Genomic DNA, 57,671 nt, shown 5'->3' with positions numbered 1-57,671 from the left:
ATATTCCGAGGACATCATTTCTCCATCCGGCATTACGGTCCTCCCGGAAATTCACGAGCATTACAGCATTCAGCTGAAAATCGCCGAACAGGACTATTATGTATACGACTTTGCCCTGCCGATGCTGGTGCTGCATGCGTTGTACAGCGGTCAGGTCCACCGGCTCGTTCATTGGATGGGCATTTGCCCGCGCAAGCAGTTTACGACGCTGGACACTCATGACGGTATCGGGGTCGTCGACGTCAAAGACCTGCTGTCCGACGAGGAGTGCGAAATGACCCGGGAGAGCCTGTACAGCCAGGGCGCCAACGTCAAAAAGATTTACAGCACGGAGGCCTACAACAATCTCGATATTTACCAAATCAACTGCACTTATTACTCGGCGCTCGGCAACAATGACCAGAGCTACTTGTTGGCGCGGGCGATTCAATGCTTCGCCCCAGGCATCCCGCAAATCTACTACGTAGGCTTGCTTGCCGGCGAAAATGATATCGAGCTGCTGGAGAGCACCAAAGAAGGGCGGAACATTAACCGCCATTATTACACGCTGGAGGAAATCGAGCGCGAAGTGGAGCGCCCTGTCGTGAAGCAGCTGTTCCGGCTGCTGAAGTTCAGAAATACCTGCCCGGCGTTTGACGGAACCGTCGAAGCCGAGCAAGTGGACATTAACAATATGCGGATCGTTTGGAAAAACGGCGCCTCCGAGGCAAAGCTGGAAGCCAATCTGGCTACCAAAGAATTCAGCATCCGATACAAAAACACAGAAACGGACTGGACCACATTGATGTAGTTCACAAGCGAAAAAGTTACACTTAAGAAACGACGCCTGCCAGGGATAAAATTTCCCAACGACAGGCGTCTATTTTTTGTTGGTGCTAGGTTATGCGCCCCGCCCGGCTGAATTCAAGACTGCTTCTTCAGCTTCAACACTTGCTCTTCGGACAGCCCCGTAACTTTGGCCACCAGCGACGTTTCCATTCCCTCGCGAAGCATATTAAGCGCCGCCTTTTCCATGCCCACTGCTATGCCTTGTTTAATGCCTTTCTCCATGCCCTTTTCAATTCCTTGCTCAATTCCTTTCTCCAAACCTTCTTCCAAACCTTCCTTCAAGCCTTCCTCGTACCCCAAACGACTCCACACAGGCATCAGTTTCATAATAGACCCACCTTCCTCCGGGTATTGTTCTTTCAACTCTTCCAGCAACTGCTTGTCTTGCTCGGGATCGGCATTGAAATACTGATCCGCCACTGACATGATCAGGGACATTCGCGCATCATCCAGCTTTCCTTGTAGCCGAAAAATCATCCGTAAATACGCCAGGCGTATTTCTCGCTCTTCTCCCTTAGTATAGCCCATTTTTGCCAGCAGCGCAGCAGCCACCGGATTGCCGGAATCGATAAATTGCCGCCAAGGCTGCTTCCGCAGTTCCACCTTCATAAACTCAAACCACAGAATAGGCTGCTGCGGCGTACTCATCACCAGCGTATTTTTCTCCTCCCTAGCCTCGTCCGCTGTAAAAATGGCGATGGGAATAATCAGTTTATACTCCTTCCGATGCCGCTCAAACAAACGGCTGAAGTAGATGAACATTCGCTCGTGGAAGTCGTTCTCCCGGTAGGACTGCGGCTCGATGTGGATCAATACGTACGCATCCAGCTCCAAGTATCTCGTCTCCAGCAGCAGATCCAGCGTCCTTTTCTCCTCGCCAACAATATCCACAAGCAGCTCCTGCATCAAAAAACGGGTATGACGATGATCGAGTTGTTTGTCCAGCTCAGGAAAGAACAGTTCGATAAACTCCGCAAAAAAGGTTTGCAGCAGCTTCTTAAACGCTTCGTCATGCGGGGTAAACGGCTTGCCTTTCGGCCATTTCGCCTTCTCTTCTTTTACCGCTAGTTCATAAACACTCATGTTTAATCCCTTCCTCCCCCATAATATAGAAATTTCGCAACAAAAAAAGCACACCGCCATAACGCCCCTTAGGCGCCAGCAAGTGTGCTTCACTTTTTCGTTTATTTATATATAGACTATACATTGATCAGCATGAAAAGGCAATGTCATCGAAGTAAGCAGTAAACATCGTCTTTTTCCTAACGGACTGAGATGACGCTATTCTTAATTTCCCAGCCTATTTCCCAAGCTTACGGACCACAAGGACCTTATTCGATCCAAAACAAGCTGAAATGTTCTATTTTCCATGGAATAAGGTCGCCGGAGTCCGTTAAAGGTTAGAAATTTGCTTATTGGGCCAAATAAGAGCTCTGGTGTCCGTTACATTCAAAACCGGGCCGCTTTTCGGTCCATTTGTGGATCAGGCTTGGAAAAAGCGCCTTTTGACCCCGCCTCAGATTTACACGGACAAGGCTGCGTCGGCCAAAGCCAGCGCGCCGGCCAGCCCGGCATTGTCGCCGAGTCCCGGCGGAACGATATAATCGGCGATTCCCTCACGCAAGCTCGGGTGCTGAACGTACCCATTCAGCAAAGTCTGCAGCTTGTCCGCGATCAGCGGGAAGAGCTGGCTCTGCTTCATGACTCCGCCGCCCATAATGATCTTTTGCGGAGAAAGCACGAGAATATAGCTCATCAACGCCTGCGCCAAGTAATAGGCCTCCATTTCCCAAGCCGGATGGTCGGGAGGAAGATCCGCGCCGTTGCCGACTCCCCAACGTTTCACAAGCGCCGGGCCAGCCGCCAAGCCTTCCAGGCAGTCCCCATGGTAAGGACATGTGCCTTCATATTTGTCGTCCGGATGACGGCGTACGAGAATATGCCCCATTTCGGGATGGGACAAGCCGTGAATCAGCCCTCCGTTTAAAGCGGAGCCGGCCCCGATCCCCGTTCCGACCGTGATGTAAAGGCAATTATCCAGCCCTTGGGCCGCACCCCAGCGCAATTCGCCCAGCGCCGCCCCGTTTACGTCCGTGTCAAAGCCTACCTTGCAGTTCTTGGCCTTTTGAACGGCCCCGACGAGATCAAAGTTGCTCCAGTGCGGCTTCGGCGTTGTCGTGATATAACCATAGGTTGGGCTCCCTAGAATCGGATCGATCGGCCCAAACGAGCCGATGCCCATCGCCTCAATCTCCTTGTCCCGGAAATAATCGTGTACCTGGCCCATCGTCTCTTCCGGCGTCGTCGTCGGAAAGCTGACCCGGTCCAGAATCGTGCCGTCCTCATGGCCGATACCGCATACAAATTTGGTCCCACCGGCTTCAATAGCCCCCAGCAATTTCAATGATGCCAACCTCCATTTTCAGTCGCAGATAAGATATATCCAACGTTACCATTTCAGTATAACAAAAATTATATCATGATATTGGCCGCGTTAATAGAATATCCTATCCATCTCCTGTACCCAGCACCTCGGCGGTCCACCTGCCGATCAGGCGCTCGCGGTTTTTGCCGGCCCATTCAAGGTCGTATGGAATGGCATTCAGTTTCTCCAAGGGGATCGCTTCCTCGGGGGCAACGGCGTCGGGATTCGTCAACTGCTGGTAATTTCCGACCTGCTTGCCGAGTTCCTGAGCTTGCTTGGTTAGCGCCCAATCGACGAACTGCCGGGCCTCCTCCTGATTCGGTCCGCCCTTAATGATACCTACCGCCCCGATTTCATAGCCGGTTCCTTCGGTTGGAAAGCTAATGACAAGATTCTGAAACCCTTCTTTGTAATATTTGAGTGCATCATGAGCGAACATAACTGCCGTGCCTGACTCCCCCATGCCTACCGTTCGCCCCGGAACGCTCCCGGAGGTAGTATAAACGACATTTTGCCGATGCAGCCGGCGCAAATAGTCAAACGCCTGATCCTCGCCGAACAACTGCACAAGCGTAGCCATCGTCGTATAGGCCGTGCCCGATGAACGGGGGTCCGCCATCGAAATCATCCCCCGGTACTCCGGCTGCAGCAGATCATTCCACGATTGAGGGGCTTGCAGCCCTACCTCCTGCAGCCAGGTTTTGTTGGACACAAACGCGATCGAACCGACGTAAATTCCCGTCCAATATCCGCTCGGATCGCAATATTCGCGGGGGATCGGCGCGGCATTCTGCGAATGATACGGTTCCAGCAAGCCTTCGGTTTTCGCTTGAATAAACGTATCCGCCGGTCCGCCATACCAGACGCTCGCTTTAGGCGCGTTCCGCTCCCCCCGGATTCGCGCCAGGATCTCCCCGCTCGACATCCGCACATAATTCACTTTAATGCCGGTCTGCTTCTGGAACGTCTCGATCGCCTTGATGGCGTGATCCTCATACAGTCCCGCATACACCGTCAACGTTCCTCGACTCTCCCTGCCGCAAGCGGTCAAAAGCGGTGTTACCATAAGGGACAGCAGCAATATACCTAAGGTTATTCGTTTCATGCCGCCCCTCCCCCCCTTGCTTGATGTCATCCGAACGTGATGTTTGGGTTAAATCACATGAAGCGCATCTTCGGCAAACTGCAGCGATACGTTGGCTCCGACCGCGTAAACTTTCTCCTGGATCGGGTTATGCTCGGTAATTTGGAACAACTGGCCGGCAAACTGCACTTCGTATTCCTGTGTCTGCCCCATGAACACGCTCTTCCGCACGACGCCCCGGCGCTCCGATTCATTGGACAAGGACACGGCTTCCGGGCGGATTACAACGGTAACGCGGTCCCCCGCCTTAAAGCCGTCCCGGCGAACCCGCAGCAAACCTGCGTCCGTCTCCACCAGCAGCCGCCCTTCCTCCGTTCCTTTCACCGTCCCCTCCATAAAGTTGGCGGTTCCGATAAAATCCGCCACAAACTTCGTTTGGGGACGCTGGTAAATCTCCATCGGCGTACCGACCTGCTCGATTTTCCCTTTATTCATAACGATGACTTTATCGCTCATGCTCATCGCTTCGCTTTGATCATGCGTGACATAAACGGCCGTAATGCCGATATGCTGCTGAATCCGCCGGATCTCGTCCCGCATTACCAAACGCAGCTTGGCATCCAGGTTGGACAACGGCTCGTCAAACAGCAGTACGCCAGGTTCCATTACGAGCGCTCTGGCCAGGGCAACCCGTTGTTGCTGCCCGCCCGACAATTGGCTCGGCATCCGGTCCCGGTAATCCCGCAAATTCATTATATCCAATACGGATTCAACTTTCGAGCTAATCTCCGGCTTGGCCAGCTTTTTGATCCTGAGTCCGTAAGCGATATTGTCGAAGACGTTCAAATGCGGGAACAGGGCATAAGATTGGAACACCATCGTGCAATCTCTCCGATTTGGGGGAATCCCGTCGACCGCCTCATCCCCGAAATAAATATGCCCTTCGGTAATCTCCTCGAATCCGGCAATCATGCGAAGCGTCGTCGTTTTGCCGCAGCCTGAAGGGCCGAGCAGAGTGACGAACTCGCCCTCACCGATGTTCAGATCAACCCCGGTTACCGCGTACGACCGTTCGCCTTTGTCGTTCACGAAGGCCTTCGATATATTTTTAAGAGTGACAGATTTAGCCATAAACAATACCTCCTCAAGAATGGGCGCCTATTAAACGGACCGCTCTTTGCCGCCCATCCATTTCACCAGCAAGTTGATTAGCGCCAGAGCAATGATCATGATGAGAATCAGAATGGTACAGTAAGCGCTGGCCACGCCGATCCGGCCCGCCTCGACTTGCGCCAGAATCGACGCAGTAATGAGGTTATATTTGGCCGAAATAAGGAAAATGACGGCGCTCATCGCGGTCATGCTTTTGACAAAGCTGTTGACGAGGCCGCTGAAGAAAGCGGACTTGATCAGCGGCAGCACTACGCTGGTGAACACTTTACTTCCCCCCGCTCCCAGATTCGTTGCAGCCTCCTCGATGCTCGGGTCGATTTGCTGCAAGGCAGCGATCCCGGAACGAATGCCCACCGGCATGGAACGAACGACGAAAGCGGCCACGATAATCATTCCCGTTCCCGTCAGTGCCAACGGAGCTTTATTGAAGGCAAGAATATAGCCAATCCCAATGACCGTACCCGGTACGGCAATGGACAGCATGCTGATAACCTCCAGGGCCTTTTTACCGAAGAAACGTTTGCGGACAATCAGGAAGGCGAGGATCATCCCCAGCAGGCCGGCGATTGGAGTGGCGACGATGGCCAGCGTCAGCGTGTCCTTGATCGCCTTTTGCCCGATGGAGAATACATACTTGTAATGGTCCAAAGTCAGGCTGTTGTTGATCCCCCACAGCTTGATGAACGATCCGACCGGTACCAGAGCATAAAAAGCGATAACGGCCAGCGACATGATCATACAAAAAGCGAATAGCCCTTGTTTAACGGCCCCGGACTCAATCATTCGCCGCTGTCCTGTCGGCTTGCCCGTTACCGTGACATAGCTTTTTTTGCCCACCCAGAAGTTTTGCAAAATATACACGATAATCGTAACCGTAAGCAAGATCATCGCCAGAGCCGCGCCGGCTTGCAAATTGTAGCTCCCGACCGCCTGCAAATAGATTTCCCTGGCAACGGTAGAGTAGTTCCCTCCGATCGTCATCGGATTGCCAAAATCGGCCAGAGATTGGACAAACACCAGCAAAAAAGCGTTGGCTATCCCAGGAACCGAAAGCGGCAAAGTGACGCTAAGGAATGTTTTCAACCGGCTGGCCCCCATATTTTGGCTCGCTTCCTCCAAAGAAGGGCTGATCGAGCGAAGCAGACCCGACAGCGTCAGAAACGCGATTGGAAAAAACGATAGCGTTTGTACCAGCACCAGGCCATGCAGCCCGTAAATGTTGGCGTTTTCGAGGCCCAGCAAATTTTTGGTGATCAAGCCCTGTTTTCCGAGCAGCAGCATCGCCGATAACGCAATCACGAACGGTGGAGATATGACCGGTAAAATAGCAATTCCGTTAAACAGCTTCTTAAACGGCACCTTTACATAGGCGAACGTATAGGCGAATACATAGGCGATGGCTGTGGACAGCGTGGACGTCAATACGGCCAGGATCAGGGAGTTCACCAGGGATTGCAGCAATCCTCCCCCGGAGAGCACCCGCTGATAGCCTTGAATGCCAACCTCGCCGGCGGAGCCGACGAAGCTGGACTTTAAAATCTGGAATAACGGATAGACGATAAAAACGATTAAGCAGAGCATAACCAACACGATCAGAATCGGCAGGAGCGGCTCGCGCTTGAATCTCTTGAACATGGCGCTCATTCCAGCTCTCTCCTCACAGTTATTTTTTTACCTCGGCGCTCCATTTGTCGATCAAGCGCTGGCGTTCCTTTCCAGCTTCAACCACGTCATAATCAATCGTTCTGATATCGGACAGGTTCAAGGCTTGTTCCGGCCCTACCGCATCCGGGTTCGTCAGGTTTTGGAAGCTGCCCACCGTTTTGCCAAGCTCCTGTGCTCCCGGCGACAAGGCCCAATCGACGAATTTTTGCGCGAGCTCCTCGTTTTTCGTGTTTTTGATGATGCCGATTGAGCCTGTCTCATACCCCGTACCGTCTTGTGGGACCGTCAGCACAAGGTTGTCGAAGCCCTCTTCCTGGTATTTAACAATGTCATGCGCGAACAAAATACCTACGCCGGCTTCGCCCATGCCGACCATCCGGCCCGGAGCGGCGCCGCTTGTCGTATACTGCTGAATTTGCGGATGCAGGCTTTTGAGGTACTCAAAACCTTTCTCCTCGCTGCCCATCACTTTCAACACCGAATACATGGCTGTGTATGCCGTACCGGATGAAGCCGGGTCCGCCATGACGATTTCGCCCTTAAACGCCGGATTAAGCAGGTCCGCCCATTTCGTCGGGGCCTGTACGCCTTTTTTCTCCAGAAATTCCTTGTTGGAGGCGAAACCGACAGCGCCAACGTATACGCCGGTCCAGTAGCCTTCCGAATCTTTATACTTTGCGTCGATTTTCTCAGCAACCGGCGATTGATAAGGCTGCAGCAAGCCCTCGCTTGCCGCTTGCACGAACGTGTCGGCCGGCCCGCCATACCAAACATCCGCTTGCGGATTGTCTTTTTCAGCCCGAACCTTGGCGAGGATTTCTCCCGCCGACATCCGGATCATGCTGGCTTCGATGCCGGTGTCTTCCGTAAACTTCTTGATGGCGGCTACCGCATGGTCCTCCTGAAAACCAATATAAACCGTCAGCTTGCCTTGGGGCTTGTCCGAAGCTCCGTCACCCTTTCCCGCCGTATCCCCTGCAGCATTATTTCCGCCCGACGATCCGCAGCCCGTAAACAGCATGGCGGCCATCGTCAACGCGGCGACGGAACTGATCCATTTTTTCTTCTTCATTCTTGAAATCCCCCTTCGCTATTTATGAGTCAATTATATTGGCTGCGCTTACAACACTGTGAGTCCAAGTCTCTGCCACTTCTTTCGGCAAAAAAACGGACACGGCAAAAAAGCCCGATCCCCCTTCGAAGGAAGAATCGGGCTTTCTTTATACGATCGGAAGCTACCTCTTGAACCAGCCAAACAACTCATGAACCAGCACGCCGATTACCGAGAAATCGCTGTCGGCAAACGTCGCCCGCAGATAGCCGAGATTCGACAACAGCGGAATCAGAAACACCGGCAGGAGCGTAATCACAAACCCGTGGCATAGAGAGGATACGATCAATCCCTTGCGCCCTCCGATTCTATAGGCGATGACGCCAGCCGTCCCCCCGGAGAAGAAATGCGGAATAACCCCGGGAATAATGACCGTATACTGAACCTGCAGCAGAACGGCCATCGCCGCCAGTCCTCCGGCAAAGCTGAGCAGGAAGCCGATCATCGCGGAGAACGGCGAAAACTTGAACAACACCGGGCAATCCAGGGCGGGAACGGCTCCCGGCACAATCCGGTCGGCAATGCCTTTGAAAGCAGGGACGATTTCCGACAGCAGCATACGCACGCCCGCCAAGATGACATAACATCCCCCCGCGAACCAGGTCGCTTGAATCAGCGAAACCACCAGAATATGCCGGCCGGAGAACATCTCCGCGATCCCGCCGGAAGCAACGAACAACCCCGAGAAAAGGAATAACACGAATGTAAATACCGTAATCACGACCATATGATCCTGGAAAAAGGAGCGCAGCTTTTGCAGTCCCGGCGACTCCGGCGGCTCCTTCCCTTTTCTGAACCAGGAGGCGATAAACCCGCTTAGAACATAGCCGGCGCTGTTGAAATGCCCGAGCGCAAAATCATCGTTTCCCGTTACCCGCCGAACATAAGGCTGCGCGATCAGCGGGGCAAAAGACATGCACAAAGCCAGAACTACTCCCCCGCTAAGCGCCACCTGCCATAACGGGATGGACATCGACACCAAGACCCCCGCCAGCAAAGAAGCCATGAACAGCATATGATGTCCGGTCAAAAAAATGTATTTGACCGGTGTGAACCGGGCGATCATCAGGTGGACGATCATCCCGGCCAGCATAATGAGCGCGATTTCCTCGCCATAATTGATTTGCGCTAGCGCGGTAATCGTCTCGTTATGCGGAATAATACCGATAATTTGGAACCCTTTCTGAATGACCGCCGATAAATTGGAAAGGGAGGAGCCGGCGGCGTTGGCTCCGATTTGCAGCAATGTGTATCCGAGCATCGTTTTGATCGTGCCGTGAATGAGTCTTTGAAACGGCTGCTTCTGCAGCAGCAATCCGACAAGCGCGATTAATCCGAGCAGCAGGGCAGGTTCCCCAAGCAGCCCCTTGCTGATGATTTGCGTTGCATTCATGGGTAACCCCCGTCTTGTGGTAATTATCCGTTAGTTTGTTGCGCTATTCGAGCCAACTGCGGACCGTAAGGCTCTCCATGAGCCGGGCCTTTAAATATTGGCGGTCCGTAATGTCCTCCAGCCCAATCGTCTCCGCATTCCCGCCAATGTGCAGCGATTCCATATGGTAACTGGAGCCTATAATCAGATCGGCATCATCAAAGGCATCAACCGATGTAATGTCCGTATGCTCGATTTGGGCCTTTACTCCCCACTCCTTCATAAGCGCCTCCACATTCAGCCGGATCATCAGGCTCGTCCCCAAACCGCTGTTGCAAGCAACGATGATCTTTTTCATAAGCTCTCCTTCTCCCGCAGCTTTCGCCACACGCCTTCCGCATCCACGGTTTGCCGCAAATCGGCCATAAACGACTCATCGTTCATGACATCAAGCAGCGTTCCGAGCGCGGTCACATGCCGCTCCTTATCGATGGCCGCCAAAGTAATCACAAGCCAAACCGGCTGCGCGGACGGCCCGAACGCCAGCGCCTCGCGAAAGGTCAGCAAACTGAAGCCCGTTCTTGTCACGCACTCCGGCATGTACACGTGGGGAAAAGCCACCCCTGAACGTATAATAAAAGGATGCTTGTTGGAACGAATGATTTCGAGCAGCGCATCTCCGTATTTGGCGTCCGAAACGCCCCTTTCGATCAGCAGCCGGTTTCCCTCGCGAACAGCGTCCTCCCAAGGCACAGAAGCCAATCCAAGGCGGATGGAGACCGGCGGTAACAGTGAAGTAAGCGCAAAGTCCTCATTAGGCCCCTTGTCTGCCCCGCTTCCGCCTTGAAACAGATGGAGCAGTTCTTCCAGCAAGCGGTTCCGGTTATGGATATGGGCATTTCGCTCAACCGCTTGAAAAATATCGTTTACAGCTTGCACGGCCGCCGCGGCCGCCGCCGATTCACTCAAAGGAGAAACGCCCAGAAAGCCGGCAATTCGCTGCTGATCGTGCTGATCGAGCAGCGGCGATACTTTAACCCACGGCACCTGCAGCGGATGGCTGATCTCCATCGTGCTTATCATCGCGTCCGCTTCTCCTAGCGTGATGCTTCCGGATTCCTTATACGAATAAGTACCTACAATATCGACCTGGGGAAAAATAGCAGCCATCCGCCTCTTCAGCATCGCCGAAGTGCCGAGACCCGAACCGCATACAATCGCCACGCGCTTGCGCACGGGGGCCTTGGGAGGAATCAGCCCGCTCCCGATATGGAGCATAATATACCCGACCTCGTCCCGGTCGAAGACGACGGACCATGGTTCCATCACCTCGTTTACAACCCGCTCCAGCAAATCAAGCAGCGTGCCGTACTGCGCCTCCAATTGCGGCATCAGCGGATTTTTCGACTGCAGCCCAAACTTTGCGCGGTAAATGGCCGGCTTCAAATGAATGGCCAAGCCCTGGACAATCTGCCCGGCCATTTGCAGCGGACGTCCCATATCCCGCTCGATGCGGACCACCATTTGCTTCGCCAGCTCGGCGATCATCAACTCCTCGGCCGGCAGGCTTTGCTTCTGGGCACCGAGGATATGCTGGGTAATATAGCCGATTTCCGCTGCGGGCAGCTTTACCCCGAAATGCCGTTCAATCCGCGGCGCCGCTTCCGTCTTGACCAGTTCATACACCTCATGGCCTTGCAGTTCGGAAAGCGATTCGCGGTCCATCTCAATCGAATGCGTTTCTTTCAGCCGCTCCATCGCCATCAGCATATGAAGGATCAATGTGGAGTATCCGGCGTCCGTAAACTGAACGCCCATCTTCTCCTCCAGTTGCTGTATCGTATCGAACAGCATGGCCGCATCTCCGGCCTCGAACCATTCCTTCCACGGCGCCAATGGCAAATGCGGTTCTCCCAGCGCCCGCTGATCAAGGATATACCGAAGCAGCCGGTCGTCGGTAATTTCGGCGCGAAGCAAACTTAAATAGGCTCTTCGCTTCAGTTTCTCCGTCCCTTCGATGTAAAGCACTCCCCGGTCGCGGACCAAGGTTAGCTCCCAGCGCTCGAGCCGCTGCTTAATTTCGTTTAAGTCTTGTAAAAGCGTATTTTTGCTGATCCCGAATTCTTCCATGATCTCCTTGACGGACAGCTTCACGGCCTGCAGGAGCTGCTTGAGCAGCAAGCAGATTCGCTGTGTTGCGTCCATATAATCGGGCCGCTGCTCCATTTGCTCGGCAAGTTGCTCCGACTGGCCGTTCCCAAGCCGCAGCCGGACGCCGGCGGAGCGGTCGCGATCCAGATGCACCCCCCGCTCTCTGAGCCAATCCTCCAGCCGCAGCAAATCATTTCGCACCGTTCGCAAGGATATCCCGTGATCATCCGCCAATTTTTGCAGAGGAATATAGACGGCACCGTCGCTTTCCATCAATTGCTTAAGCATTCTCTGTTGTCTGCTTGATATCATAATGTCCCCCGGCGGTCTGCATTTTTGTATGCGCTATCATAAATTTATTATTGCATATTTACATAGCAAGAAATAGAGCATTCGTCGAAAAAAGTCGCCGAGCATCTTCTGTCAGCGAGGAAACCCTCAATGTACATGGATGCCGCGTAATCTGCCCTCTAACAGAACCCAAGATGAGAAAAACGCCTGTCGGCGTCCTTTAGTGGCTCTGACTTCTACTTTGAAGCGATTGGAGGCTCTTCCTAAACTTTGGACGCTGCTCTAACGGACACCAGCGACCTTATCCGCCCATTTCCTGGCTATTTCCCAGCCTAACGGACACCAACGACCTTATTTGGCTCTAAACCCGTTCATCCAGGCCGATTTGAGGTAAATAAGGTCTTCTGTGTCCGCTACATTTTGCAACCCTCCGTTTTCCCTCAAATAACGGCTCTGGTGTCCCTTAGCCCCCCCAGATTCCTCTTCTCCTCCCCTCTCTACCTGCGCATCTCCTTCTACCATGCCCGAAATTTTATAAATTCTATAAGGTTAAAAGAGGCCAACCCGCATCGACGGGTTGGCCTCCGTTAAACCAGGCGCTTATTCGTAGCTGAGTTCCGGATAGATCGGGAATTTATCGGTTAATTCGACAACTTGCTGACGGGCTTTGGCCAAAGCCGCCTCGTCTTTCGGGTTCTTCAGGACTTGAGCGATGATCCGGCCGATCGTCTTCATCGCTTCCTGGTCCATGCCCCGCGAAGTTACGGCCGGCGTGCCGATCCGGATGCCGCTCGTTACGAACGGGCTGGTCGGATCGAACGGAATCGCGTTTTTGTTGACCGTGATGCCGATCGAATCCAGCACATGCTCGGCGTCTTTACCCGTGATGTTCAGGTTGCGGGTATCAACGAGCATCAAATGGTTGTCCGTGCCGCCGGATACGATGTTCAGGCCTTCGGCCAGCAGCGTTTCGGCCAGCACTTTGGCGTTTTTAACCACATTTTCCGCATATGTTTTGAAGGAAGGCTGCAATGCCTCACCGAGTGCAACCGCTTTGGAAGCGATCACGTGCATCAGCGGTCCGCCTTGCGTGCCCGGGAACACCGCTTTGTCGATCGCGGCCGCCCACGGCTGACGGCACAGGATCAGGCCGCCGCGCGGACCGCGCAACGTTTTGTGCGTCGTCGTTGTCACAAAGTGGGCGTGCGGCACCGGGTTTGGATGCAGGCCGGCGGCAACAAGGCCGGCGATATGCGCCATGTCGACCATAAACAAAGCCCCTACGTCATTTGCGATCGAAGCCAGCTTTTCGAAATCGATGATGCGCGGATAAGCGCTCGCGCCGGCTACGATCAAACGCGGACGGTGTTTGAAGGCCGCTTTGCGCACTTCGTCGTAATCGATCAGGAACGTGTCTTCCTGTACGCCGTATGCCACAAAATTATACAACAAGCCGGAGGCGTTGACAGGGCTGCCGTGCGTCAAATGTCCGCCATGAGCCAGGTTCATGCCCAGGACGGTATCCCCGGGTTTAAGCGCAGCCAGATAGACCGCCATGTTGGCCTGCGCGCCGGAGTGCGGCTGCACGTTGGCATGCTCGGCGCCGAACAGTTCCTTGGCGCGGTCGCGGGCGATGTTTTCCACGATATCAACGCGTTCGCAGCCCCCGTAATAACGTTTGCCCGGGTACCCTTCCGCGTATTTGTTGGTGAGCACCGAACCCATCGCTTCCATTACTGCTTCGCTGACGATATTTTCGGAAGCGATCAGCTCGATATTGTTGCGCTGGCGCTTCAGTTCCAGGTTCATTGCTTCCAGCACAGCCGGATCTTGTTTTCTCAAGTTTTCCATTGTTAAATTCCTCCTTGGAATAATATACAAATGCAGATGACTTGTTCCCCAGCAAAATCTCGTACCCGATTACGAATCACTGCGCGGCATCGCTTTACCGGCAGTGAGGAGCGTTCCCATCCGCAGCCTGCGGCAGCGCGTAGACCGCCCGCTCTCCGCCGATCAGCTTCGGGCGCGTCCAGGCCGCGGTCACGCGGGCCATGCCGATCGCTCGGCGCGAAGGGCGGAAAGGCACCGCCACCCGGCGCAGGTGCATCCCGATGAGCGTCTCGCCGATGTCAATCCCGGCGTGAGCCTCCAGGCTCTCGGCCAGGCAAGGATCGGCAAGCCGGCGGTAAGCGGTGGCCGCCATCGATCCGCCGGCTTTCGGCACGGGCACGGCGGCCACCTCCGTCAGGCGAAGCCGCTCCAGCACCGCACGCTCCACCACCAGGGCGCGGTTCAAATGCTCGCAGCATTGAAAGGCGATTTCAAAGCCAAATTTGCCGCGAACCTGCTCAAGCCCTTCAAACAGCGCGGCGGCGATGTCTTCCGCTCCGCCGGTGCCGATTCTTTGGCCCGCCACTTCACTGGTGCTGGCGCCGATCACCAACAATTTCCCCGGGCCAAGCTTGGCCACCGCCGCCAATTCTTCGGCAATTTCCGCCACCTGGTCCCGGATGTTTCCGAGTTCTTCCTGTTCCATGCATCCGGCCTCCTTCAGTCTTAAGTGAAGAACCTCCATAGAGTCTGTCCTTATTATACCTAAAACCGCCGGAATTCGTGCCGACAAATCCGCCACCCGGCAAACCGGGACGCTTCATACAACAAAAAAAGAGCAGAACGCATCCGCTGCGTCTTGCTCTTTGCCCAGGCGACCGGCCGTATACTCCGATGCTCCACCGTGGTTTGATCCACTTTTGTCGCCAGTTACATCGGAACCAAAAACTATCTGATCTTAGAATAAAGCATTAGGCCGACAAATGCAACGGGTTTTCGCTGCGTTATTTCCCCAGTTCCCCGCGCTGCAGTTTATCCGCCAACTTTTCCAGCGCGGCGGCGATTTCGGCCGCCGTCCGGTCGTAATCCGCCCGCGATCCGCCAAACGGGTCGGAAATATCGTAGACCGGCATTCGCTGCTGTAGTTCGCTTAAGCGGCGTTCCTCCGCGTCCGTCCATTTCCGGCCGAGCGCTTTGCCGAGCTCCCGGTCGGCAATCAGGCGCTGCAGTTCTTCGCGCTCCGCAAGCACCGTTTCATCGTTTTCAACAAATTCCTTCAAAGTGTATATTTTGTCCGCGGTATGAGGAAATGTGTAAACCACCTGACGTTTATGGCCTTGCGTCAAGGTCAGAATAAGGTCCGCCCACCTCGCGAGCTCCGCTTGCAGCGGCGTCGACTCGAACGCATCCGCGATGCCACGATCCTTCAGCACGGCCTCCGCATGCATGGACATCGAAGCGCCCTTCGCCGCGGCCACACCGGCGGACCGTACCTCCACGTCCAATCCGCGTTCCCGCGCAATCTTGCGCAGCAATCCTTCCGCCATCGGGCTGCGGCATGTATTCCCTGTACATACAAACAAAATGCGCATGCCTTTCACCTCCCACGTCCGGATATTCCATTCGCTATCTTATGCAAATTCAAAAGCTGCGAACCGTAAATCCGCAGCTTGCGAACTTGCTCGATCATATTTTATCAAAAGATGAACATGAGGCCAAACGCGAGCAAAATCGCTCCTCCGGCCGCCTCTCCATACTCTCCCAGCGTCCTTCCCACCCGGTGGCCCATCACCAGTCCGACGAGCGACATCAAACCGCCGAAAAAGCCGAAGGCCAGCACCGTCAAAATCCAATCCCCGTGAAACATGCCGAGCGAAATTCCGACGGAAAAAGAATCGATGCTGACGCTTAACGAAAACAGCAGCACGCCGAACCATGTCCGATGGTTGATCGACTGCACACCGCTGCCCTTCACCGAACTGACGATCATGTGCGCCCCGAGGGCAATCAGCAGCCCCCCGCCCACATACCGGGCCAGATGGCCCAGCATATAGCCGACGTATTTGCCAGCCAATATGCCGAGCAGAGGCATCAGCACGTGAAACAGAGCCACAGCCGATCCGATGCGGATCGCATCCCGCGACCGGACACCTCTCATTCCGATGCCGATGCCCAGCGACAATGCATCCATCCCCAGAGCCACCGCCATCAGAAGAATGGTAAAAAGCTCTCCCAGCCGCACATATACCTCCGTCATCATCGGTATCCTCCATGTCCGAGTGTTTTGTACAACCATATGCGGACAGGTCCGACTTCATGACATGGACAGGGCAAACGAGCGCCTGGCGCTTGTGATGCTGTCAGTTATAATACGGGTGCAAAAAGTCAGGCAACAACCTCTTATACATCGAATAAATCCAGCTGTCTGGGCGGCAGTTCACGCGGCCTTAGGCCGAGGATCTCCATCATCTCCAGCGCGTTTCCCGCGGCGTCGCCCCCGGAGTTGTTGTTGAAAATCATGGCAATTTCCCGCGTGCCTTTCCCGGTCAGCTCCGCCAGCATGTCCCGCCATTCCAGCAGTTCTTCGCGCGAGTAGCGGTACAAATTGCGGATCTCCCGCCACCGGGGCGACCCGCTTTGGCTCCAACCGGCGGCATTGCGGCCGTGCAGACGGACCAGCGTCAAGGCCGGATCGGTCGGCTCCAGCACCGTCGGAACTGAACCTTGGCCGGCCTGGGGCTCATCGCAAATGACATGAATCCAGCCCGCTTCCCGCATAAACGCCAGCGTTCGCTCCCGCATCTCCTTCGTAAACCAGCTTTGATGGCGAAATTCCAGCGCCAGCGGAAGCCGCCCCATCCACTTGCGAACAGCGCGCAGTTGGCGGACATGCTCCGGGCTGCAGTCGAACCAGGGCGGAAATTGAAACAACACCGCCGTGAGGCGGCCGGCCTCCACGACCGGCTGAATCGAATCCAGGTAAGCCTGAAACATTTCGCCTGGCCCGCCGTATGGCGTTTTGCCACGGGAATGTCCGGTCATCCCCTGGTACGCCTTGAGGATAAAAGTCAGGTCCGCCGGCGTCTCGGCCAGCCAGCGCTGATACACCTCCGTGCCGAGCACGGCGTAAAAGGAGCTGTCCACCTCCACCAAGGAAAAATACCGGGCATACCAGGCCTGCTTGTCTTTGGCCGACGTCCGGGGCGGGTATAAATCGTCATGATCGCCCCAGCCGGACAGCCCGATCTTGATCATGCTTCATCCCAGCCTTTCTCATTCGCCGGCGTCGATGACGCGGTGCCCAGCCGCTTTCAGCAGCCGGTTCATCACCGCTGCGCCGAGTCCGTCCTCGGGACAGGACTCGGCGAGAATATAAGTGACGCCGCATTCGTCGCAGCGGCGGAGCGCCGCGTACAGGCGGTGCGCCGCCGCCGCGAGCTCGGTTTCGCTGCCGAGCGAAAGCGTGCAGTCGGCGCGGTAGGACGGGAGGCGCTCGTCGAAGGCGAGCACGCCCGTCTTCTCCCCGCGCGCCGAGGCCGCCGCGAGCTCGGCCTGGATGCGGGCCGCGACCCGGTCCGCGGCCCCGCGCACAATGCGCAGCACCCCTTGCGGCGCATAGTGGGTGTACTTCATGCCCGGCGCGCGCGGCGCCGGGCTGTCTGCACCGCCGCCCGCCTCGCGCAGGGCGGCGTCAAGCTTCACGCCCGCGCCCGTCACGCGGGCGATTTGTTCCGCCGTGATCCCGCCTGGGCGGAGCACGGTCACGGTGCCGTCACGGCCGGCTTCCACCACCGTCGACTCCAGGCCCACCCCGGTGGGCCCGCCGTCGACGATGCCGTCAATCCGGCCGGACAGGTCCTCGCCCACGTGGCTTGCCAGCGTGGGGCTTGGGCGGCCCGACCGGTTGGCGCTAGGCCCCGCCACCGGGCACCCCGCTGCGGCGATCAGCCGCAGCGCCACGTCGTGGGCGGGCATGCGCACGCCCACGGTATCCAGCCCCGCCGTCACACGGGGCGAGACGGCGCCGGGTGCCGCCGGCAGCACCAGCGTCAGCGGCCCGGGCCAAAACGCCTCCATGAGCTTCCGCGCGGTCTCGTTTACCTCTGTAACGAGACCTTCCAGTTGGCTCATGGACGCGATGTGCACGATTAGCGGGTTGTCCGAAGGGCGGCCCTTGGCGGCAAAAATCGCCTCCACCGCCTTCGTGTTCCGCGCATCCGCACCAAGCCCGTACACCGTCTCCGTCGGAAACGCCACCGTACCTCCGGCGGCCAGCACCGCAGCCGCTTCAGCCAAAGCCTCGGCGTCCCGCGCGGCTTGGTCCGAAGCGGTTTGGACATCATCAATGTCTTGTGCACCTACAACAAATTCAGTATCCACATCAGCTTGGGTCACCGCAGAAGTCCGGACCTCGGCAGCCCTCTGAACACCTGTGCCCCCTCCATCATCCACATTGCTCAGAACTGCTGCCTGCCCCATTTTTATTTGTTGGTCAGCCGCTGCCCAGGTCGAAGCAATCTTCCACCAGCGGGTTTGCCGCGCTTCCCCGGCCGCCGCTGTCCCCGCTTGGGACTTGTCCGCCGGCGCTTCCCGGTGTTCCGCCGTCCGTCCGGCGGCGGAGTCTGCGCTTCCCTCCCGGCTCGTCCGATCCACATGATTCTCTCTATCCATTCGTATCGCGTCCTAACTTCAAGTTATTCTTCTATTATACCCGATCGGGTCCCGGAGCATAGTACGCAGCAATTAATTACACGTTTACGGCTTCGCGAATCTTTCGCGGTTTGCGGATAGCAGATTGCGAAGGACCATCCTTTTTTCGGACCCGGCCAAGCTAGAAATGAAAAAAAACCGCACGATACACTCGCACGGCAGCCTTCTACTAGTTATCATCAGTCCATAGCTTAGGAAAACAAACCCGTGATCCAGTTCCACAACTTGGCCAGCATGTCCCACAAGAAAAACCGCACCTCTACTTGCTCGGGCTCTACCGGCGAGGTCCCCGGGGCAGCGCCAACACCGTCAGAAGCAGCCGCTGCGCCCGCTTCGTCCGCTGCGCCTTTCACCGATGCCGCCGTCGTCTTGACGGTCGCCTTTCCGTCCCTGGCCAGGGCATCCCCGCTGCCGGCGTCGATGAAGCAAAGCGGGGGAAACAGTACGCACCACCAGTTTTTGCCTCTGCCTTCGCCAAGCGTGACGCGCAGCGCTTCATAATCGCCCGCCGGGTAGACGGCGCCGCCGTACATTTTCGTCGGAAACGGCACAACGCCGAGCTCCACTTTGTAATTGTAGTTTTTCCCGCTTTCCTTCAGCGTTTCCCCCACCTGCTCCTCGATGGCCGGCAAATTGTCGCGAATGACGCGGCGCGCCTCATCGAGACTTTGCGGTTGATCCAATTGGACGACCCAGCCGTTCATTTGCTCCACCACGGCGTCGCGCACCTTGCGTTTTACGATCTGATCGCCCATGCCGTCCGAATTCGCCAAAATGCGCAGCCGAATCGAATCCTGCGGAATCAATCCCGCAGCCGCCGCGGTATCGTTAGCCTGCCCTTCCCAGGACATCAGCAGCATCGTCAAACTGAAAACAATAAGTGCAAAATTGCGAATATAAGGTCTGTTTTTAGTCATGTCCGCTCTCCCCTTAACCGAATCCTGTATGCTGATGTCTACCAGTATGTCCGGTTAAGAGAGATGTAAACCTATTAATCTATGAAAAAATAATATAGCGGAGTTGATCCCAAAAACCCCGCCATTTTTAGGCCTGAAGCGAGACTCGTGATCCGGGGGCTTTGCACGATTATCCCGTTTGATCGGGTGACTTGGCTGCCTGAACCAGAGGGATAATCGTGCAAAGTGATTTGGAGAGACAACACCCCCTATCTCCGTCATCTTTTATTTTGTCATACACTGATTTTGGTCTTGAGCCATTTTTAGATGCGAGAATTCGCAAAAACACAATCCTCTTCGCCGCAGCACCGAGGCCCGGCAGAACTCCGCCATTCCTGCTTTCTTTCCGGCGAATACGCTCTTCCCTTCTGTTTGTTGAGGCTGCCGCCCACCTAAGCTCATTCCGTACTGCTCTTGGCTTTCAAGGAAGCGTACCGGTCGGAAGGGATGTTGGCCCCCTCTTCTTTCTCATGGCCGTGGATGCGGATGCTCATCGCCACTCCGATGCTCGCCATGTTGATCAGCAGCGAGGTGCCGCCGTAACTGATGAAGGGCAGGGTGATGCCCGTAAGCGGCATAAGTCCGATAAACATCCCGATATTTTCGAAAATCTGGTACAGCAGCATCGCGACGATGCCAACGATCAGATAAGGGCCGCCGGTGTCGCGGCATTCCAAGGAAATCAAGATCAGCCGGTGGATCAGCACAAAATAGAGCAGGAGCAGCACCGAGCTGCCGAGAAAACCAAACTCCTCGGCGATCACGACAAAGATGGAGTCCGAATACGTCAGCGGCACGCGCTCCGATTGCACGGTCTCGCCTTTCATGTATCCTTCCCCGGTCATTCCCCCGGAAGCGATGGCGAGCTTGGCGTTCCTCGTATGGTAGGAAGCGTCTTCCGACGCTTTTTCCGGCATCAGCCACGGGTCGATCCGATTGATCCAATGCTCTCGGCCGATCTCGACGAAGAAGTTGTACACCTGGTCGTGGTACGTCTTGTAGGCGGTAATCCCGCCGAAGACCGATCCGGCAAAAATCGCCACGGCAATCAGCGCATGCGAATATTTAATGTTGCCGATCCACAGCATCCCAGCCAGTATGACCACATAGCTAAGCGCGTTCCCGAGGTCATTTTGCGCCATAACCGCCACAAACGGCACAAACGTCAGCAGGCAGATCGGCACCACATCGCGCCAGAACGAAAGGCGCGGCTTGCGCTTGCGCAGCAGCATAAACCCGAGAAAGACGACCAGGAGCAGTTTGAAAAATTCCGCCGGCTGAAAGCTCTGGTTGATTACCGGAATCGTGATCCAGCCAGTGGCGTTGTAGTAAGTGTTGCCGATGAACATAACGACGACGAGCAGCCCAAATCCGAACAAGTATAAATAAGGCGCATACTTCATAAGCAGGCGGTAGTCCAGAACGGCAAATCCGAAAAACGCGGCAAACCCCAGCGCATAATAGGCCAGCATGCGCAGGTGGTAACCGTGGTATTGGGTATGGGAGGTAGCGCTGTACAGCACCGCAATGCTGATCGCCATCAGCAGCAGCATAATAAACACAATCGTGTAGTCGACTTTTTTGAGTTTGCTCAGCACGTTCATCCTCTTTTCCTTTGATGGCTAGAAATGCTGTCTATGACCTAAAGTTATCACATACCTTATTATACTGTAAAAGAATCCGTCTAAAAGCACAAATGTTCCCATATGCCAATAAAATCCTACATAAGTACTGGGGGCGCCGTGTCAACGATACGCCATTATGACGCGGAAAGGGCGCCGACGGTTAAATCGTCGGCGCCCTCCGGGCAGATCGGCAGCGGAGAAGGGATTAAACGTTCGTAATCAGCGACAGCGTGCCGGTGGCGGTTTGCAGCGCCAAAATACCGATCGTTTGGATGTTGCTGATGCTGACCGAAAACGTCGAACCGGAAGTGACGGTGGCGACAAAATCGGGAGCATTGTAACGGGTGATGCGCAGTTCCACATTGCCGCTCGTGCTTCCTACCGTAACGATGCCGGTAACTCCCGGAGCGTCCGCTGCCACAAAATACCCCTGGCCGACCCCGGCCGCTTGCGAATAAAGAAACGTTAAAGTGACTGGCATAAGTGAATCTCCTCCTTTTCGTGGTATACCACAATCTATGAAACTACTTTACATGTGGTAGCGACGATTAAAGGAGAGGATTCGCCTATTTTAGCTCGCGCGGGCCGGGCCTCTTCGCTCGTCTCAGCTCGGCCGCCTTAGCCGAGGCCGATGTGCCGATCACGTGGCGGTCAATTCCGGCCAGGTCGGGAATCGTGACGATTTCCCGCCAATGCCCCGCCGCGCGGAGCAGGTCCGCGACCGCGGCGGCCTGGCCCAGGCCGAGCTCGAAGCCGATCAGGCGAGGCGGCCTCGGGAGCAGCGCGAGCTGCGCCATCATGGCCCGGTAGGGCGCCAGCCCGTCCGGGCCGCCGTCAAGCGCGCCGCGCGGCTCGTAGTCCCGCACCTCGGGCTGGAGGTGCGGGATATCCCCCGCCGGGATATACGGCGGGTTCGACACCACGATGTCCAGCGGCTCGCCGGCAAACGGTTCAAGCAGGTTCCCCTGCTTGAACTCCACCGCCAGGCCGAGCCGCCGGACATTATCCTGCGCCACCGCCAGAGCGTCCGGCGAGATATCGCTCGCCGCAATGCGCCACGATGGGCGCAGGTGAGCCAGGGCAGCGGCGATCGCCCCGCTGCCGGTGCCGATATCGGCGGCCCTGGGCGCGCCGCCGGGCCACAGCACATCGCCCTCGGCGGCGATGCGCTCAACGAGCAGCTCCGTTTCCGGGCGGGGAATCAGCACGGCCGGCGTGACCTGGAGGGTCAGACCGTAAAATTCCTGTTCCCCGATGATGTACTGCGCCGGCTCGCCCGCCGCTTTGCGGCGGACAACCTCCTCCCAGGCATCCCTTTTGTCCGCCGGGAACGGATCGCGCAACGCCATCAAATACGCCGCGCCCGAAACGCCCAGCACATGCCGCAGCAGCAGCTCGGCATTGGACTCCGGCTCCTGCACGCCCGCCTCCGCTAAAAAAGAAGAAGCCTCTTTACGGGCTTCCCAAATACTGATCGCTCCGGATAACCGATATCCTTCACTGTTCAATAGATTATTCTCCTTTTTCCATCAATTCCGCTTGCTCGGCGATCGTCAGCGCCGACACGATCTCGTCGATCTCGCCGTTCATGACCTGATCCAGCTTGTGCATGGTCAAGCCGATGCGATGATCCGTGACCCGGCTCTGCGGGAAGTTGTACGTCCGGATCCGCTCGCTGCGGTCCCCGGTACCGACCTTGCTTTTCCGCTCGCCGGCGTACTTTGCTTCCTCTTCCTGCCGCTTCATGTCAAAGATACGGGCGCGCAGCACCTGCAGCGCCTTTTCTTTGTTGGAGTTTTGCGATTTGCCGTCCTGGCAGGTTGCCACGATGCCCGTCGGAATATGCGTCACCCGCACGGCCGACTTCGTCGTGTTGACCGACTGGCCGCCGGCGCCGCTGGAACAAAACGTGTCAACGCGGATATCTTTATCCAAAATTTCGATGTCGACGTCTTCGACTTCCGGCAGAACCGCCACTGTCGAGGTCGACGTATGGATCCGTCCGCCGGACTCCGTAGTGGGGATGCGCTGCACGCGGTGCGCGCCGCTTTCGTATTTCAGCTTGCTGTACGCGCCGCGGCCGTTGATCATGAAGATAACCTCTTTAAAGCCGCCGAGATCGCTTTCGTTCATATCCATCAATTCGACGCGCCAGCCTTGGGAATCGGCGTAACGGGTGTACATGCGGTACAAATCCGCCGCGAACAAGGCCGCTTCGTCCCCGCCGGCGGCGCCGCGGATTTCCACGATTACGTTTTTATCGTCATTCGGGTCCTTGGGCAGCAGCAGAATGCGGATTTGTTCCTCCAAAGCCTGCTGGCGCGCGGTCAACTCCTCGATTTCCAGCTTGACCATTTCGCGCATTTCGTCATCCAGCTTCTCGGCTTGCATCATCTTGGCCGCTTCCAACTCGCCGATTACTTGTTTATATTCGGTGTACGCCTCATAAGCCGGCTGTATATCCGATTGTTCTTTGGAATAATCCCGCAGTCGCTTTGCGTCATTCGCCACGTCCGGATCGCAGAGCAGCTCGCTCAGCTTCTCATACCGGTCAGCCAGGGATTGTAGTCGGTCCAACAAGGAAATCACCTCTCTTATCTCACAATTTCCTGAAAAAAGCCGCTTTCTCCTTACATCGTATAACAAGGATAAACGACTTTTTATTATACCATATGCGAACAAAAATAACTAGGCCATATCCGCAACTCCCTTTTGCCCTACTGTTCGAAATAAGTATTTTCATGTAAAATCATCTCACACATGAAGACGCCAAAGGAGGGAAGCCCGTGGACATGCTGGATCTCAAGGTGTTTATCGCCGTGGCCGAAAGCGAAAGCATGAGCAAAGCGGCCAGGTACGTCGCTTTAACCCAGCCGGCCGTCAGCCTGCGCATTGCCGGGCTGGAGATGGAGCTGGGCGCCCCGCTGTTCCACCGCACGCGGTCCGGCGCTTTCCTGACGGAAGCCGGCCGGAAATTTTATTTTTACGCCCAATATGCGCTTAGCGCCCTGGAGGCAGGGCAGGACTCGGTGCGCAAGCTGTCCGGCCCTCCGGAAGAAACCGGCCTTAGAATCGGCATCGTAGAGTCGCTGACGCATGTCATGCTTCCGTCCGTCATCCGCTCGATGAAGGAGCATAGCGCGGCCGCACAATGGAAGATCAGCACCGGGCCATCGCTGGATTTGGCGCTGCGGACCGCTTCCGGAGAGCTGGACATCGCCTTCATCAACCAGATGTTCGCCCCCCTTCCCCAGATCGAAACCGTCAAGCTGTTTGAGGAGCCGCTTGCCTTCATCGGCCCGAAGCAGCCTGGTTTCCCCCGTTATCAAAGCCTCGCCACCTATTTGCAGGAAGTGCCTTTCATTTTGCTCAAACGCCATATGCCCCTGCGCGAGCTGCTGGAGCATAACCTGTTCACGCCGCTGCGCATGCGCCCGCAAAAGCTGATCGAAGTGGATGCTTCCCACATCATCCGCCAAATGGTCGGACAAGGCAGCGGCTGTTCCTTTTTACCCGTGTCATCCCTTTGGCCGGCCGGCAGCGACGCGTCGATCGAGATGCTGCCGCTGGCGGAAATCCGCCTGAAGCAAAGCTTTTACTGCGCTTATCCGCAGTCGGCTGCCGAACCTGTACGGCAACTGCTCCCCACACTCCTTGCCAGCATCAAGGAACAAGTCGCCCTGTTCCGCAGCAACGGCCCTGCTTAAGCCGCTGCAGGGCTCTTCCCCGCCCGCAAAAGAATCCCGCCTTCAAACCCCAATTCGTCAAATTCAAGTCATATTTCCTGACATAAAAACTCCTTATAACCTCGAATATGTCACCTATATTACTATTTATTTAACACAAAGGAGGTGGCAATGATGAATCTCTATAAAATGGAGTTGGAAAACGTAAGCAAGACGTATCTGGCCGCAGACGGAACCGCCGTCAAAGCGCTTGGCCCGATCGATATGCGCATTCCCAATCACCGCTTTATCAGCATCGTCGGTCCAAGCGGCTGCGGCAAATCCACCCTGTTCAACATCATTTCGGGCCTGGTGGACAACACGGAAGGAGCGATCTATGTAGGCGGCAACCGCGTCGACGGCTTGACCGGAATTACGGGGTATATGCTGCAAAAAGATCTGCTGCTTCCCTGGCGGAACATTTTGGACAACGTCATTTTGGGACTGGAAATTCAAGGCGTGGCGAAAAAAGAAGCTAAGGCCAAGGCGCTCCCGCTCCTGCACAAATACGGGTTGAAGGGATTCGAGCATCATTATCCGGCCCAGCTTTCCGGCGGCATGAGACAGCGGGCGGCGTTACTGCGGACGATTTTGTATGATCGCGACATCATCCTTTTGGATGAGCCGTTCGGAGCGTTGGACGCCCAGACCCGGGCGATGATGCAGGAATGGCTGCTTGATCTTTGGGACGATTTTCAGAAAACGATCCTGTTTGTTACCCATGACATGGAAGAGGCAATTTACTTGTCCGACGAAGTGTACATCATGACCTCCAGACCGGGGACGATCAAGCGCCACCTTACGATCGATTTACCGCGCCCGCGCAAGCCGCAGATCGTCACTTCGCCGCAGTTTATCGCCCTGAAGGAAGAGGCGCTGCGCATTCTTTCGGAAGAAACGCTAAAGGCTTACCGGCAGGAAGCGGCCGGATAACGCTAACTAACCGCAGGAAAGGAGCGAACAACGATGCAAAGTGAAGCGGATGTCATGGAGAACGGCAGCAATTTGGGAAGCGTGGGCCGTTCGGCCCGTCATCGCCGCAAATCCAACGCTTTAAAGTACGAAATGAGCCAGCCGAAGCCATGGCTCGTCAACGCAGGCCGTATCGCCTTATTTCTGGTCATCTTACTGCTGTGGGAACTCGGCGCCCGCGTGGGTATCATCAACGCCTTTTTCTGGAGCCAGCCGGCGGAGATTGCCCGCACCTGGTGGACCGGCGTACAGTCCGGCTCCGTTTGGCAGGATACGTTTTACACCTTTCGTTCCACCATTTACGGATTTTTGCTGGGAACGGCTGGCGGAACGCTGATCGGTTTATCCTTTTGGTGGTCCAAATATTACGCCCGGATTTTTGAGCCTTTCATCATTATGTTCGAGGCCATGCCCAAGCTGGCGCTTGCCCCGATTATCGTGCTCGTATTCGGCATCGGCATCGGGTCGAAGATCGCCATGGGCTTTGCGATTACAGTTGTGATCACCACACTCACCACCTACAACGGCGTACGCAGCGTCGACAAGGATCTCGTGCGGATGGTTTATTCGCTTGGCGCTTCCCGGCTGCAGGTGTTCAGCAAAGTGATCGTGCCCACGGCGATTCCGGCGATGATTTCCGCGCTGCGCATCAATATCGGGCTGGCGCTCACGGGAGCGATCGTCGGCGAATATATCGGCTCCGAGCAAGGACTTGGACGCATGATCTTTTACGCCGGGCAAACGTACGAAATCAGCCTGATCTGGGCCAACATTTTTAATCTGTCCATCCTGTCCATGCTGCTGTATATCCTGGTCGGCAGGCTGGAAGTCTTCTTGCTGAAAGGATTTACCCATCAAAAATAAAAAGGGCTATATATAGCCGTGAGCAAATAGGGGGAGGCCATCATGACAAATGTCAAACTTTTATCTCGCAAGGCATTGATGCTTGCCGTCGTGCTCATCACGGCGCTGATCGCCGGTTGCGGAGGTCAAGCTCCGCCGGGGACGGCGGCCGGAACGGCGCCTGCGGCCGGCGCCGCCGGTGGCTCGGACAGCGCAAACAAGGGCGGCACCAAGGAAATCGTCATCGCCGAGCCGGTTCACAGCACCGGGTATCTGCCGCTTTATATCGCCATCCGCAAAGGATTTTTCGACGGCCTGAACGTCAAAGCGATCACGCTGTCCGGCGGCAGCGCCCACACCAACGCGGTGCTGACCGACCAGGCTTACGGCTTCATCGGCGGCCCCGAACATAACGCTTTCGCCAAAGCCAAGGGCGCCGAGCTTAGAGCCATCGTAAACATCGTCAACCGGGGCAATGTGTATTTGGTGGCCCGGTCCGGCCTTGACCCCGGCGACGACATTGCCGCCTTCATGAAAGGCAAAACCGTGGCCGTGTCCCAATACGGCGGGACCCCCAATTCGATCATTCGTTACCTGGCGGGAGAATGGGGACTTGCGCTTGACAAGGATTTGAAGCTGAAGGAGGTCGATACCGGAGCGATCCCGGCGGTGCTGCAGCAAAATCAAGGCGACATAGCCGTCGTGACCGAACCGATGCTGACGCAGGGCATCAAAGAAGGCATCTGGGGCGAACCGTTCTACAATGTGCCGCAGGAGCTTGGCCCGTACGCCTATTCGACGATCAACATCAAGCAGGACAATATCGAAAACGACCCGGAAACCGTACGGAAATTTGTCGACGGTATTCATAAAGCGCTGGAATTTATCCGCGACAACAAAGCGGAGAGCATGGAAATCGCCAAGCTGGAATTCCCGTCGATGGCCGATGAGCTGCTTGCGGCGACGATCGACCGGTCTTATGAGGACGAAATGTGGGAATACACAGGCCAGATTTCCGAGGAGGCCGTAAACACAGGCTTATCCGTCGTTCGCGCGGCCGGGCTGCTGAAAGACGAAGCGATCGGCTACGCGGATATCGTGGACATGCAATTTGTTAAATAAGAAAAAAATAAAATCGGGAGGAAATATCATGAGAGTATGGGACAAGTTTTTGACGGAACGCGACAAACAGGTTTTCGGCAATGCCGGATATGACGCTAAAGCCGGTTTCGGGAAACGGCCGGCCGTGTTGGTCATCGATGTCAGCTACGGGTTTTGCGGTCATCAAAAAGAACCGGTCCTCGATTCCGTCAAACGCTGGCGCAACAGCTGCGGCGAATCCGCCTGGGAGGCGATCCCGCATATTCAGAAGCTGCTGCAGGCCGCTCGCGAGCAGCGCATACCGGTCTTCTACTCGACCGGGGTCGACCGCCGTCCCGACGGCTTCGACGCCGGCGGCTGGAGACGCAAAAACACCCGTTCAGAGGAACAGGAAGGAGTCCCGGGCTACGGCAGCAACGAGATCGTCCGGGAAATTGCCCCGGAGCCCTGCGACATCGTTATCGAGAAACTGAAACCATCGCCGTTTCACGGCACACCGCTGCTGGGCTTTCTCAACGATCTCGGCATCGACACGCTGCTGATTTGCGGCACGACCACCGGCGGATGCGTGCGGGCCGGCGTCATCGACGCTTTCTCTTACAACTTCTTCGTCGGCGTTGTGGAGGAATGCACGTTTGACCGGGGCGAAGCGTCCCATGCCATCAATTTGTTCGATATGAACGCCAAATACGCCGATGTGGTCAGTACGGAGGAGACCATCAATTATATCTATCAAACGGAAAAAGGCTTGTTTGACGGAAAAATTGATTTTTCCGCCGCAAGCTCTCATGCAGCACCGTAATTTTGTCTGGGTTTCCTTATCCTGCGGATTATACTGGTTTGCCTTTTCGTTAACCCGGCCCATCATCTCTTTATATACGGCCTCCCTTGGCATTCAAGGCATTACCGCCGGCCTCGTGCTGGCGGTTTACGCTCTACTCCCGCTGCTGGCGGCCATTCCCGGCGGGTTCATCGCCGACCGGTTAGGCAGAACCGTGGTTTTGCGCGCCGGAGCCGTACTAATGATGGCCAGCGGGTTGCTGTACGGGGTTTCCACCGGCGCTTGGATTCTGGCGTTCGCCCAATTGCTGGCCGGACTCGGCCAAATGGCCGTATGGCTGGCCGTCCAGGTACTGATTACGGAAGGGCCCGCGGAAGGAAGCGAGAGCAGGTTTGCGACTTTTTCTTTGTATATGGCTATCGGGCAAATGGTTGCTCCGATCGTCTCCGGCTTTTTGTCGGATCAGTTCGGATATCGAACCGTGTTTGCCGGTTATACGCTAAGCAGCTTGCTGCTAATGCTGACCTCCTGGCGCTGCCGGGAGGAAAGCCGCACTCCCGATCCGGCTGCAGTGTCGCCTTCTCCCTCAGGCGGCGTGTCAGTTCGCTTCCGCCAGGAAGAAACCCCGATTTCGTTTAAAGTGCTCGGTCTGTTTCGGCAATGTCTAACGATGGTCCGCAACCGCAGGTTTGCCGTGATTTTGCTGACTACCTTCATCTCCTTGTTTATAGTGGACGTGCGCACGGCGTACCTGCCCATCCATCTGGAGTCGCTGGGGATTTCCAACACCCGTGTCGGACTGCTCATCTCCGTCGGGGCATTGTCCGCTCTGTTCGTCCGGCCGATTTACCCGCGGCTGATGGATAAGCTAAGCTTCCGCTGGATGCTGATCCTGACCTACGGGGTCTCGCTGCTGCTGCTGTTTGCCGTTCCTCTGCTGACCAACTTTTACGCCATAGCGGCTTTGGTGTTCGTAACCGGCCTTGCGCTGGGCATCAACCAGCCGATGACGCTGTCCATGATCGCGGGGGCTACGGCGCAAGAGGAACGGGGACTGGGAATCGGCCTCCGCTTAATGTCCAACCGCGCTGCCCAATTGCTGGACCCGCTGTTGTTCGGCTTTTTCACCGCCTTTACCAGCCTGCGGACGTCATTTCTGCTGGTGGGCGTTCTTCTGCTCGTCTGCTGCGCGTTTACCGTTCAGCTTTACCTTTCCTCGGAAAAAGAACCCCTTTCCCGGGCCAGGACGATCGAAAAAGGCCGCGAATTTCAACATCACGGTTGAAATTCACGGCCTTCTTCAAACTTTTTCAATATGAGATTAAGCTAATCCATTCTATCACTTTGTCAGGTTAATCCCGTTCGGCTGCGGTTGTTCCGTACCGTCGGAACGGTTAGCGGACCGGGCCGCGGCAATTTGGGCGATCAGCCCGTTCTCAATCCGCAAATTCCACTCCCGGACCATCCCCGGAAGCAGGCAAGCGTCAACGATAACCCATACGGTGAGGGCCAAACCAAAGAGCACGACGGGAATCAGGAACAGCAGCGATCCCATGCTGTCAGGCGACTCCACGCTTTCGATGCCTGACGCGATCGCAAACACAAAGTAAAACACAAACGCCAAAACAGACAAGCAGAGCTGGACGATTCCCGTGGCGATTTTTTTCAGATAAAAACGGTGTATGCCCAGATGGCCGACCAGAAGCATGAGATAAGCAAGCACCAAGGACTTTTCCCGCTTGTTCATTTCCAAATTCAGCACAAGCAGCTCATTCGTGGATAGATCGTTTTTCGTCAGCGCCATTAGATAGGGTACTCCGGAGATCTGCCGCGGTCATAAAAAATCCGGTCGATCAAACGGTTTTCCATTTCTGCATTGTGCTGTTTCACCCAAGTGTGCACGAGGAACGCGTCAACGATCCACCAGATGGACGTAACGAATATTCCGATAATGGTAACCGACAAAATCAACTGGGCTACCGCCGAACCGGTCCGTCCCATATAGAAACGATGACCTCCGAACATTCCCAGGAAATACCACAGAACATAAGCCACCACCATGTTTTTCCCCTGGGCCTTTACTTCCGATTCAAGCAGCAGCAGCTCCCGGGTGTCCAACTGGCTTTTTCTGGACATTAAGTAATCCATACTCACAAAAAATTCCTCCTAATCGATAAATAAAGCAAAAGCTGATTTCAGTATACTCATAGCTTTTGAGCATAACAATACAAATTTTTCCCATTTCCACGCTTAATCCGAAGGACCTGGGTAAATCATCCTTAAAGACAAATCCCCAATCTCCTTTTGGCGGAAATTCAAGAAGCCCTCAAATCCGCTTGAGCAAGGGACTTGAAGGCTTCCGTCAGCCCGAATTTACATTACACGTTAAAACGGAAATGCATGATGTCTCCGTCCTGAACGACGTAGTCTTTGCCTTCCAGACGCAGCTGGCCGCGTTCACGGGCGGCGTTCATCGTACCGGCGGCGACCAGATCCTCATAGGATACGACCTCCGCCCGGATAAAGCCGCGCTCGAAATCGGAGTGGATGACGCCCGCCGCCCCCGGCGCTTTTGTGCCTTTGCGGATCGTCCAGGCCCGGACCTCCTGCACGCCGGCGGTGAAGTACGTATACAAGCCCAGCAGCCGATAAGCAGCCTGGATCAGGCGGTCCAACCCGGAGGACTGAAGTCCGAGCTCTTCCAGGAACATCGCTTTGTCCTCACCGTCGAGCTCAGCGATTTCCGCTTCCACCTTGGCGCTGATCGGCACGACTTCGGCACCTTCCGCCGCGGCGAATTCTTTCACCTGCTGCACATACGGGTTGTTGTCCGCGTCGGCCACGCCGTCCTCGCTGACGTTCGCCGCATATAGCACTGGCTTGACCGTAAGCAGATGCAGATCGCGCAAGAGCACCTTCTCTTCATCCGTCAGTTCCACGCTGCGCGCCGGCTGATCGTTGTAGAGCGCCTCCTTGATCCGTTCCAGTACCTCGACTTCCTGGGCGTATTGCTTATTGCCGCCTTTCATATTTTTACGGGCGCGTTCGATTCTTTTTTCCACGCTTTCCACATCGGCCAAAATCAGCTCCAGATTGATCGTCTGGATGTCATTGATCGGGTTGACCTTGCCTTCCACGTGGGTAATATTCTCATCCTCAAAGCAGCGGACGACGTGCACGATCGCATCGACCTCGCGGATGTGGGCCAGGAACTTGTTGCCAAGCCCTTCGCCTTTGCTCGCCCCGCGCACCAGTCCGGCGATGTCGACAAATTCAAACGCCGTCGGCACCGTGCGGTTTGGGGTTACCATCTCCGTCAGTTTATCGAGCCGCTCGTCCGGCACTTCCACCACGCCGACGTTTGGATCGATCGTGCAAAACGGGTAGTTTGCGGATTCCGCCCCCGCTTGGGTAATCGCGTTAAACAATGTGGATTTCCCGACGTTCGGTAGGCCCACAATGCCAGCTTTTAAAGCCATATTTATGACAACTCCTCATTCATGTAATTGCTCATCTTCCTTCAACCATAGTACCGATACGCCGAAGATATTTCAAGGACATCCCGAAAACCGGCGGTTTGGCGGCATGTTGACTGGCGGCATGACGGAGGCCATCCGGCTGCCGGGCACCGCCGGTAGGGCGTTACCAGTCCAACACTTTCGCGGCTAGACCCCATCGGAAGGTACTTTCGGCCGATCCCCGCAGCTATATAAATTGAACTATTGATTGTACAGACCGGGGCAGCCGTGTGAAATGTTCTTACGATCGCTGTTGTTCTCGGATTTCTCTAATTTAACTTCAGATGTTGAAGAAATCCGCTCACAAAGGCGACCAAGCATATGCTTCCGATGTAGCTTTCTTCCAGAAAGCTTTGAGTTTCTTCAGAATCATTTCCCCTAGGTTCAATATTCTAAAATGTGACTCTTTTAGAATATTGAACCCTCTTGCCTAACTTCCGTATTTCTTTAGTTCAACTTATATAGACGCTGCCATGTCGCTGGCGGCTTACCTTCGCCCCAAGTTAGTCTAGGCCGTCAAGCCTCGGTTTCCCCCGCCAGAACTTTGGTCATTTGGATGTCCGTCACCTCGTACCCCATCTTCCGGTACAGTTCGAACGCTCTTTGATTGTGGCCAAACACGTGCAGCGAAATGGTGTCCAGGCCCAGCCGGCGAACCTCTTCCTCCAGCGCGGCCATCGTCCTTTTGCCGTAACCTTTGCCTTGATGCTCCTCGTAGATCAAAATGTCCAAAATAAAAGCAATCCGCCCTTTTTCCTGTTCCATGGCGTTAAACCACAGATGCCCGACCGCCTCCTCGCGTACAGCGTCGTGCACAAGATAGAGAAAGGCCTCCTTCGTATTTCTGCCGTCCGGCAGAAAGCGGCGGAAGGCCGCTTCCGCCAGCGCCGGCGCATCCTCGGCCGTCCACGTTCCGGCGGCCACCTTATCCTCCGCGTAATCGCGGACCGACCGGCTGCGGAAATCACGGTAATCGGCGTCGCTCATCGGAATCAGTTGAACCATGAAAGTCCCCACCTTACCATTTGTTTTGTTTTAAAACGGATAGCCCCGCAGGTCCATCACGTCGGAACCGATAAAATCACATACTGCATACTCTTCACGGGCCACTATCTGTCCACGTTCAAATTTGTGCTGCTCCGGTTGCGTTTGGCATAGGCCCACACGGCGGGAAGACCGAGAATGAGAAATACCACGACGTTAGCCAGACCTGCCGTTACAACCTCCACGACGATTTTATCGTTAGGCTCGCCCATCACGAAGATATCAAACAAGCCGGAAAAAGCCAGGGAAACAAAAATCCCTACGATTCCGCAAACGGCAAACAGGATCAGATGGCCTTTATTCATTCGCCCTTCCCTTGCATTGAAACCCTTGAATATGTAAACCATCCCCATAAAGGCCGCCGTAATGCCCGAACCCAACGCCCAGCCCCACCACACAGTGCCGCTCGTAATCAGGTCGTTAATGACATGCCCGATAAACCCGGCGATAAATCCAACCACCGGCCCGAACAACGCCCCGAATACCGCCAGCAGCGCGATGGCCGGCCGAAGCTGAGTATCCGCCACGATCGGGATGCCGATCCAACTGGTTGCCGCGTACAGCACTGCCCCGACGCCGACCGTCACCACCGTACTTGTATTCCATGTCCACAATGATGGTTTCATAGCCGTTCCCCCCTTGCGTTACGGAAAAGACGAAAAGCCGGGCACTCCGGTTTTCGATTCCTGTGTATATTTGCCGGCCTGTCTGCAACCATATGCGCTGTTTCATGGAAGGATGCCGTCCCAGCAGGCCGATATTACCCTTCAATATAATAGGGAATTTGCGGAAATGCAACGAAAAATAGGGGGCTAGCCACTGCCGCGCACTAGCGTTGCATCAAATCTGGTCTGACAAGATACATTTTCTAGCCACACAACTATTCTAACGGTTGCCATGGTGCTTATTTCACTTAAACCCGGCCAATTTTGCTTAGATTAAGGCAAATAACGGCGCTCACAACCGTTAGAATTTAAAAAAGGCCTTTTTTCGTAAAATAGCAGCTGCTACAACCGTTAGATTTCCGGGTATCTTTTATGGGAAGTGGCCACCGAGCCAAAAATAGCGGTAAAAAAAGGCGCTATTACGCGCCAAAATGCAGCACGAGAAAAATAGCGGACTTTTATGTCGTTATTGGGTAGGGGCGGGGGTAAAAGTGCGGATTTCAGCCCCTTCACAACAAAATAGAGGGAAATTTTACCGCTATTCAGAGATTTTTGGCTTCTCACATTAAAATAGCGACAAAAATTACCGCTAATCGCGGGATGCCTGACAAGGAAAGCTCTGGCTTGGGGCTATCCCCCAATACAGGAGTCAAACGGGCCCCCAGGGACGTTAGTCCATAGGCTGGCTGGCCCGACTTATGACGAAGCGTTGGCCTAACCTATACCTGGGTCGCCCAACCCCGGCCTGGACCGGGAGTGCCGCCCCAACCGGCCCCGAGCAGGCCGGCCATAAGGCGGCACGCCATTCAGCGCGCCAGCACGGCGGGCCATCCTGCGCCCCAGCACGGCGGGCCATCCTGCACGCCAGCACAGCGGGACATCCTGCACGCCAGCACGGCGGGACATCCAGTGCGCCAGCACAGCGGGCCATCCTGCACGCCAGCACGGCGGGGCTATCCAGCGCGCCAGCACGGCGGGACATCCAGCGTGCCAGCACGGCAGGCCATCCAGTGCGCCAGCACGGCAGGCCATCCAGTGCGCCAGCACGGCAGGCCATCCAGCGCGCCAGCACGGCGCGGACATCCTGCGCGCCGGCCCGGCGCCTACTCCCGGCGCACGAGCCGCACCGTGCTCCGCAGCGCCGGTATGCTCCCGGCGCCGATGCCGAACATGGCGGTGCGCAGCTCGAACTCGACGCGCTCCAGGAGCGCGTCGAGCCGCTCCTCCGAATGCACCGCCGGTTCCAGCAGCGCCCGGCCGAACCCGGCCAGGTCCGCGCCAAGCGCCAGCGCTTTGGCCGCGTCCACGCCGGTGTTCAGGCCCCCGCTGCCGATCAGGGCGGCGTCCGGGACCGCCGCCCGCACTTCGCGGATGCATTCGGCGGTGGGGATGCCCCAACCCGCGAATGCTTCCGCCGCCGCGCGGCGGACAAGGTCGCCGCTGCGGAACTTCTCGACCTGGCTCCAGCTTGTCCCGCCCGCGCCGGCCACGTCGATAAAAGCGACGCCTGCTTCGCGCAGCCGTCTTGCCGTGCCGCCGTCGATGCCCCAGCCGACCTCCTTCACGCCGACCGGCATCGGCAGCGCCTTGCACACTTGCTCAATGCGCGCCAGCAGCCCGCCAAAAGCCGTGTTCCCCTCCGGCTGGAATACCTCCTGCAGGCCGTTCAAGTGAAGCACCAACATGTCCGCTCCGGCAATATCCACCGCCCGCCGGCAGTCCTCCGGGCCGTAGCCGTAATTCAGCTGCACCGCACCCAAATTGGCGATGATCGGGATGTTCGGAGCGAAGCGCCGCACCGCAAACGTAGGCACCAGTTCCTCCCTTTCCACGGCAGCCCGGATCGAGCCGACGCCCATCGTCCAGCCGCGCCGCTCCGCGGCCTCGGCCAGGCGAATGTTGATTTGTCCGGCCAGCTTGCTGCCTCCGGTCATCGAACTGATCAACAGCGGTGTCCGAATCGGTGCGCCCAAAAATGTCGTTTTCAGGCTGATGTCGTCAAAATTCAGCTCCGGCAGCGCATTATGCCGGAACATATATTTTTCAAACCCCGTGCGGATCCCCTCGGCATTAACCTGCTCTTCCAGACATAAGCGGATATGTTCGGTTTTGCGTTCGGACGTATTCTCCATGTTCCGCTCCCTCCTTGACCGCGATAGCTATTGTAATTTAGTTCGGCTTAGATACCGCTTAAGCTTTGCTTAAATTTTGCTTGAATGTTGATAGGATTCTACTTGGATTCTGCGTAGGTTTCCCGCTTATGCTTTATCCTTAGTTTACCCCGTCCGCCGTGGCTCTCCCGGCCGCCCCGGCCGCAAGAAACGCTACAGCAGCGGCGACAGCAGCCGAGCCGCGGATTCCGCAAGACGGACCAAGATTTTTTTGTTCATAAAGCTTGCCCGGTCGATCAGTTTCGTCGACAGCAGATCGCGTTCGAAATTTTCCACGATTTTGGCGATACTGTCGCTTTGCACAAGCAGCGCGTTCACCTCAAAATTCAAATGAAAACTGCGCATGTCCATATTGGCCGTGCCAACGGTGGCCACTTCGCCGTCCACGATCAGCAGCTTGGAATGCAGAAAGCCTTTTTCATATTCGTAAATCTTCACCCCGACCTCCAGCAGCGACGGAAAATACGAATGCGACGCCAGAAACGGCAGCCATTTGTCCGGCCTCGCCGGGAACAAAATCCTCACGTCGATGCCCGCCAGCCCGGCCACCCGCAGCGCGGTCAAAATGTCCTCATCCGGAACAAAATACGGCGTCGCCAGCCAAACCGATTTTTTGGCCGAGGTGATCATGGCGAAAAAGATGTTTTTCAGCGTCCGGCTTTCGTTGTCCGGCCCGCTCGGCACGATCTGCACCGCGCCGCTGCAGCCCTGCTCCAGCTCCGGCGACAAATATGCGAGGTCGATAATTTCTTCCCCGGTCACGTACTGCCAATCCTGCAAAAAAATAATTTGCAGCGACCGGACGGCCTCGCCTTTGACCAGCATATGCGTATCGCGCCAAAAACCGTACGTTTTGCTGCGGCTCAAATATTCGTCCCCGACGTTAAGCCCGCCGATAAATCCGGTGTTGCCGTCGATCACGACGATTTTCCGGTGGTTGCGGTAATTGACCCGGCTGGACAGCGCCAGAAAGCGCATCTGCCCGTAAATGCCGACCTTGACCCCGGCGTCCCGCAGCTCCTTGATAAACGCTTTTGACAGACCGATGCTGCCGACCGCATCGAACATGAACCGCACTTCGACGCCTTCCCGGGCTTTTTGGATCAGTGTTTTCTGAATTTCCCGGCCAATGTCGTCCGCACGGTAAATGTAGTATTCCATATGAATGTGGTGCCGCGCTTTTTTCAGCTCTTTCAGCAGCGTCGAAAACGTCTCTTCTCCATTCGTCAGCACCCTGGTGCGGCTGGCCATGGAAAAAGGCGTGCGGGCCAGCCGCTGCGACAATTGCAGCAGCCGTTGCTGGCTTGGGCTGAACTGCGACAAATCCCGGGGCAGCATATGGCCGTTGAAGTGGATCCGTTCAAAACTAAGCTGGTTCAACTCGGCCTTTTTGTCAAACTTGCGCCGCTTGAAATAGTTTTGTCCCAGCAAAAAATAAAGCAGCAGCCCCACCACCGGCAACAGGGCCAGCACCAGGATCCAGGCCACCGTACTGGACGGATTCCGGTTCTCCATAAAAATCGCCAAGCCGATCGTAATGACCGTGAGCGTCTGAAATATACTGACCAAGGTACCCCCGAATTTCCCGAAGACGCCAAATCCGAAATAGTAAAAAGCAAACAGAATCGCCGCAATAATAATGATTTGAAGTCCCCGTCTCATGCCTGTACTCCTTTTTTTCTCTCAGGTGATGCTGATTCTATTCTACATGATGGTTGCTTTTCTTCCTACTGGCAAGAGCCAAATATTATAGAGATGGGAGTTTGGAAGGATGAGATTTAAAAAGAGGGCGATAGAGAAAGAGGAGAAATACCGGAGCGGTCAGTTCGTAAACGGCCCTGCGGCCGATCGGACGCCTGATGGACATTGGTCAGAGCCGTTTACGCCCGGAAAATGATCGGCCAGGATGCCAAGTCCTAGGCCGGCGTCTGCGTATCCCGCCACCGCCGGAGCTGCCGCAGATCATAGTCCAGAAATTCTTCGAGCAGCTCCGCCAGCCCCGTATACAGCGGACTGCTCGAAGCCAGCATCAGTTCATTCGCAAACGGCCGGGCCCATTTCAGCAGATGGGATTCCAGAAAATCGATCTGCACGTCCGCCAGCGTCAGGCAGGTGTGCGGCAGGCTGCTCTTGCTGAGCATGCCTTCGGCCAGCACGGCCATAAATTCCAGCTCCAGCGCAATATGATCGTCGCACTCCCCGTTTAATTTATTGAATACAACGCCGTTTTCCATATATATTTTCCGCACCTCGGAGATGCAGGCAAATGCGTCGGTTCCTTCCGTCCTGCGGCGAAACAGGCTTTCGCAGGAAGTCATTGCAGCGTCACGGCCCGTAAACAGGCGTTCGTATTCCGCCGCTTCCCTGCTGCAAACTTGGCGGAATTCCTGTTCGGGGATGCTTTTCAGATAGCCGATCAGTTTGCGCCCGCCCCGGCTCGCCGGAATGAGGCCGATCAGCTCCGCTTTATATCGCCAATGAGCGATCAAGGACATCCTCGGCGGACGGCTCAGGAAATCCATCAACACCCGGTAACCCCACCCGCGCCGCTCCAGCCACTCAACTTGTTCCTGGGTAAAAACAAACGGTGGATAAGTCATTGCCATCGGAAGGTCATCTCCTTGTTTCTTCTTAAGAGGTTGTTCAAAAAGTCATCTTTTGATCACGAAGCAGGTTTTTGAAAAAAAGATGACTTCCTTCTATGCCGGAAATCATCTCAATCGCATATACCGACACATGATTAAGGGGGTCACGTATCGCTTGCTTTGATTATAACAGGCAATGTAAGCGCTTTATGTGATTTTTTTTACACTTGTCTTTGATAACATTCTATCGCCCTGCGCCGCAAAATATACTTGAACAGTGTGTGTCAACGCATTGACTGATCAGCAGCATATATATTAAATTTGAAGCACCAAAAAGAAAGGGGGCGTTCCGTATGGAGCAGCTTCTTGATTCTTTCGGCCGAAAACACGATTATCTGCGGATTTCCGTGACCGACCGTTGCAACCTCCGCTGCGTTTATTGCATGCCGGCAGAGGGTGTGGCTTTTCAACCGCATGATGAAATTATGAGCTATGAGGAAATCGCCGAAACCGTTTCGGCGCTTGCCCCGATGGGCCTGCGCAAAATCCGGATTACCGGGGGCGAGCCGCTCGTTCGCAAAGATTTGGACAAATTAATTGCCATGCTTTCGGGAATCCCGGGCATTGAAGATATCGCCATGACGACGAACGGAATGTTTCTGACCGGCAAAGCGGCCGCGCTCAAGCAAGCGGGCCTGAACCGGGTCAACATCAGCCTGGACTCGCTGCGCCAGGACCGGTTCGCTATGATCACGCGCGGGGGAGAAGTGCGGAGAGTACTGGAAGGGCTGCAGGCCGCCGTGGACATCGGCCTGGACCCCATCAAGCTGAACGTCGTGCTGATGAAAGGGGTCAATGACGATGAAATCCGCGATTTTATCGCCTTGACGCTGGATAAGCCGCTGCATGTCCGGTTCATCGAATATATGCCGATCGGCAGCGCTACCGACTCTTGGCGCAGCACCTATTTGCCGCTGTCCACCGTTGACGAGGTGTGCCGGGAAGCCGGCTGGGAAACGGAGGAAGTGGCCGGCCCGAGAGGAAACGGTCCGGCCGAAAGCAAGCGAATTGTCGGCGCAGCCGGAACATTTGGCCTGATCCATCCGGTCAGCGAACATTTTTGCGACAACTGCAACCGCCTGCGTCTGACCGCAGACGGCCACATTAAAGCTTGCCTGTACTGGTCGGACGAGTTGCATGTCCGCCCGCTGGCCGCCGCCGGCGACCGGGAAGGCATCCGCGCGATGTTCCTGAAGGCGCTGGGCAGCAAGCCGAAAAACCATGAAATGGCCCTGGCGCTGGAGGAAAAACAGCAAAGCCATACGCCAACCGTGCGCCGCATGTCGCAAATCGGCGGTTAAAGCGGGCCCTGGGCTTTTTCGAGCCAAGCTTTGGCTTTTTCATAATCCTCCGGCCGGTTCATATTGAAGGCCAGCCATTCCTGCGGAAGGCCCGCAGCGGCGGCGAGCGTCTCCCCGTCGGCATATTCGGTCCGCAGCCCGTCCAGCCACGCGGTCATTTTGTAATGTCCGAGGCGCAGCTCCCGCTCCAGCCCTGGCAGCACACTGCGCCGGTATACCGCCAGCAGCGGGTGGACCCGGTCTCCCGTGCGGGCGATCACCGCTTCGGGACCGGAGCTCTCGCCTTCCCGCGCGGCTGTGGCCTCCGCCTGCCGGGCCTGGCGGAGCAGTTCTTGGAACAAACCGCGGTTGGCAAACGGCGTATCGCAGGCCAGGACGATATTCCAGGCTGAAGCCGAGCTTGTCAGCCCGGCATGCAACCCCGCCATGGGCCCAGCCCCTTTGTACATATCGGTTATGACCTCTTTGCCGAACGCCCGGTACGCCTCCTGGTCGTCCGCCACGATCACGATGCGACCGGCTATCGGCTCCAGCTCCCGGATGATTTTTCCTATAACGGCGATTCCCCCAAGCTCCATGAGCGCCTTGTTTTCGCCCATTCGGCTGGATCTTCCCCCCGCCAGGATGACGGCTGTTGCCTCCATAAAACAAACCTCCCATTTATAAATATTGGTAAATTGTAGAAAACTTGGTTTGTATCCCTTTTCACCTCTGTGTTACATTGAGAACATAGTCAATTATTTATTTTCGGTTGCGTTATGGACTCGGACAGAAAGGAATGGCGCGTTTGCGGGACAATCAACGATATTCGCCCTCCTCATGGATGCCGCTAAGGCTGCTTAACTTTTTCGTTTACGGAACGATGGTCATTTTCGCCGCCTTTTTTCAATTATATTTGCAGGATATCGGTATGGACAAGCTGGAGATCGGAAGCCTGATGGCCATCGGGCCGCTCATCTCTTTGCTTGCTCACCCGTTTTGGAGGTATATCAGCGATCTGCGCCAAAATCCGCGGGCCGCTCTGATCGCCATGATGCTTGGCCTGCTCGTCATGGGCCATTTGGTGTTTAAAGTGAATACGTTTCATATGCTGTATCTGGCGATGATTTTGCTTTATTTTTTTCAAAGCCCGCTTCTCTCGCAAAGCAATGGTCTGGTTTTAAGCTACACGGAAGGGGACGAGCGGAAATTTGGAGCTTTCCGGTTATGGGGTTCGCTCGGCTGGAGCCTTGTCGCCCTGGGGGCCGGGCAGATCATTGACGCGGTGGGCCATAACGGCATCTCTTTACTGTTCAGCATCTGCCTGATGCTGGCGATCGGGTCCGCGCTGCTGCTGCCGTCCATCCGCCAAACGTCGAATACGCCGTGGCTGAAAGGGGTTGAGCTGGCGCGGACGCTGCAGTATAAATACTTTGTCGCTTTTGCCGTATTTGGTATGCTGGTGGCTATTCCCAACGCGATCAACGTCATATTCATGCCGCTGTTTATCACCGACCTGGGCGGTTCCCGCCTGGAAGTCGGAGGCGCGGTTTTTCTGTCCACGGCTTTTGAAATACTTGCCTTTGTCGTGCTGGACCGTTACTTTAAGCGGAAAATCACGTTTCTGCTCGGCTGCATCACAGCGGTCAGCCTGCTGTTCGCCTTAAGATGGAATTTGATGTCCGGTGCGACCCAGCCGGTGCAGATCATGCTGATTCAACTGCTGCACTCGGTCACGTTCGGCGGCTTCTTCTATGTCGGCATCAAACTGATCGCCCTGCTGCTGCCGCGCCCGCTGCGTTCTGCCGGACAAGCGGTTTATACGCTTGCGCTCAGCGGGCTCGCCGCGTTGATTGCCGGCTTTTTCGGGGGCTGGCTGTACCAGAACTTCGGCGGCGGCGTCATGTATCGTGCCGGGATGGGATTGTCCCTCATTGGCGCGCTCGGTTATGCGGCCATGTGGTATCGTATCCACAAAAACGGCTACTCGCCGGTCATGGGGCGGTATGAACATCGATAACCTTGGATACGGCAAAAACAATGCATTCCATGCGTTACGCCCTACGCCGAGGTTACGCCGGATGGAATGCATTGTTTTTCTGACTGCATATTCATTGTAAATTATGAAATGCATTCCAGAGCAAGCGCTGCTTTTGGATTTTTCGCCTGTTTGAAGCTTTGCGGCGTGGGCAAAACCGGCCTTTTCCCGGACTTGCCGCCCTGCAAACCGGAAAGGAGTTGGCCCCATTGCCGAATATCAAGCAAATCGCTGAGGCGGCCGGCGTCTCCGTCACGACCGTCTCCCGCGTGCTGAACGATCACCCCTATGTGAGCGAAGCCAAGCGGCAAGCCGTGGAGGAAGCGATCCGCAAGCTGAACTATTCGCGCAATATGAACGCCGTTCATTTGATCAAAGGCACGACCCGGACGATCGGCGTCGTCCTGCCCCTCATCAATCTCTACTATTTCGCCCGGATGATGGAAGGGATGGCGCAGGAAGCGCTGCTTCACAACTACCAGCTGATGCTCTGCCAGACGGATTACAGGCCCGATGAGGAGCGGAAGGTGCTGGAGATGCTGCGCAACAAGCAGATCGACGGGCTGGTGATCTGTTCCCGGTCGCTGCCGCTGGACGAAGTGGAAGCCTACGCCGCTTACGGCCCGATCGCGTTATGTGAAGCCGTGCGGGACCGGCCGCTGTCGTCCGTCTACATCGACCACTACGCCATCTTTCAGAAGGCGATCACTTATTTATGGGAAAAAGGCCGCCGCCGGATCGGATTCACCGCTGGCCGCCGCCGCAACAGTCCCAGCCTGCATCGCCGGCTGCAGGCTTACAACGACACGCTGCTGGCCTTGGGAGGCAGCCCCCGCCAGGAATGGGTGCTGGACGGCTGCTATGACATCGGGGACGGCGCCGCGCTTGTCGAACACCTGCTGGCCATGCCGGAGCGGCCCGATGCCCTGCTCATCACCGGGGACCAGGTGGCCGCCGGCTTCATCCTGGCCGCGCGCAGCCAGGGGCTTGAGGTCCCCGGCGATTTCGCCGTCATCGGCTTCGACAACCAGCCGATCTCCGCCGTTCTGGGTATCACAACGATCGACAACCGGCTGTCCGAAATCGGCGCCCGCGCCTTCGATAGCGTGCGCAGCCAGCTTGCCGGCCAGCAGCCGGGCCCGGTCAGCGAGGAACTCGGCTTCCGGTTCATCGAGCGCGGCTCGGTGTGAGGGGGGAGAGGGCGAGCGGTCAGGAACGGCTTAAGCCTTTCTGCCAACAAAAATTTACAAAGGCGAAAAAGGCGCTCCCTCCCGGTTTATCCGGGAAGCGAACGCCTTTTCGGTCAAATAGCAGCACTTACAGGCGGTATCGATTGGAAAAAATCCAATAGATTGACGGAAATCGAACGCCATCTTGAGCTCTCATTGGAAAAAATCCAATAGATTTCGCTTTAACCGCCCTTTTTACGCCCTTCAGGGCCTAATCTATTGGAAATATCCAATCAAGTCGTCATATCTACCATTAATTTTCCAGTTCTATTGGATATTTCCAATCAGAACATTGTGGCGTCAGACCGCGAGGAACCTGCGGTGTTTCATTACTTAAACTGCCGGCTCCCCAGCTCCCTGCCACACGCTTTACTTCGGCAATTGGAACGAGCTCTTCAGCGAGACGACCAAGTTGAACACCGGTTTGCCCGGCTCCGAATATTTCGTATCCACGTTGAAGTAGCCATGCCGGAAAAATTGGAATTTGTCTTGCGGCTTCGCATCCTTCAAGCCTGGCTCGACAAAGCCGTGCACCACCTTCAGCGAGTTCGGGTTGACCAGATCGAGGAATGACTTCTCCTCGATGGTGTCCTCATCCGCTTCCTCGTCCATAATCAGCGGCTCGTACAGGCGGAACTCGGCAGGCACCGCGGAACTTGCATCCACCCAGTGGATCGTGCCTTTCACCTTGCGGCCGGTAAACCCGCTGCCGCTTTTCGTTTCCGGATCATACGTGCAGTGGATTTCAACCACGTTGCCGTCCGCGTCTTTGATCACGTCATTGCATTTGATGAAATACGCGTGCTTCAGCCGAACCTCGTTGCCCGGGAACAAGCGGAAATACTTGCTTGGCGGGTTCTCCATAAAGTCCTCGCGTTCAATGTAAATTTCCCGCGAGAAAGGAATTTGGCGGTTGCCCATGTCCGGGTTTTCGCTGTTGTTTTCCGCTTCCAGCATTTCGGTTTGCCCTTCCGGGTAGTTCGTAATGACCACCTTAAGCGGGTCGAGCACCGCCATCGTACGCGGCGCTCTGAGCTTCAGATCCTCGCGGATGAAATGGTCCAGCGTTTTTGGATCGATGCTGCCGTAAGCCTTGGAAATGCCGGCTTCATACACAAACGCCTTGATCGCTTCCGGCGTCACCCCGCGGCGGCGCAATCCCGAAATCGTCGGCATGCGCGGATCGTCCCAGCCGTCCACATACCCTTCGTCCACCAGCATTTTCAGCTTCCGCTTGCTCGTCACCGTCTGCAGCAGATTCAGCCGCCCGAACTCGTATTGATGCGGCACCTTCGGCATTTCCGTTTCGGCGATCGTCCAGTCATAGAACGGACGCTGCTCCTCGAACTCCAACGTGCACAGCGAATGGGTCACACCTTCGATCGCGTCCTCCAGCGGATGGGCGAACGCATACATCGGATAAATACACCATTTGTCCCCAGTATTGTGGTGTGACGCATGCACGATGCGGTAAATGACCGGGTCGCGCAGGTTGATGTTCGGCGAAGCCATGTCGATTTTGGCGCGCAGCACTTTTTCGCCGTCCTTGAATTCACCGGCCCGCATCCGCGCGAACAGATCGAGGTTCTCCTCCACCGAACGGTCGCGGTAAGGGCTGTTTTGCCCCGGCTCCGTCAGCGTACCGCGCAGCTCGCGGATTTGGTCGGCACTGAGATCGTCCACGTAAGCCTTGCCCTTTTTGATCAGCAGCACGGCGCGGTTGTACATTTCCTCAAAATAATCGGAAGCGAAATGCAGCTCTTCCCATTCAAAGCCGAGCCACTTCACGTCTTCCTTGATCGAATTGACGTATTCGACGTCTTCCTTGACCGGGTTCGTATCGTCGAACCGCAGATGCGTCCGTCCCCCGAACTCGTCGGCCAACGTAAAATTGATCCAGATCGCTTTGGCGTGTCCGATGTGCAAGTAACCGTTCGGTTCCGGAGGAAAACGCGTCACCACGGTTTGCACTTTGCCGCTCTTCAGATCCTCCGTGATAATGTTTTTAATAAAATTGGGAGGGGTGCTGTTGTTTACCACAGGTATCAACCTTTCCATTTCATAAGTATCTGTATACTATCCCCGATTTTCTTCTTCTAAATATACCGATATCTCCGCAATTGTTCAATGGCCTGGCGCATCCGCCTGCTTTGGCGGCAATTTTCTGCTAAGATAAAATCAATATATCACACCATCATGCGAAAGGAAGCGACCGAACCATGCCTTTAAAGCCCATCCATCTGACAAAAGAACAACGCAACCTGGTAATCCCCCAAATTCAGCAATTTTTTGAGGAGGAACGCGGCGAAACGCTGGGAGAACTTGCGGCGGACGGGGTGCTTGACTTTTTTCTGACCCGCATCGGGCCGTATGTATATAATCAGGCGTTGGCGGATTGCCGCCAGGTGTTGAACGAGCGCATGGTCAACCTGGAAGAGGATATTTACGCCCTGGAGGTTCGTCCCCAGTTGCCGCGTTAATTAGCGCCACCCGACTCTACCGGAGCAAATCCCGGGCGCCCCGCCCGTGGCGGCTGCCGGAGTTTGAAGCGCCTCCGGCACTACACCTTGCGCCACATTAAGATATCGTCCACATATTGTCCGCCTATAAAAAACTCGCCAACGAGCCGCCCCTGCTCCACAAATCCGCAGCTTTCGTAAAAAGCCACGGCCCCGGGATTGCTGGCCAGTACACGCAGGCACAATTTGCGTACGCCCCGCTGCGCGGCGAACGCCAGCAGCGCATCCATCAACGTGCGCCCGATTCCCATCCGCTGGCATTCCGGATGGATGGCGATGTTCAACTCGAGCACATGGGTATTGCTCGGCAGCGGGGTCGGCGGTTTAAAGCCGATGTAGCCGCAGACTTGTTCGCCGATTCCGGCCACGATTTGGCTCCCCGGCGGGCAGCTTTGCAAAAACTGCTCGCGCGAATCCCAGACGAGCCGCTCGGCCGGTGTGTTCCGCACATCCCAGACAAGCCGGTCGATCTCCATCAAAGCAGGCGCATCGCGCATTTCCGACAAACGTGTCCAAACTTCGCCTTTCATCCGCTTCCCTCCTCTTTTAAAGCTTTACGTCTTTTTCTTCATTTTACACGTTTCGCAGACCTCATGGTCAACACCCTGCCTAAGGGCGGTCTTACATTCCCGATGCGATGCCGGTCGTCTCCCGGCCTTCCCGGTTCATAAACGCATGGATTAGAAACGCGCCGATCGCCAGCACCGCAATCACCACCGCCAACCAGGCCACCGGGACCAGTCCGTTCCAATCGAACAACACGCCCATCGCGTAAGGCCCCACCACCCGGCCCGCAACCCCCATCCCTCCGACCAAACCGAGGTAAAAAGGAGCCCCCTTGCCCGTACGGTCAGAAATAAACGACGGAATCGCCGGCGATATAAGCATTTCCCCAAACGTCGTCAGCACCATCGCCAGCACCATGCTTGGATAAGTGTGAAAACCTAAAATGGTCACGTAACCGAGCATATAAAACAAGGCGCTGGCCGTCATCTGCGCTTGCGGCGAACCAGCGAAAGTGCGCTTGATCCAGAGCACGAACGGCTGCCCGACAAAAATCAGCACCCCGTTCAGCGTCCACAGCACGCTGTAGTTCCATTCCGGCATCCCCTGGGAGATCGTAAACGGCGATACGCCGTTGTTCCAAATGCAATTGGCCAGCCACAGAAAAAATGAGCCAATCCCCATAAACAAATAAACCGGATAACATTTCATCAACGTCCAAGCGCTCTGGCCTTCCGCTACGGTTTTACGTTTTTCCACATGCAGCTCGCCTTGACTTTTTTGAACTTTGTTCAAATAAAACCAGAAAAAAACCGCAAATGCCGCCGATGTCAGCCCGTTTAGAATAAAACTCAAATCGTAGGAAATCTGCGCCAAAAAGCCGCTGAGCGCCGTACCTACGGCAACGCCGATGTTGTTCGCCACATAAATGACGTTAAACAGCTCGCCCCGCCGCTCCGCGAAGCGAAAGCCAATGAAGGCTTGGATTGCCGGCATGGACATCGAGTTAAAAAAGCCGACCATAGCAATCAGCAGCATGAACAAAGCCCAGTTGCCGCTGCCGTAAGGCAGGAGCAGCAAAAACAACGCGTTCAGGCCAAGCCCGCCCACAATCAGCCGCGTGACCCCCAGCCGGTGATACAGGGCCCCGCCCAATAGCTGGCCGGCGATGCCGCCCAGGGACATGACCAGAATGACCAGACCCGCATCCGTCACCGACCTGCCCAATATTTTAAACACGAACATCGTGATCAGCGGCCACATTAAAGAACCGCCGGCGGAATTGATCAGACTGGCCACCAAAAAAACTTTAACCTCGCGCGGATAAGCACTCAGCCATTTCATTCCGTTACTCCTCCCCTCTGTGCATGCAGTTCTGTATATATCCATAAAAAAAGAGCCCCCAGGGGCTCTCCGCACTCTAGCACATTGCCCAGATTACAATAGTATCGCTCAAAAGGGCAAGCCAGGCAAGTACATCTATTGCCGCTTTACATTAACGACGGTGGAAAAAAACACCGCGCCTCCTCCCAGATCGGCAAGCCGGTCGGGCGTGAGGGCATTGGCCCGCGTGCGGCGTCCGTCTTCCTGCTCCCACCATAGCCCTTGGCTGACGACGATGCCCGGCAGCATTTTGTCGGTGACGGATGCCTTTACAAGGTAGCTGCCGCGGTCGTTCCACACCGTTACTTCGTCGCCGTCTTCAATGCCGCGCTCCGCCGCGTCCCGCGGATGGATTTGCAGCAGCGGGCTTTTTTCGAGCGCGGTCAGCTTCTCTACGTTGCCGAACGTCGAGTTCAGGAAGCTGTGGTTCGGCGGCGAGATAAACATCAGCGGGTAAACCTCTCCCTCGCCCGGCCGGCGTTCGCCGTCATAGCCCTCACGCAGCGGCACATAAGTGGGCAGCGGCGGCTGGCCGGCCCTTTCCATCGCGGCGGAATACAGCTCGATTTTTCCCGAAGGTGTCTTTAAGCCGTCCAAATAATGCTGCTTGTGCTCCATATTCAGCTTCACGAAGCGCTGCTCCTGCAGCTTTTCCAGTGTAACGCCCTGCAAATAAGGGTTATGCGGGAACTGCAGCGCCTGCCGGATCATATCCTCCTCGCTGTCCCGGAACGCTTCCTCCTCGAAGCCCATCGCCGCCGCCAGCAGCTTAAACGTCTCGACGTTGCTTTTGCTTTCGCCCCGGGCCGGAATGACCGGCTCCTGAAGCTGGACGTAATGATGCCAATAAGAGCTGTACAAGTCGGTATTCTCAAAAGAGGACGTCGCCGGCAGCACGATATCGGCGTATTTGGCCGTGTCCGTCAGGAACAGGTCGTGCACAACGGTGAACAGATCCTCCCGCTGTAAGCCCTGCTCCACCCTCGCGGTATTCGGCGCGACCACCGCCGGGTTGGAGCAGTACACGAACAGCGCGCGGATCGGCGGATCGAGCGTCAGCAGCGCTTCGCCAAGCTGGTTCATGTTCACCGTGCGGGCGCCCGGATTTGGCCGCAGGTCGGCCCGTTCCAGCGCGGCCGCGTTCATTTTCCCGTAAGCGCCGTTCGACTTGTACGCGCCGCCGCCGGCTACGAGCCACTGGCCGGTCAGCGCCGGCAGGCAGCTGATCGTGCGCACGGTCATGCCGCCGTTATCGTGGTGCTGCAGGCCGTTCCCGATATGGATGTAGGCCAGCGAAGTCTCGCCGTACAGGACAGCCAGCTTCACGATGTCTTCCGCCGGCACGCCCGTGATCGCCGCAACGCGCTCCGGCGTATATTGCTTCACATGTTCGCGCAGCTCGGCGTGACCGGTCGTGTGCCGCTCCAGGAACGGTTCGTTCACGAGCCCGCGCTCGAACAGCACGTGCATGATCCCCAGCGCGAGGGCGCTGTCCGTTCCCGGATACAGCGGAATAAACCAGTCGGCCCGCTGCCCGGTGCGGTTGCGATGCACATCGATCACGACCAGCTGCGCCCCCTGTTTGCGGGCTTTTTCAATCAGGGCGACCTGGTGCATGTTGGTGCTGACGAGATTGCCTCCCCAAACGATGATCAGCTTCGCGTTTACCGTCTCTTCCGGGCTGGTCCCGCCGCCGAAGCCCATCGTATATCTCCATCCCGCGTTCCCCGCGGAATTGCAAATGCCCTGCTGCAGCTGCGTCGTGCCCAGGCGGTGGAAGAAGCGCCGGTCCATCCCGTCGACGCTGAGAATCCCCATATTGCCGTAAAAGCTGTACGGCATAATCGACTCCGGCCCATGCTCACGGATAAGCTCCTTGTATCGCCCGGCGATTTCCGCCATCGCCTCTTCCCAGGAAATCCGCGTGAATTTCCCTTCGCCTTTAGCCCCTACCCGTTTAAGCGGGTAAAGCACCCGTTCCGGATGGTAGACCCGCTCCGCCATATTGCGGACTTTGTTGCAAATCGCCCCTTGGGTCGCCGGATGATCGGGATTGCCCGTTACCTTCACGATTTTTCCATTCTCTTTATGAAGCAGCAAGCCGCAAGTATCGGGACAATCCAGCGGGCACACCGCCGGAAACACCCCGTTCTCTTCGTGGATCATTTCCATCCCCTCCTGTCTTAGCTATTGTAGAAAAAAGCTTTTGCGTTTGTCTACTGCCGCGACATCTTGATTGGATATTTCCAATAGATCAAGCTCGAAGGGGCTCAAAATGGTGATTTAAGCGGAATCTATTGGATTTTTTCCAATGAAGCTGCACAAAAAAAGACCGCCCCTCACAAACCAATAATGAGGAAGCGGCCTGTCGTGCCTTCACGGAATGCGCGGATCATGCCGGCCTATACGGATCATGCCAGCGATGGAGCTACTCCGGCTACACCCTAAATCATATACCTTTAACCTTACGCCTTAAGCACTTAGACCTTAAGCACTTACGCCCTAAGCCGTTTTGCTGCCCGCCTTGGCGGATACGGAAGCCCCTGCCTCCTGGCCTGCGCCGGAGTCGGCTTTCATTCCCCGATCCTTCAAATAAGCCGTCCAATACGCCCCGGCCACGAACAGCCCGCCGCCGGTCAAATTGCCGAGCCAGACCGGGACGAAATTGCCAAGATATTCTCCCCAGGAGAAATATCCTTCGAAAATAGCCGCTGGGATCAAAAACATATTGGCCACGACGTGCTGAAAACCGATGGCGACAAACGCCATCGTCGGGAACCAGATACCGAGGATTTTGCCGCTCATATTATCGGCACCGTAGGACAGCCAGACGGCCAGGGCCACCAGCCAGTTGCAGCCGATCCCGGAAACAAACGCCTGCAGGAAGCTGTCGTCCAGCTTATGCCCCGCCATATCGACCAGTTTATCCAAATACGGCCCGCTTGCCGTCAATCCGACGACATGGCCGAAAAAATAAGCGACAAACAGCGCTCCGACAAAATTGCTCAATGTGATCAGCACCAGGTTTTTACACAATTCGCCGGTCGAAATCCGCTTTGCCATCCGGGCCAACGGAACGGCCATCATATTGCCCGTCAGCAGCTCTCCGCCAGCCAATAGCACGAGAATAAGGCCGATCGGGAACACCGCCGCGCCAATGAATGTGGCAAAGCTCCCCCACTCCGCCGGAGCGCTGGCGATGACGCGGATATCAAGCAGAAAACCGAGAGCGATAAACGCTCCGCCGAGAAACCCGAGGATCAGCACGGTCAGCAGCGGATTGTGTGCCTTTTTTATCCCGTTCTCCACGGTCACTTCGGCAATCTGCGCGGGTTTATAGTAAGCCATGATTCAAGTCTCCTTCTATTCATTTCACTTTAATGCCCGAGTCTATTGTAGCGTTCCCGCTTCCTCCAAATAAGTAACATAAATCACGAGAGGTGAAAAAATTCACATTTATTCTGTCAGTAATCCACCGCAACCGTGTACCTCTTCTTCAAGTAAAAAAGCCGACATCCGAAGCGCGAGGCTTCTTCCGTCGGCGAGTTGCGGCCGCTTCGAGGCGAAGGTTGCCATTTCCTTCTCCTCGGTTAAGCGTGTACAGGCTGCTTATTCGGCACTTCCGGCAGCGCTCCAAGGCCGGCGCTGTTCAAGAAGTTCCACGGTTTGTTGTAATGCGGCTGGAAGAAAAAGTCGACAAAGGCCAGCTCCTCCATCTTCATGCCGTTTTGAATGCATACCGACATCGTATTAATCGACTGGGTCAAATCCGCTTTCGACATGATTTGCGCGCCCAGAATGCGCCGTGTGTTTGGCTCGTAAACAACCTTCAGCGTAACCGGCTCATGGGTCGGCATAAATTCGGGACGGTAATTGTCGTTTATAAGCACCGCTGCGGCCTCAAGCCCCGCATCCTTGGCGGCCGCTTCCGTCAAACCGGTTGCCGCGATGTTGTCCTCATAAATCTTGATGCCCGAGGTTCCCTGGGTGCCAAGGTATTTTACGGTCGGCGCCACCAGGTTGCGGGCGACCAGCGTCCCCATACGGACCGCGTTTGTTGCGAGCGGAATGTAGGCATGCTTGCCGGTCGGGTTGTAGAATACCGCACAGCTGTCGCCCGCCGCATAAACGTCCGGCTTGCTGGTGCGCATGTATTCGTCCACGATGATCGCCCCGTTGTCGAGCATATCCACCTGGCCTTGAAGCAGCCCGGTATTCGGACGGAAGCCGATGCACATGATCACCAGATCGGCGTCATATTTTCCCTGATCGGTTACGACTCGGGTTACCTTGCCTTCCTCACCCTCGAAGCGGGTTACTTTTTGTCCAAGCGCCAGTTGAATGCCATGATCGCTAAGCGATTGCTCGATTTTGTCCGTGTATTCAGGGTCCAGATATTTGCTCAGAATCCGGTCCTCCGCGTCGATCAAGGTAACTTGCTTGCCATTCAACTGAAAAGCTTCCACAAGTTCCACACCGATATAACCGGCGCCTACGACGACGATATTTTTCGCTTGTTTGGCCTTTTCGATAATCGTATTGGAATGGTTGAAGTTTTTCGAAAGCACGATGTTTTCCAGCTCAATGCCCGCGAATTTCGGCACGATTGGCCACGATCCGGTCGTAACGACCAACTTGTCGAACGTGTCTTCAAATTCTTCACCGGTGACCAAATTACGGGCCAGCAAGGTTTTGGCGTCCGTATCGACCGCTACCACCTCATGGCGCATTTTCGTGCGAACCCCCAGCTCCGCCAGTTGCTCCGGCGAGGAGTAAAACAAGCCCTGCGGGTCTTTTACCATCCCGCCGACGTATAACGCGATCCCGCACGACAGGAACGAAATGTTGTCGTTCCGTTCGTAAACGGTAATGTGCGCTTCCGGGTATAATTTGGCGATATTGACGATGGCGGCCGTGCCTGCGTGTGTACATCCGATAACTGCAACTTTCATGATGGTTTCCTCCTCGAAATGTTTGTTTATTTTTTCACATATTCAGACATAAATGTGAAAGTGTTCACTTAAGTGACTGCATTTTTGTGAAATGTTTCACCTTATGTCTTATATTATAGTGTGACATTTTTCACATTGCAAGCGGTGAATAGATTTTTTTAAAATATTCACAATTTTAATTAAGGCTCAAAACCGGGATCATTGCTTGACGAATTAAATTATGACTTCGGCTCTGAGGTGGCTGTCTATAGCGTTCGTGTCTTGGTGTCTTGGTGTTTTGGTGTCTCTGCTTGCTGCCTTGCACGATTATCCCCTTCGTTCAGGGGGCGGGGGGTGGGGGCTAGTGTACGGGATAATGAAAAGAAGAAATAAGAAAAAAAATGAAGCGGTTTAGGTGAGATTTTTGGCTTGAAAATAGAACATATGTTTGATATGATTAAATAAAAAGAACATATGTACGTAAATTCTTGATTTGGGAGGTGAGCGGATATGGAAGCCAATGCGGGAACGGAGCTTCAACCATTCAGTAGCCGTTACCACAGCGAGCAGGACTGCATGGAGGCGCTAATCGCGATGAAGTGGCCAAACGGCTTTGTCTGCCCGCGCTGCGCTCACACCCGGTGCAGCCGTCTGACTTCCAGGCATATCCCCTTGTTCGAATGCGGAAAGTGCAAGCATCAAACGTCGGCTTTGGTCGGTACGATTTTTGAAGGAACGCATCTGCCCCTGCTCAAGTGGTTCGAGGCCCTGGATTTGTTCCTGCTTGAGGGCGGCATCTCGGCGATGCGGCTGAGACAGGTGATCCGAGTCACCTACAAAACCGCCTGGTTGATGCTTCACAAAATACGCCATGCCGTCGGGGAATTCGATGCCCGGGAACTGCTCTGCGGAGACGTGAAAGTAAACAGCGATCTGTACGGGCGCGATCCGTCCCGGTGTCAGTTTACGCATCCGTATGCCACGGCGGTTATAGCGGGCTGCACGGTCACGGAGTCGGGCGAGCCGGAGCAGGTCAAAATCCGCCTGGTGCCGCATAAAAGAGGAGACGGACAAAGGGCAAACCGTCACGAACTCGCCGCGTTCATCAACGGGCATGTGGATGTCCGTACATCGGTAGTACAGTCGTTCCCTCTAGCCTTTCGTCTGTATGCGCCCTTGCGGAAAGTGGTGAGAGAAGCGTGGGAATCGCTGAAGAGTACATATATAGCCTTGGGACTGAAGCATCTGCAGGCGTACCTGAACGAGTATACCGGACGCCGCCGGCTGCGCCTGCCCGGAGCGAAAGAAACGATGCGGCAGAAGTTGCTGCGCATGTGTGTGGCGATTCCGGCGATCCCTTACCGCCGACTGATCGCGCGCCAACCGAACCAGCCCCTTGCGGCTGCAGCCTAATAGAAATGCTTGAACGGTACAGACGTTGCTGCAAACGGATTCAGGCTGCAGTATGATCACGGTCTTTTCATTTTTTCCGGTGTCTTGCCCCATCCCTCCCGTCAAGTCTGCTTCCCTTCTCCTAGACCTCTTTCTTCTAAACCGGTCTAATGATCTCGAACATGTATGCTTACCCCGAATATATCCGCTTCTCTCAAATTTATATCCTTCTCCTGAATGTGTATCTTCTTCTCTGTTTCATGATCAAACGGGATAATCGTGCAAAGCGTCTGGCCAGCGGATGTTGATCCTGCCGACCAACCCACCGGCTTGACTATTAAGCACTAATTATTAGGTTGAGTCTCAATTAATAAAAAAATAAAGCCGCTCCACGCAGCGGCAGTCGAGTTACTGCGCTTGGGAAGCGGCCATTTTTTCCATGATCTCGAGACGTTTGGCTTCTCTTTCCTGCTTGGTCAGCTTCGGGCAGCCGTAGCAATAGCCATGCCCGGTATCCGTCCGGTAGGCTAGGCAGCAAGTGGGCTTCATGGGCGTTTTCTCGCCCAGCCGGTAAGGATCATCCAGCAAAACTTCCTTGACGTTAAAAGGATTCCGCTTCAGTCCGAACCATGATGCAGGCAGTTCTTTGGCGAGATAGTCGTAATCCTCCAGCAGCCGGGAGCGCTGCGCCTCATCCTCCAGCTTGCCGGCGATCGCGCGGACGTAATATTGCACGCCCAGCGGAAGTTGCCCCCACAGCTGCGTCAGCGGCACCCCGGATACAGCGGCGATGCTCTCCATCACCGGGCGCAAGACCTCCAGATAGAATCCGCCCAGCTCATTTTCCCGCCACGCGTCCCGTTCTCCTTGCGGCCAAGGCATTTCCTCCGGATCGTTCAACACGAAATAAACCCACGGAAACTGATTGACTACAGCAACCTGAATAGTAACATTTTCAAGCGAAAAACGGAGCCGGCTCGGCGTCACAGACAGCATATACTGCAGCGCTGTGCACACCACCCGCCAGGCTGAGGCGAAATAAGTCGCTGCAACCTGGATATCGAGCCCCTTAATCTGCTCCTGGTAAAATTTCAGAAAAGACTCCATCCGTTCACGATCCGTCAGTCCGGCTGCCGGCACTGTGAGCAGAGCGTCTTGGCGTTCCTTCGTCACGATACACAATTGCTGTTCAAGCAGCTCATAATCGATTGGCATTCTTTTTTCCTCCAGCCCGGTTTCTTCCCGCCGCATAAGCTAAGCTACTGGAACGAAACCACTTTACGCTCCGGTTCCTCCCGCCCGTCCTTGGCCGCAGGACGAACTTTGCCTTCGGTAGCGGCGCGGTAGAGCTCGTAAGGAAGACACAGCGGCACCCCGCTGCGGGGGTCCGTCACAATATCCGCTTCAATGCCAAACACGTCGCGCAGCACGGGGGAAGTGACCACCTCTTCAGGAGTTCCCGAAGCTACAGCCTGGCCCTTTTTGATCGCGATCATATAATGGGCGTAGCGCGCGGCATGGTTCAAGTCATGCACAACCATCACAATCGTGCGTTGCGATGACGCGTTCAATTCCTCTAGCAGCTGCAGCACTTCCAGTTGATGCGCCATGTCGAGGAAGGTCGTCGGTTCATCGAGGAACAAAATATCGGTCTCCTGGGCCAGCGCCATAGCGATCCAGGCCCGCTGACGCTGCCCGCCGGACAGTTGCTCCAAAGCCCGGTCGGTAAATTCGCCCATTCTCGTCGCTTCGATCGCCCACTCGACAATTTTGCGGTCCTCCGCCTTTAACCCGCCAAAGCCTTTTTGATGGGGGAAACGTCCGTACGACACCAGTTCATACACCGTTAGCCCCTCCGGCGCCGTCGGGTTCTGCGGCAGAATGGCCAACTGCTTGGCGACTTCCCGGGTCGATTGCTTATGAATCGATTTGCCGTTCAGCAGTACAGTCCCGGCCTTTGGCTGCAAAATCCGCGCCATCGTTTTTAAAACTGTGGATTTGCCGGAGCCGTTGGCGCCAACCAGCGCTGTAATTTTCCCTTCCGGAATGGAAATATTCAAGTCCTCGACGATCAGGCGGTCCTCATAGGCAATATCCAAATGGGAAGTTTTCAATGAAACCATGGCACTCTTCCTTTCCGTGTGCAGCCGTTAATTTCTCATCATTCAGTATCTATACGCTCATAGCTATCAGCTTCATCAAGACTTCATTTATATTTCATCTTCACCTTTAAAGATACTGATAATCATTATCATTTGTCAACTGTTAAATAAAATTTTCACCCTTTAACGGCCCTGTTCCTCACGCAGTCATAACATCCGCCCCACGATGAATAACATCCTCCTATTGGAAAAATCCAATCAAATCGTTACACACGAAAAGGACGCCATCAGGCGCCCTTTTTGATGTTTATTTCTTGTTTGTTAATACTGTAATCCTTACTGCCCGGATACCGGCACAGCATCATAATATTCTTCCAGCGTAATGCCGCGTTCGGCAATATCCGCCGCGATCTCTTTACCGACATAGCGGAGGTGCCATGGTTCGTATTTATACCCGGTAATGTCCTCTTTGCCTTCCGGATAACGGATAATAAAGCCGTATTCCGCCACATGATCGGCCAGCCAAGCCGCTTCCTTCGTATCGCCGAAGCAGCTCTCCGCCGCGCATTTACCGTCGCTGCCCGAAACGTCGATCGCCAGCCCCGTCTCATGCTCGCTGTGACCGGGAACGGCGCTGTAGGTTTTGGCTTTTTCTTCGCCGTCTTTCTTCACGTAACGGTTAAACAAAGCGGTCTGCGTGCTGTGCGAACGATACGCGGATACGCCAGCGAGATAAATGCCGTCCTTCTCGGCGCCGGAAAACAACTCTTCCAATGCCTCCGCCGCCTCTTTGCGCATCATCCGCTTTTCGATTTTTTCCTTGAACGTAAACCGGACATCGGGATATACGAGATCCTTCGGCTCATAATCATCCGGCAGGGCAAACTGCTTGTTAATCAAGACGGCGCTGCTGTATGGATCGGAGGCCGCAGCCGTGTCCACGCTTTGACCGCTGTCCGTGTCCGTGCCGGAATTTGCCGGCCCGTTCCCCGCGCCTGCATCCGCCGCCCCGGAATCAGCCGGGCTATTCGTGTTATCATCAGGATTCACTGCGCCGCTATCCCCTGTTTCGGCTCCCGCTGCGTCGTTTCCTCCGGCGGCTGCCCCGCCGTTTGCCTCTGCAGCATTCCCCGTCCCCGGAGACGAAACTTGCGGCTCACCCGCTTCTTTATCTCCGCAGCCCGCAAAAAGCGCCGCCGCCACCATTAGGGTGATGGCAGCCGTCAGCGTGCCTTTCTTGCTGTACATCCTGGTTCCTCCCCATTAGGTCGATCGCTAGTAGCTTTAAGCAACAAACCATTTAGTGTCGTTTTTCATTTTATCTATAATTTTAACGAAAACCTTACGCAATAAGTTGCATAGAAAATAACAACGGTGTGGGCAAGGGCATGTGCCATCTGCGCCGCGCAAGCGAGGCGCAGCAATCCGGCTCGGGGCCCCGCCTGCGCGGGCCGCCGCCATGGCGCCGGGCTACCGCCCCCGGCGCCCGCGCCCGCCGCCGCGTCCGGCTTCGCCACGGCGGCTCTGCCCTTGCGCACGCGCAGCGCCTCCGCCGGAGCCGCGCTGCGCGTGCGCCTTCTCGCCGCGGCGTTTCCCCTCGCCGCGGC

Annotated in this window: 52 protein-coding genes and 1 riboswitch (1 of these 53 running past the window's edge); of the genes, 13 read left to right on the top strand and 39 right to left on the bottom strand. The window is 55.7% G+C overall.

Features of this window, described 5'->3' with window-relative positions; all coding sequences use genetic code 11:
* On the top strand, positions 1-790 hold the 3' portion of the coding sequence (gene gtfA, locus ACLD72_RS29370) for a sucrose phosphorylase (protein ID WP_411003640.1). The gene continues 653 nt to the left of window position 1, outside the view; the window shows 790 of its 1,443 coding nt (coding positions 654-1,443); its start codon lies off the left edge, out of view; the stop codon is at positions 788-790.
* A 113-nt stretch (positions 791-903) separates the two neighbouring features.
* On the opposite strand, the gene ACLD72_RS29365 is transcribed toward gtfA, so the two are convergent.
* From ACLD72_RS29365 to prfA, 21 genes are all read right to left on the bottom strand, one after another.
* A complete protein-coding gene (locus ACLD72_RS29365) occupies positions 904-1,911 on the bottom strand; it encodes an Rpn family recombination-promoting nuclease/putative transposase (RefSeq protein WP_458476442.1) in 1,008 nt (335 codons plus the stop codon).
* Positions 1,912-2,350: 439 nt separating this feature from the next.
* Positions 2,351-3,232, bottom strand: a complete 882-nt coding sequence (locus tag ACLD72_RS29360) for an ROK family protein (protein ID WP_411003637.1) — start codon at positions 3,230-3,232, stop codon at positions 2,351-2,353.
* Between the two features lie 103 nt (positions 3,233-3,335).
* Positions 3,336-4,358, bottom strand: a complete 1,023-nt coding sequence (locus ACLD72_RS29355; RefSeq protein WP_411003636.1) for an ABC transporter substrate-binding protein — start codon at positions 4,356-4,358, stop codon at positions 3,336-3,338.
* A 48-nt stretch (positions 4,359-4,406) separates the two neighbouring features.
* Positions 4,407-5,468 carry an ABC transporter ATP-binding protein gene (locus ACLD72_RS29350; RefSeq protein WP_411003635.1) on the bottom strand — a complete coding sequence of 354 codons (1,062 nt, stop codon included), beginning with the start codon at positions 5,466-5,468 and terminating at the stop codon, positions 4,407-4,409.
* Between the two features lie 30 nt (positions 5,469-5,498).
* Positions 5,499-7,154, bottom strand: a complete 1,656-nt coding sequence (locus ACLD72_RS29345) for an ABC transporter permease (protein WP_411003634.1) — start codon at positions 7,152-7,154, stop codon at positions 5,499-5,501.
* A gap of 19 nt (positions 7,155-7,173) precedes the next feature.
* Entirely contained in the window at positions 7,174-8,247 is a 1,074-nt protein-coding gene (locus ACLD72_RS29340; RefSeq protein ID WP_411003633.1) for an ABC transporter substrate-binding protein, read from the bottom strand.
* A gap of 163 nt (positions 8,248-8,410) precedes the next feature.
* Positions 8,411-9,679 (bottom strand): PTS ascorbate transporter subunit IIC, encoded by a 1,269-nt coding sequence (locus ACLD72_RS29335; protein ID WP_411003632.1) that lies wholly within the window; start codon positions 9,677-9,679, stop codon positions 8,411-8,413.
* A 43-nt stretch (positions 9,680-9,722) separates the two neighbouring features.
* Positions 9,723-10,016, bottom strand: a complete 294-nt coding sequence (locus tag ACLD72_RS29330) for a PTS sugar transporter subunit IIB (RefSeq protein WP_251591822.1) — start codon at positions 10,014-10,016, stop codon at positions 9,723-9,725.
* Positions 10,013-12,097 (bottom strand): BglG family transcription antiterminator, encoded by a 2,085-nt coding sequence (locus tag ACLD72_RS29325; protein WP_458476438.1) that lies wholly within the window; start codon positions 12,095-12,097, stop codon positions 10,013-10,015. The genes ACLD72_RS29330 and ACLD72_RS29325 overlap by 4 nt, the downstream gene beginning before the upstream one ends.
* A 603-nt stretch (positions 12,098-12,700) precedes the next feature.
* Positions 12,701-13,951, bottom strand: coding sequence for a serine hydroxymethyltransferase (gene glyA, locus ACLD72_RS29320; RefSeq protein WP_251591819.1), 1,251 nt, complete (start codon positions 13,949-13,951; stop codon positions 12,701-12,703).
* 94 nt (positions 13,952-14,045) lie between these two features.
* On the bottom strand, positions 14,046-14,636 hold the full coding sequence (locus ACLD72_RS29315) for a TIGR01440 family protein (protein WP_411003630.1): 591 nt from the start codon (positions 14,634-14,636) through the stop codon (positions 14,046-14,048).
* Positions 14,637-14,791: 155 nt separating this feature from the next.
* A riboswitch (ZMP/ZTP riboswitch) is annotated at positions 14,792-14,874 on the bottom strand.
* 60 nt (positions 14,875-14,934) lie between these two features.
* The gene (locus tag ACLD72_RS29310; protein WP_411003629.1) at positions 14,935-15,522 is read right to left on the bottom strand and encodes a low molecular weight protein arginine phosphatase; all 588 of its coding nucleotides are present in this window, start codon (positions 15,520-15,522) and stop codon (positions 14,935-14,937) included.
* Between the two features lie 104 nt (positions 15,523-15,626).
* Positions 15,627-16,187: a manganese efflux pump MntP gene (locus tag ACLD72_RS29305; protein ID WP_251592097.1), complete on the bottom strand. Its 561-nt coding sequence runs from the start codon at positions 16,185-16,187 to the stop codon at positions 15,627-15,629.
* Positions 16,188-16,330: 143 nt separating this feature from the next.
* Positions 16,331-17,185: a DUF72 domain-containing protein gene (locus ACLD72_RS29300; protein WP_411003628.1), complete on the bottom strand. Its 855-nt coding sequence runs from the start codon at positions 17,183-17,185 to the stop codon at positions 16,331-16,333.
* An 18-nt stretch (positions 17,186-17,203) separates the two neighbouring features.
* Entirely contained in the window at positions 17,204-18,409 is a 1,206-nt protein-coding gene (locus ACLD72_RS29295; protein WP_458476434.1) for an L-threonylcarbamoyladenylate synthase, read from the bottom strand.
* 2 nt (positions 18,410-18,411) lie between these two features.
* Positions 18,412-18,585, bottom strand: a complete 174-nt coding sequence (locus tag ACLD72_RS29290) for a hypothetical protein (protein ID WP_411003860.1) — start codon at positions 18,583-18,585, stop codon at positions 18,412-18,414.
* 246 nt (positions 18,586-18,831) lie between these two features.
* Positions 18,832-19,557, bottom strand: a complete 726-nt coding sequence (spoIIR, locus tag ACLD72_RS29285; RefSeq protein ID WP_411003861.1) for a stage II sporulation protein R — start codon at positions 19,555-19,557, stop codon at positions 18,832-18,834.
* Between the two features lie 437 nt (positions 19,558-19,994).
* The gene (locus ACLD72_RS29280) at positions 19,995-21,194 is read right to left on the bottom strand and encodes an FtsW/RodA/SpoVE family cell cycle protein (RefSeq protein ID WP_411003862.1); all 1,200 of its coding nucleotides are present in this window, start codon (positions 21,192-21,194) and stop codon (positions 19,995-19,997) included.
* 232 nt (positions 21,195-21,426) lie between these two features.
* A complete protein-coding gene (locus ACLD72_RS29275; RefSeq protein WP_411003863.1) occupies positions 21,427-21,702 on the bottom strand; it encodes a hypothetical protein in 276 nt (91 codons plus the stop codon).
* A gap of 85 nt (positions 21,703-21,787) precedes the next feature.
* Positions 21,788-22,729, bottom strand: coding sequence for a peptide chain release factor N(5)-glutamine methyltransferase (gene prmC, locus ACLD72_RS29270; protein ID WP_458476431.1), 942 nt, complete (start codon positions 22,727-22,729; stop codon positions 21,788-21,790).
* Positions 22,730-22,733: 4 nt separating this feature from the next.
* A complete protein-coding gene (gene prfA, locus ACLD72_RS29265) occupies positions 22,734-23,801 on the bottom strand; it encodes a peptide chain release factor 1 (RefSeq protein ID WP_411003873.1) in 1,068 nt (355 codons plus the stop codon).
* A 212-nt stretch (positions 23,802-24,013) separates the two neighbouring features.
* Here prfA and ACLD72_RS29260 point away from each other — a divergent pair, with 212 nt between their 5' ends.
* From ACLD72_RS29260 to ACLD72_RS29235, 6 genes are all read left to right on the top strand, one after another.
* Positions 24,014-24,928 (top strand): LysR family transcriptional regulator, encoded by a 915-nt coding sequence (locus tag ACLD72_RS29260; RefSeq protein WP_411003874.1) that lies wholly within the window; start codon positions 24,014-24,016, stop codon positions 24,926-24,928.
* Positions 24,929-25,081: 153 nt separating this feature from the next.
* The gene (locus ACLD72_RS29255) at positions 25,082-25,879 is read left to right on the top strand and encodes an ABC transporter ATP-binding protein (protein WP_251592094.1); all 798 of its coding nucleotides are present in this window, start codon (positions 25,082-25,084) and stop codon (positions 25,877-25,879) included.
* A 33-nt stretch (positions 25,880-25,912) separates the two neighbouring features.
* Positions 25,913-26,782: an ABC transporter permease gene (locus ACLD72_RS29250; RefSeq protein WP_458476428.1), complete on the top strand. Its 870-nt coding sequence runs from the start codon at positions 25,913-25,915 to the stop codon at positions 26,780-26,782.
* A gap of 42 nt (positions 26,783-26,824) precedes the next feature.
* Entirely contained in the window at positions 26,825-27,883 is a 1,059-nt protein-coding gene (locus ACLD72_RS29245; protein ID WP_411003866.1) for an ABC transporter substrate-binding protein, read from the top strand.
* Positions 27,884-27,911: 28 nt separating this feature from the next.
* Positions 27,912-28,664, top strand: a complete 753-nt coding sequence (locus tag ACLD72_RS29240) for an isochorismatase family protein (protein ID WP_411003867.1) — start codon at positions 27,912-27,914, stop codon at positions 28,662-28,664.
* On the top strand, positions 28,651-29,928 hold the full coding sequence (locus ACLD72_RS29235) for an MFS transporter (RefSeq protein ID WP_458476425.1): 1,278 nt from the start codon (positions 28,651-28,653) through the stop codon (positions 29,926-29,928). Before ACLD72_RS29240 ends, ACLD72_RS29235 begins: the two co-directional genes overlap by 14 nt.
* Before the next feature lie 54 nt (positions 29,929-29,982).
* Here the strand turns inward: ACLD72_RS29235 and ACLD72_RS29230 are convergent, their stop codons facing one another.
* The 7 genes from ACLD72_RS29230 to cls all read right to left on the bottom strand — a co-directional run bounded on the left by ACLD72_RS29230 (position 29,983) and on the right by cls (position 37,703).
* Positions 29,983-30,447 carry a TM2 domain-containing protein gene (locus ACLD72_RS29230; protein ID WP_411003869.1) on the bottom strand — a complete coding sequence of 155 codons (465 nt, stop codon included), beginning with the start codon at positions 30,445-30,447 and terminating at the stop codon, positions 29,983-29,985.
* On the bottom strand, positions 30,447-30,791 hold the full coding sequence (locus ACLD72_RS29225; RefSeq protein WP_251592093.1) for a TM2 domain-containing protein: 345 nt from the start codon (positions 30,789-30,791) through the stop codon (positions 30,447-30,449). Before ACLD72_RS29225 ends, ACLD72_RS29230 begins: the two co-directional genes overlap by 1 nt.
* 230 nt (positions 30,792-31,021) lie before the next feature.
* Positions 31,022-32,122, bottom strand: a complete 1,101-nt coding sequence (gene ychF / locus ACLD72_RS29220; RefSeq protein ID WP_251591792.1) for a redox-regulated ATPase YchF — start codon at positions 32,120-32,122, stop codon at positions 31,022-31,024.
* A gap of 555 nt (positions 32,123-32,677) precedes the next feature.
* Positions 32,678-33,166 (bottom strand): GNAT family N-acetyltransferase, encoded by a 489-nt coding sequence (locus ACLD72_RS29215; RefSeq protein ID WP_411003870.1) that lies wholly within the window; start codon positions 33,164-33,166, stop codon positions 32,678-32,680.
* Between the two features lie 104 nt (positions 33,167-33,270).
* The gene (locus tag ACLD72_RS29210; protein WP_411003871.1) at positions 33,271-33,831 is read right to left on the bottom strand and encodes an ECF-type riboflavin transporter substrate-binding protein; all 561 of its coding nucleotides are present in this window, start codon (positions 33,829-33,831) and stop codon (positions 33,271-33,273) included.
* A 1,142-nt stretch (positions 33,832-34,973) separates the two neighbouring features.
* On the bottom strand, positions 34,974-36,002 hold the full coding sequence (fni, locus tag ACLD72_RS29205; RefSeq protein ID WP_458476422.1) for a type 2 isopentenyl-diphosphate Delta-isomerase: 1,029 nt from the start codon (positions 36,000-36,002) through the stop codon (positions 34,974-34,976).
* Positions 36,003-36,194: 192 nt separating this feature from the next.
* Positions 36,195-37,703, bottom strand: coding sequence for a cardiolipin synthase (gene cls, locus ACLD72_RS29200; RefSeq protein WP_411003858.1), 1,509 nt, complete (start codon positions 37,701-37,703; stop codon positions 36,195-36,197).
* Positions 37,704-37,812: 109 nt separating this feature from the next.
* On the opposite strand from cls, the gene ACLD72_RS29195 reads away from it, so the two are divergent.
* Positions 37,813-37,938 (top strand): hypothetical protein, encoded by a 126-nt coding sequence (locus ACLD72_RS29195; RefSeq protein ID WP_411003857.1) that lies wholly within the window; start codon positions 37,813-37,815, stop codon positions 37,936-37,938.
* A gap of 19 nt (positions 37,939-37,957) precedes the next feature.
* On the opposite strand, the gene ACLD72_RS29190 is transcribed toward ACLD72_RS29195, so the two are convergent.
* Complete coding sequence (locus tag ACLD72_RS29190; RefSeq protein ID WP_411003856.1) at positions 37,958-38,647, bottom strand: molecular chaperone; 690 nt, start codon at positions 38,645-38,647, stop codon at positions 37,958-37,960.
* A 332-nt stretch (positions 38,648-38,979) separates the two neighbouring features.
* On the opposite strand from ACLD72_RS29190, the gene moaA reads away from it, so the two are divergent.
* Positions 38,980-39,987, top strand: a complete 1,008-nt coding sequence (gene moaA / locus ACLD72_RS29185; protein ID WP_411003855.1) for a GTP 3',8-cyclase MoaA — start codon at positions 38,980-38,982, stop codon at positions 39,985-39,987.
* On the opposite strand, the gene ACLD72_RS29180 is transcribed toward moaA, so the two are convergent.
* The gene (locus ACLD72_RS29180; RefSeq protein WP_411003854.1) at positions 39,984-40,631 is read right to left on the bottom strand and encodes a molybdenum cofactor guanylyltransferase; all 648 of its coding nucleotides are present in this window, start codon (positions 40,629-40,631) and stop codon (positions 39,984-39,986) included. The genes moaA and ACLD72_RS29180 overlap by 4 nt on opposite strands.
* A gap of 179 nt (positions 40,632-40,810) precedes the next feature.
* Here ACLD72_RS29180 and ACLD72_RS29175 point away from each other — a divergent pair, with 179 nt between their 5' ends.
* Together ACLD72_RS29175 and ACLD72_RS29170 are read left to right on the top strand one after the other, a co-directional pair.
* Positions 40,811-41,986 (top strand): MFS transporter, encoded by a 1,176-nt coding sequence (locus tag ACLD72_RS29175; RefSeq protein WP_458476418.1) that lies wholly within the window; start codon positions 40,811-40,813, stop codon positions 41,984-41,986.
* A gap of 227 nt (positions 41,987-42,213) precedes the next feature.
* Positions 42,214-43,194: a LacI family DNA-binding transcriptional regulator gene (locus tag ACLD72_RS29170; RefSeq protein ID WP_411003852.1), complete on the top strand. Its 981-nt coding sequence runs from the start codon at positions 42,214-42,216 to the stop codon at positions 43,192-43,194.
* A gap of 408 nt (positions 43,195-43,602) precedes the next feature.
* Here the strand turns inward: ACLD72_RS29170 and ACLD72_RS29165 are convergent, their stop codons facing one another.
* A complete protein-coding gene (locus ACLD72_RS29165; protein WP_411003851.1) occupies positions 43,603-45,291 on the bottom strand; it encodes a glutamine--tRNA ligase/YqeY domain fusion protein in 1,689 nt (562 codons plus the stop codon).
* A 161-nt stretch (positions 45,292-45,452) separates the two neighbouring features.
* Here ACLD72_RS29165 and ACLD72_RS29160 point away from each other — a divergent pair, with 161 nt between their 5' ends.
* Entirely contained in the window at positions 45,453-45,713 is a 261-nt protein-coding gene (locus ACLD72_RS29160; RefSeq protein WP_251591780.1) for a DUF2164 domain-containing protein, read from the top strand.
* Between the two features lie 80 nt (positions 45,714-45,793).
* Here the strand turns inward: ACLD72_RS29160 and ACLD72_RS29155 are convergent, their stop codons facing one another.
* The 5 genes from ACLD72_RS29155 to ACLD72_RS29135 form a co-directional block, all read right to left on the bottom strand.
* A complete protein-coding gene (locus tag ACLD72_RS29155; RefSeq protein ID WP_411003850.1) occupies positions 45,794-46,282 on the bottom strand; it encodes a GNAT family N-acetyltransferase in 489 nt (162 codons plus the stop codon).
* Between the two features lie 91 nt (positions 46,283-46,373).
* Complete coding sequence (locus ACLD72_RS29150) at positions 46,374-47,600, bottom strand: MFS transporter (RefSeq protein WP_411003849.1); 1,227 nt, start codon at positions 47,598-47,600, stop codon at positions 46,374-46,376.
* 135 nt (positions 47,601-47,735) lie between these two features.
* Positions 47,736-49,805, bottom strand: coding sequence for a molybdopterin-dependent oxidoreductase (locus tag ACLD72_RS29145; protein ID WP_411003848.1), 2,070 nt, complete (start codon positions 49,803-49,805; stop codon positions 47,736-47,738).
* Positions 49,806-50,141: 336 nt separating this feature from the next.
* Positions 50,142-50,987, bottom strand: coding sequence for a formate/nitrite transporter family protein (locus ACLD72_RS29140; protein ID WP_411003847.1), 846 nt, complete (start codon positions 50,985-50,987; stop codon positions 50,142-50,144).
* Positions 50,988-51,229: 242 nt separating this feature from the next.
* Positions 51,230-52,591, bottom strand: a complete 1,362-nt coding sequence (locus tag ACLD72_RS29135; protein WP_411003846.1) for an FAD-dependent oxidoreductase — start codon at positions 52,589-52,591, stop codon at positions 51,230-51,232.
* 489 nt (positions 52,592-53,080) lie between these two features.
* On the opposite strand from ACLD72_RS29135, the gene ACLD72_RS29130 reads away from it, so the two are divergent.
* On the top strand, positions 53,081-53,983 hold the full coding sequence (locus ACLD72_RS29130) for a transposase (RefSeq protein ID WP_458476414.1): 903 nt from the start codon (positions 53,081-53,083) through the stop codon (positions 53,981-53,983).
* Positions 53,984-54,370: 387 nt separating this feature from the next.
* Here the strand turns inward: ACLD72_RS29130 and ACLD72_RS29125 are convergent, their stop codons facing one another.
* The 3 genes from ACLD72_RS29125 to ACLD72_RS29115 all read right to left on the bottom strand — a co-directional run bounded on the left by ACLD72_RS29125 (position 54,371) and on the right by ACLD72_RS29115 (position 57,312).
* A complete protein-coding gene (locus ACLD72_RS29125) occupies positions 54,371-55,213 on the bottom strand; it encodes a hypothetical protein (RefSeq protein WP_458476412.1) in 843 nt (280 codons plus the stop codon).
* Between the two features lie 8 nt (positions 55,214-55,221).
* On the bottom strand, positions 55,222-56,085 hold the full coding sequence (locus tag ACLD72_RS29120) for an ABC transporter ATP-binding protein (protein ID WP_410995668.1): 864 nt from the start codon (positions 56,083-56,085) through the stop codon (positions 55,222-55,224).
* A gap of 315 nt (positions 56,086-56,400) precedes the next feature.
* Positions 56,401-57,312, bottom strand: a complete 912-nt coding sequence (locus ACLD72_RS29115) for a D-alanyl-D-alanine carboxypeptidase family protein (RefSeq protein ID WP_410995667.1) — start codon at positions 57,310-57,312, stop codon at positions 56,401-56,403.
* Positions 57,313-57,671: the final 359 nt, after the last annotated feature.

The sequence above is a fragment of the Paenibacillus lacisediminis genome, from assembly GCF_046567315.2.
Note: the sequence above shows the minus strand (reverse complement) of the source record. Positions and strands in the feature narration are given on the sequence as shown.

Excerpts from the sequence above, each read along its gene's own strand:
- ACLD72_RS29365 (WP_458476442.1), bottom strand. The coding sequence starts at position 1,911 with ATGAGTGTTTATGAACTAGCGGTAAAAGAAGAGAAGGCGAAATGGCCG.
- ACLD72_RS29355 (WP_411003636.1), bottom strand. The coding sequence starts at position 4,358 with ATGAAACGAATAACCTTAGGTATATTGCTGCTGTCCCTTATGGTAACA.
- ACLD72_RS29350 (WP_411003635.1), bottom strand. The coding sequence starts at position 5,468 with ATGGCTAAATCTGTCACTCTTAAAAATATATCGAAGGCCTTCGTGAAC.
- ACLD72_RS29345 (WP_411003634.1), bottom strand. The coding sequence starts at position 7,154 with ATGAGCGCCATGTTCAAGAGATTCAAGCGCGAGCCGCTCCTGCCGATT.
- ACLD72_RS29340 (WP_411003633.1), bottom strand. The coding sequence starts at position 8,247 with ATGAAGAAGAAAAAATGGATCAGTTCCGTCGCCGCGTTGACGATGGCC.
- ACLD72_RS29335 (WP_411003632.1), bottom strand. The coding sequence starts at position 9,679 with ATGAATGCAACGCAAATCATCAGCAAGGGGCTGCTTGGGGAACCTGCC.
- ACLD72_RS29330 (WP_251591822.1), bottom strand. The coding sequence starts at position 10,016 with ATGAAAAAGATCATCGTTGCTTGCAACAGCGGTTTGGGGACGAGCCTG.
- ACLD72_RS29325 (WP_458476438.1), bottom strand. The coding sequence starts at position 12,097 with ATGCTTAAGCAATTGATGGAAAGCGACGGTGCCGTCTATATTCCTCTG.
- glyA (WP_251591819.1), bottom strand. The coding sequence starts at position 13,951 with ATGGAAAACTTGAGAAAACAAGATCCGGCTGTGCTGGAAGCAATGAAC.
- ACLD72_RS29315 (WP_411003630.1), bottom strand. The coding sequence starts at position 14,636 with ATGGAACAGGAAGAACTCGGAAACATCCGGGACCAGGTGGCGGAAATT.
- ACLD72_RS29310 (WP_411003629.1), bottom strand. The coding sequence starts at position 15,522 with ATGCGCATTTTGTTTGTATGTACAGGGAATACATGCCGCAGCCCGATG.
- ACLD72_RS29305 (WP_251592097.1), bottom strand. The coding sequence starts at position 16,187 with ATGACGGAGGTATATGTGCGGCTGGGAGAGCTTTTTACCATTCTTCTG.
- ACLD72_RS29300 (WP_411003628.1), bottom strand. The coding sequence starts at position 17,185 with ATGATCAAGATCGGGCTGTCCGGCTGGGGCGATCATGACGATTTATAC.
- ACLD72_RS29295 (WP_458476434.1), bottom strand. The coding sequence starts at position 18,409 with ATGGGGCAGGCAGCAGTTCTGAGCAATGTGGATGATGGAGGGGGCACA.
- ACLD72_RS29290 (WP_411003860.1), bottom strand. The coding sequence starts at position 18,585 with ATGTGGATCGGACGAGCCGGGAGGGAAGCGCAGACTCCGCCGCCGGAC.
- spoIIR (WP_411003861.1), bottom strand. The coding sequence starts at position 19,557 with ATGACTAAAAACAGACCTTATATTCGCAATTTTGCACTTATTGTTTTC.
- ACLD72_RS29275 (WP_411003863.1), bottom strand. The coding sequence starts at position 21,702 with ATGCCAGTCACTTTAACGTTTCTTTATTCGCAAGCGGCCGGGGTCGGC.
- ACLD72_RS29260 (WP_411003874.1), top strand. The coding sequence starts at position 24,014 with ATGCTGGATCTCAAGGTGTTTATCGCCGTGGCCGAAAGCGAAAGCATG.
- ACLD72_RS29255 (WP_251592094.1), top strand. The coding sequence starts at position 25,082 with ATGAATCTCTATAAAATGGAGTTGGAAAACGTAAGCAAGACGTATCTG.
- ACLD72_RS29250 (WP_458476428.1), top strand. The coding sequence starts at position 25,913 with ATGCAAAGTGAAGCGGATGTCATGGAGAACGGCAGCAATTTGGGAAGC.
- ACLD72_RS29245 (WP_411003866.1), top strand. The coding sequence starts at position 26,825 with ATGACAAATGTCAAACTTTTATCTCGCAAGGCATTGATGCTTGCCGTC.
- ACLD72_RS29240 (WP_411003867.1), top strand. The coding sequence starts at position 27,912 with ATGAGAGTATGGGACAAGTTTTTGACGGAACGCGACAAACAGGTTTTC.
- ACLD72_RS29235 (WP_458476425.1), top strand. The coding sequence starts at position 28,651 with ATGCAGCACCGTAATTTTGTCTGGGTTTCCTTATCCTGCGGATTATAC.
- ACLD72_RS29230 (WP_411003869.1), bottom strand. The coding sequence starts at position 30,447 with ATGGCGCTGACGAAAAACGATCTATCCACGAATGAGCTGCTTGTGCTG.
- ACLD72_RS29225 (WP_251592093.1), bottom strand. The coding sequence starts at position 30,791 with ATGGATTACTTAATGTCCAGAAAAAGCCAGTTGGACACCCGGGAGCTG.
- ychF (WP_251591792.1), bottom strand. The coding sequence starts at position 32,122 with ATGGCTTTAAAAGCTGGCATTGTGGGCCTACCGAACGTCGGGAAATCC.
- ACLD72_RS29215 (WP_411003870.1), bottom strand. The coding sequence starts at position 33,166 with ATGGTTCAACTGATTCCGATGAGCGACGCCGATTACCGTGATTTCCGC.
- ACLD72_RS29210 (WP_411003871.1), bottom strand. The coding sequence starts at position 33,831 with ATGAAACCATCATTGTGGACATGGAATACAAGTACGGTGGTGACGGTC.
- fni (WP_458476422.1), bottom strand. The coding sequence starts at position 36,002 with ATGGAGAATACGTCCGAACGCAAAACCGAACATATCCGCTTATGTCTG.
- cls (WP_411003858.1), bottom strand. The coding sequence starts at position 37,703 with ATGAGACGGGGACTTCAAATCATTATTATTGCGGCGATTCTGTTTGCT.
- ACLD72_RS29195 (WP_411003857.1), top strand. The coding sequence starts at position 37,813 with ATGAGATTTAAAAAGAGGGCGATAGAGAAAGAGGAGAAATACCGGAGC.
- ACLD72_RS29190 (WP_411003856.1), bottom strand. The coding sequence starts at position 38,647 with ATGGCAATGACTTATCCACCGTTTGTTTTTACCCAGGAACAAGTTGAG.
- moaA (WP_411003855.1), top strand. The coding sequence starts at position 38,980 with ATGGAGCAGCTTCTTGATTCTTTCGGCCGAAAACACGATTATCTGCGG.
- ACLD72_RS29180 (WP_411003854.1), bottom strand. The coding sequence starts at position 40,631 with ATGGAGGCAACAGCCGTCATCCTGGCGGGGGGAAGATCCAGCCGAATG.
- ACLD72_RS29175 (WP_458476418.1), top strand. The coding sequence starts at position 40,811 with ATGCCGCTAAGGCTGCTTAACTTTTTCGTTTACGGAACGATGGTCATT.
- ACLD72_RS29165 (WP_411003851.1), bottom strand. The coding sequence starts at position 45,291 with ATGGAAAGGTTGATACCTGTGGTAAACAACAGCACCCCTCCCAATTTT.
- ACLD72_RS29160 (WP_251591780.1), top strand. The coding sequence starts at position 45,453 with ATGCCTTTAAAGCCCATCCATCTGACAAAAGAACAACGCAACCTGGTA.
- ACLD72_RS29155 (WP_411003850.1), bottom strand. The coding sequence starts at position 46,282 with ATGAAAGGCGAAGTTTGGACACGTTTGTCGGAAATGCGCGATGCGCCT.
- ACLD72_RS29150 (WP_411003849.1), bottom strand. The coding sequence starts at position 47,600 with ATGAAATGGCTGAGTGCTTATCCGCGCGAGGTTAAAGTTTTTTTGGTG.
- ACLD72_RS29145 (WP_411003848.1), bottom strand. The coding sequence starts at position 49,805 with ATGATCCACGAAGAGAACGGGGTGTTTCCGGCGGTGTGCCCGCTGGAT.
- ACLD72_RS29140 (WP_411003847.1), bottom strand. The coding sequence starts at position 50,987 with ATGGCTTACTATAAACCCGCGCAGATTGCCGAAGTGACCGTGGAGAAC.
- ACLD72_RS29135 (WP_411003846.1), bottom strand. The coding sequence starts at position 52,591 with ATGAAAGTTGCAGTTATCGGATGTACACACGCAGGCACGGCCGCCATC.
- ACLD72_RS29130 (WP_458476414.1), top strand. The coding sequence starts at position 53,081 with ATGGAAGCCAATGCGGGAACGGAGCTTCAACCATTCAGTAGCCGTTAC.
- ACLD72_RS29125 (WP_458476412.1), bottom strand. The coding sequence starts at position 55,213 with ATGCGGCGGGAAGAAACCGGGCTGGAGGAAAAAAGAATGCCAATCGAT.
- ACLD72_RS29120 (WP_410995668.1), bottom strand. The coding sequence starts at position 56,085 with ATGGTTTCATTGAAAACTTCCCATTTGGATATTGCCTATGAGGACCGC.
- ACLD72_RS29115 (WP_410995667.1), bottom strand. The coding sequence starts at position 57,312 with ATGTACAGCAAGAAAGGCACGCTGACGGCTGCCATCACCCTAATGGTG.